Source organism: Patulibacter defluvii (assembly GCF_034096925.1).
In the GTDB taxonomy this organism is placed as follows: Bacteria; Actinomycetota; Thermoleophilia; order Solirubrobacterales; family Solirubrobacteraceae; genus Patulibacter; species Patulibacter defluvii.
On the sequence record NZ_JAWZSQ010000015.1, the window covers coordinates 1 to 56322 of the forward strand.

General features: G+C 74.9%; 52 protein-coding genes (1 of these 52 only partly in view). 33 read left to right on the forward strand and 19 right to left on the reverse strand.

The genetic code is table 11. The annotated features are described in order from the left end of the window. Positions 1–781 (reverse strand): rRNA adenine N-6-methyltransferase family protein (locus tag SH587_RS15280; protein ID WP_320671496.1); only part of this gene is annotated, 781 nt, incomplete at its 3' end. A gap of 263 nt (positions 782–1044) precedes the next feature. On the opposite strand from SH587_RS15280, the gene murC reads away from it, so the two are divergent. The 12 genes from murC (at position 1045) to SH587_RS15340 (ending at position 16082) form a co-directional block, all read left to right on the forward strand. After that, on the forward strand, positions 1045–2412 hold the full coding sequence (murC, locus tag SH587_RS15285) for a UDP-N-acetylmuramate--L-alanine ligase (RefSeq protein WP_320671497.1): 1368 nt from the start codon (positions 1045–1047) through the stop codon (positions 2410–2412). Positions 2413–2479: 67 nt separating this feature from the next. Continuing rightward, complete coding sequence (locus SH587_RS15290; RefSeq protein WP_320671498.1) at positions 2480–3670, forward strand: cell division protein FtsQ/DivIB; 1191 nt, start codon at positions 2480–2482, stop codon at positions 3668–3670. Positions 3671–3871: 201 nt separating this feature from the next. Continuing rightward, positions 3872–4984 carry a cell division protein FtsZ gene (ftsZ, locus tag SH587_RS15295; protein WP_320671499.1) on the forward strand — a complete coding sequence of 371 codons (1113 nt, stop codon included), beginning with the start codon at positions 3872–3874 and terminating at the stop codon, positions 4982–4984. 89 nt (positions 4985–5073) lie between these two features. Continuing rightward, entirely contained in the window at positions 5074–6702 is a 1629-nt protein-coding gene (locus SH587_RS15300; RefSeq protein WP_320671500.1) for an AMP-binding protein, read from the forward strand. Between the two features lie 40 nt (positions 6703–6742). Further along, positions 6743–7840 carry a glycine cleavage system aminomethyltransferase GcvT gene (gcvT, locus tag SH587_RS15305; RefSeq protein ID WP_320671501.1) on the forward strand — a complete coding sequence of 366 codons (1098 nt, stop codon included), beginning with the start codon at positions 6743–6745 and terminating at the stop codon, positions 7838–7840. Positions 7841–7885: 45 nt separating this feature from the next. Next, positions 7886–8272 (forward strand): glycine cleavage system protein GcvH, encoded by a 387-nt coding sequence (gene gcvH / locus SH587_RS15310; protein WP_320671502.1) that lies wholly within the window; start codon positions 7886–7888, stop codon positions 8270–8272. Positions 8273–8401: 129 nt separating this feature from the next. After that, positions 8402–9802 carry an aminomethyl-transferring glycine dehydrogenase subunit GcvPA gene (gene gcvPA, locus SH587_RS15315; RefSeq protein WP_320671503.1) on the forward strand — a complete coding sequence of 467 codons (1401 nt, stop codon included), beginning with the start codon at positions 8402–8404 and terminating at the stop codon, positions 9800–9802. Further along, positions 9799–11430 (forward strand): aminomethyl-transferring glycine dehydrogenase subunit GcvPB, encoded by a 1632-nt coding sequence (gene gcvPB / locus SH587_RS15320; RefSeq protein WP_320671504.1) that lies wholly within the window; start codon positions 9799–9801, stop codon positions 11428–11430. The genes gcvPA and gcvPB overlap by 4 nt, the downstream gene beginning before the upstream one ends. Positions 11431–11507: 77 nt before the next feature. After that, positions 11508–12749, forward strand: coding sequence for an RsbRD N-terminal domain-containing protein (locus tag SH587_RS15325; RefSeq protein WP_320671505.1), 1242 nt, complete (start codon positions 11508–11510; stop codon positions 12747–12749). A 212-nt stretch (positions 12750–12961) separates the two neighbouring features. After that, positions 12962–13882, forward strand: coding sequence for a fatty acid desaturase (locus tag SH587_RS15330; protein WP_320671506.1), 921 nt, complete (start codon positions 12962–12964; stop codon positions 13880–13882). Between the two features lie 66 nt (positions 13883–13948). Then, positions 13949–15751 carry an ABC-F family ATP-binding cassette domain-containing protein gene (locus SH587_RS15335; protein ID WP_320671507.1) on the forward strand — a complete coding sequence of 601 codons (1803 nt, stop codon included), beginning with the start codon at positions 13949–13951 and terminating at the stop codon, positions 15749–15751. Positions 15752–15821: 70 nt separating this feature from the next. Next, positions 15822–16082 carry a helix-turn-helix domain-containing protein gene (locus SH587_RS15340; RefSeq protein ID WP_320671508.1) on the forward strand — a complete coding sequence of 87 codons (261 nt, stop codon included), beginning with the start codon at positions 15822–15824 and terminating at the stop codon, positions 16080–16082. A 29-nt stretch (positions 16083–16111) separates the two neighbouring features. On the opposite strand, the gene SH587_RS15345 is transcribed toward SH587_RS15340, so the two are convergent. Both SH587_RS15345 and SH587_RS15350 read right to left on the reverse strand, forming a co-directional pair. After that, positions 16112–16963 (reverse strand): C1 family peptidase, encoded by an 852-nt coding sequence (locus SH587_RS15345; protein ID WP_375341774.1) that lies wholly within the window; start codon positions 16961–16963, stop codon positions 16112–16114. 259 nt (positions 16964–17222) lie between these two features. Further along, positions 17223–18140, reverse strand: coding sequence for a universal stress protein (locus SH587_RS15350; protein ID WP_320671510.1), 918 nt, complete (start codon positions 18138–18140; stop codon positions 17223–17225). A 108-nt stretch (positions 18141–18248) separates the two neighbouring features. Between SH587_RS15350 and trpS the strand changes: the two genes are divergently transcribed. From trpS to SH587_RS15365, 3 genes are all read left to right on the forward strand, one after another. Further along, positions 18249–19271 carry a tryptophan--tRNA ligase gene (gene trpS, locus SH587_RS15355; protein ID WP_320671511.1) on the forward strand — a complete coding sequence of 341 codons (1023 nt, stop codon included), beginning with the start codon at positions 18249–18251 and terminating at the stop codon, positions 19269–19271. Positions 19272–19281: 10 nt separating this feature from the next. Beyond that, positions 19282–19746, forward strand: coding sequence for a DUF6328 family protein (locus tag SH587_RS15360; protein ID WP_320671512.1), 465 nt, complete (start codon positions 19282–19284; stop codon positions 19744–19746). A gap of 125 nt (positions 19747–19871) precedes the next feature. Further along, the gene (locus tag SH587_RS15365) at positions 19872–21719 is read left to right on the forward strand and encodes a hypothetical protein (RefSeq protein WP_320671513.1); all 1848 of its coding nucleotides are present in this window, start codon (positions 19872–19874) and stop codon (positions 21717–21719) included. An 86-nt stretch (positions 21720–21805) separates the two neighbouring features. Here the strand turns inward: SH587_RS15365 and SH587_RS15370 are convergent, their stop codons facing one another. Together SH587_RS15370 and SH587_RS15375 are read right to left on the reverse strand one after the other, a co-directional pair. Beyond that, a complete protein-coding gene (locus SH587_RS15370; RefSeq protein WP_320671514.1) occupies positions 21806–25258 on the reverse strand; it encodes a hypothetical protein in 3453 nt (1150 codons plus the stop codon). Continuing rightward, the gene (locus tag SH587_RS15375; protein ID WP_320671515.1) at positions 25255–26019 is read right to left on the reverse strand and encodes a helix-turn-helix domain-containing protein; all 765 of its coding nucleotides are present in this window, start codon (positions 26017–26019) and stop codon (positions 25255–25257) included. Before SH587_RS15375 ends, SH587_RS15370 begins: the two co-directional genes overlap by 4 nt. A gap of 275 nt (positions 26020–26294) precedes the next feature. On the opposite strand from SH587_RS15375, the gene SH587_RS15380 reads away from it, so the two are divergent. The 8 genes from SH587_RS15380 to SH587_RS15415 all read left to right on the forward strand — a co-directional run bounded on the left by SH587_RS15380 (position 26295) and on the right by SH587_RS15415 (position 34426). Beyond that, positions 26295–27077 (forward strand): segregation and condensation protein A, encoded by a 783-nt coding sequence (locus SH587_RS15380; protein WP_320671516.1) that lies wholly within the window; start codon positions 26295–26297, stop codon positions 27075–27077. Next, positions 27074–27859: an SMC-Scp complex subunit ScpB gene (gene scpB / locus SH587_RS15385; RefSeq protein WP_320671517.1), complete on the forward strand. Its 786-nt coding sequence runs from the start codon at positions 27074–27076 to the stop codon at positions 27857–27859. Before SH587_RS15380 ends, scpB begins: the two co-directional genes overlap by 4 nt. Positions 27860–27896: 37 nt before the next feature. After that, entirely contained in the window at positions 27897–29528 is a 1632-nt protein-coding gene (locus SH587_RS15390) for an SIR2 family protein (RefSeq protein ID WP_320671518.1), read from the forward strand. A 37-nt stretch (positions 29529–29565) separates the two neighbouring features. Then, the gene (locus tag SH587_RS15395; RefSeq protein WP_320671519.1) at positions 29566–30486 is read left to right on the forward strand and encodes an alpha/beta hydrolase family protein; all 921 of its coding nucleotides are present in this window, start codon (positions 29566–29568) and stop codon (positions 30484–30486) included. A 141-nt stretch (positions 30487–30627) separates the two neighbouring features. Beyond that, positions 30628–31659: a sulfate ABC transporter substrate-binding protein gene (locus SH587_RS15400; protein ID WP_320671520.1), complete on the forward strand. Its 1032-nt coding sequence runs from the start codon at positions 30628–30630 to the stop codon at positions 31657–31659. 3 nt (positions 31660–31662) lie between these two features. Next, the gene (cysT, locus tag SH587_RS15405) at positions 31663–32517 is read left to right on the forward strand and encodes a sulfate ABC transporter permease subunit CysT (protein WP_320671521.1); all 855 of its coding nucleotides are present in this window, start codon (positions 31663–31665) and stop codon (positions 32515–32517) included. Continuing rightward, a complete protein-coding gene (gene cysW, locus SH587_RS15410; protein ID WP_320671522.1) occupies positions 32514–33350 on the forward strand; it encodes a sulfate ABC transporter permease subunit CysW in 837 nt (278 codons plus the stop codon). The genes cysT and cysW overlap by 4 nt, the downstream gene beginning before the upstream one ends. Further along, positions 33347–34426, forward strand: coding sequence for a sulfate/molybdate ABC transporter ATP-binding protein (locus SH587_RS15415; protein WP_320671523.1), 1080 nt, complete (start codon positions 33347–33349; stop codon positions 34424–34426). The genes cysW and SH587_RS15415 overlap by 4 nt, the downstream gene beginning before the upstream one ends. 9 nt (positions 34427–34435) lie before the next feature. Here the strand turns inward: SH587_RS15415 and SH587_RS15420 are convergent, their stop codons facing one another. Next, positions 34436–35632 carry an aminotransferase-like domain-containing protein gene (locus tag SH587_RS15420; protein WP_375341773.1) on the reverse strand — a complete coding sequence of 399 codons (1197 nt, stop codon included), beginning with the start codon at positions 35630–35632 and terminating at the stop codon, positions 34436–34438. Positions 35633–35789: 157 nt separating this feature from the next. On the opposite strand from SH587_RS15420, the gene SH587_RS15425 reads away from it, so the two are divergent. The 3 genes from SH587_RS15425 to SH587_RS15435 all read left to right on the forward strand — a co-directional run bounded on the left by SH587_RS15425 (position 35790) and on the right by SH587_RS15435 (position 38069). Then, positions 35790–36161: a glyoxalase superfamily protein gene (locus SH587_RS15425; protein WP_320671525.1), complete on the forward strand. Its 372-nt coding sequence runs from the start codon at positions 35790–35792 to the stop codon at positions 36159–36161. A 156-nt stretch (positions 36162–36317) separates the two neighbouring features. Next, positions 36318–36749 carry a YciI family protein gene (locus SH587_RS15430; protein ID WP_320671526.1) on the forward strand — a complete coding sequence of 144 codons (432 nt, stop codon included), beginning with the start codon at positions 36318–36320 and terminating at the stop codon, positions 36747–36749. Between the two features lie 27 nt (positions 36750–36776). Then, on the forward strand, positions 36777–38069 hold the full coding sequence (locus tag SH587_RS15435) for an RNA polymerase sigma factor (RefSeq protein ID WP_320671527.1): 1293 nt from the start codon (positions 36777–36779) through the stop codon (positions 38067–38069). Here the strand turns inward: SH587_RS15435 and SH587_RS15440 are convergent. Beyond that, positions 38047–38439: a hypothetical protein gene (locus SH587_RS15440; protein WP_320671528.1), complete on the reverse strand. Its 393-nt coding sequence runs from the start codon at positions 38437–38439 to the stop codon at positions 38047–38049. The two genes, SH587_RS15435 and SH587_RS15440, sit on opposite strands and share 23 nt — an antisense overlap. A gap of 226 nt (positions 38440–38665) precedes the next feature. Here SH587_RS15440 and efeU point away from each other — a divergent pair, with 226 nt between their 5' ends. From efeU to SH587_RS15460, 4 genes are read left to right on the forward strand one after another with little or no spacing between them, the layout of a single operon-like run. Beyond that, on the forward strand, positions 38666–39559 hold the full coding sequence (efeU, locus tag SH587_RS15445) for an iron uptake transporter permease EfeU (protein ID WP_320671529.1): 894 nt from the start codon (positions 38666–38668) through the stop codon (positions 39557–39559). A gap of 43 nt (positions 39560–39602) precedes the next feature. Further along, a complete protein-coding gene (gene efeO, locus SH587_RS15450; RefSeq protein WP_320671530.1) occupies positions 39603–40826 on the forward strand; it encodes an iron uptake system protein EfeO in 1224 nt (407 codons plus the stop codon). A 10-nt stretch (positions 40827–40836) separates the two neighbouring features. Then, positions 40837–42138, forward strand: a complete 1302-nt coding sequence (efeB, locus tag SH587_RS15455) for an iron uptake transporter deferrochelatase/peroxidase subunit (RefSeq protein ID WP_320671531.1) — start codon at positions 40837–40839, stop codon at positions 42136–42138. Positions 42139–42189: 51 nt separating this feature from the next. Then, complete coding sequence (locus tag SH587_RS15460) at positions 42190–42342, forward strand: hypothetical protein (protein ID WP_320671532.1); 153 nt, start codon at positions 42190–42192, stop codon at positions 42340–42342. A gap of 4 nt (positions 42343–42346) precedes the next feature. Here the strand turns inward: SH587_RS15460 and SH587_RS15465 are convergent, their stop codons facing one another. The 7 genes from SH587_RS15465 to SH587_RS15495 form a co-directional block, all read right to left on the reverse strand. After that, positions 42347–43135, reverse strand: coding sequence for a hypothetical protein (locus SH587_RS15465; protein WP_320671533.1), 789 nt, complete (start codon positions 43133–43135; stop codon positions 42347–42349). After that, positions 43136–44830 (reverse strand): vWA domain-containing protein, encoded by a 1695-nt coding sequence (locus tag SH587_RS15470; RefSeq protein ID WP_320671534.1) that lies wholly within the window; start codon positions 44828–44830, stop codon positions 43136–43138. Between the two features lie 111 nt (positions 44831–44941). Next, positions 44942–45484: a ribonuclease H family protein gene (locus tag SH587_RS15475; protein ID WP_320671535.1), complete on the reverse strand. Its 543-nt coding sequence runs from the start codon at positions 45482–45484 to the stop codon at positions 44942–44944. Between the two features lie 47 nt (positions 45485–45531). Next, positions 45532–45714, reverse strand: coding sequence for a hypothetical protein (locus SH587_RS15480; RefSeq protein WP_320671536.1), 183 nt, complete (start codon positions 45712–45714; stop codon positions 45532–45534). Continuing rightward, positions 45701–46912: an alanine racemase gene (locus SH587_RS15485; protein WP_320671537.1), complete on the reverse strand. Its 1212-nt coding sequence runs from the start codon at positions 46910–46912 to the stop codon at positions 45701–45703. Before SH587_RS15485 ends, SH587_RS15480 begins: the two co-directional genes overlap by 14 nt. Beyond that, complete coding sequence (locus tag SH587_RS15490; protein ID WP_320671538.1) at positions 46909–48246, reverse strand: D-arabinono-1,4-lactone oxidase; 1338 nt, start codon at positions 48244–48246, stop codon at positions 46909–46911. The genes SH587_RS15485 and SH587_RS15490 overlap by 4 nt, the downstream gene beginning before the upstream one ends. A 100-nt stretch (positions 48247–48346) precedes the next feature. Next, positions 48347–49282 (reverse strand): LysR family transcriptional regulator, encoded by a 936-nt coding sequence (locus tag SH587_RS15495; RefSeq protein ID WP_320671539.1) that lies wholly within the window; start codon positions 49280–49282, stop codon positions 48347–48349. Positions 49283–49379: 97 nt separating this feature from the next. On the opposite strand from SH587_RS15495, the gene SH587_RS15500 reads away from it, so the two are divergent. After that, positions 49380–50555, forward strand: coding sequence for an MFS transporter (locus SH587_RS15500; RefSeq protein ID WP_320671540.1), 1176 nt, complete (start codon positions 49380–49382; stop codon positions 50553–50555). A 3-nt stretch (positions 50556–50558) separates the two neighbouring features. Here SH587_RS15500 and SH587_RS15505 read toward each other — a convergent pair whose 3' ends face one another. From SH587_RS15505 to SH587_RS15515, 3 genes are all read right to left on the reverse strand, one after another. Then, positions 50559–52304, reverse strand: coding sequence for a CHASE2 domain-containing protein (locus SH587_RS15505; RefSeq protein ID WP_320671541.1), 1746 nt, complete (start codon positions 52302–52304; stop codon positions 50559–50561). Between the two features lie 4 nt (positions 52305–52308). Continuing rightward, positions 52309–53994 carry a virginiamycin B lyase family protein gene (locus tag SH587_RS15510; RefSeq protein ID WP_320671542.1) on the reverse strand — a complete coding sequence of 562 codons (1686 nt, stop codon included), beginning with the start codon at positions 53992–53994 and terminating at the stop codon, positions 52309–52311. A 95-nt stretch (positions 53995–54089) separates the two neighbouring features. Continuing rightward, positions 54090–54794 carry a Crp/Fnr family transcriptional regulator gene (locus SH587_RS15515; protein ID WP_320671543.1) on the reverse strand — a complete coding sequence of 235 codons (705 nt, stop codon included), beginning with the start codon at positions 54792–54794 and terminating at the stop codon, positions 54090–54092. 71 nt (positions 54795–54865) lie between these two features. Here SH587_RS15515 and SH587_RS15520 point away from each other — a divergent pair, with 71 nt between their 5' ends. Together SH587_RS15520 and SH587_RS15525 are read left to right on the forward strand one after the other, a co-directional pair. Beyond that, positions 54866–55246 carry a tautomerase family protein gene (locus tag SH587_RS15520; RefSeq protein ID WP_320671544.1) on the forward strand — a complete coding sequence of 127 codons (381 nt, stop codon included), beginning with the start codon at positions 54866–54868 and terminating at the stop codon, positions 55244–55246. A 98-nt stretch (positions 55247–55344) separates the two neighbouring features. Continuing rightward, positions 55345–55857 (forward strand): hypothetical protein, encoded by a 513-nt coding sequence (locus tag SH587_RS15525; RefSeq protein WP_320671545.1) that lies wholly within the window; start codon positions 55345–55347, stop codon positions 55855–55857. Here SH587_RS15525 and SH587_RS15530 read toward each other — a convergent pair. Both SH587_RS15530 and SH587_RS15535 read right to left on the reverse strand, forming a co-directional pair. After that, the gene (locus SH587_RS15530) at positions 55847–56134 is read right to left on the reverse strand and encodes a DUF4031 domain-containing protein (RefSeq protein ID WP_320671546.1); all 288 of its coding nucleotides are present in this window, start codon (positions 56132–56134) and stop codon (positions 55847–55849) included. The two genes, SH587_RS15525 and SH587_RS15530, sit on opposite strands and share 11 nt — an antisense overlap. An 8-nt stretch (positions 56135–56142) precedes the next feature. Then, a protein-coding gene (locus SH587_RS15535; RefSeq protein ID WP_320671547.1) for a hypothetical protein crosses the window boundary here: on the reverse strand, positions 56143–56322 show its 3' portion. It continues 120 nt past the right edge of the window; the window shows 180 of its 300 coding nt (coding positions 121–300); the start codon falls outside the window, past its right edge; it ends in the stop codon at positions 56143–56145.

Here is a 56322-nt window from a genome sequence, read left to right on the forward strand (position 1 = left end):
GCCGCCGCGGAGCCGCGCCCGCGACCGGTCGCACCGCCGCCCGCCAGGCGCTCACCGGCACCGTCCGCGCCGGCGCTCCGCCGTCGACGCCCAGCGCCCGCAGCGTCCGCGGTCCGCGACGGGCGCCGAGCACCTCGACCGCGACCGCCCGGGCCGATCGCGGCCGGCCGTGGGCCAGGACCACCAGCGCCCGCAGCGCCCGCTCCTCGGCCGGCGGCAGCGGCGGCCGCGGACGGATCCGCAGGTGGGCGGCGGCGACCCGCGGCGGCGGCGCGAAGGCGCTCGGGGCGACCGGCCGCAGCAGCCGCAGCTCGTGGCGGGCGGCCCACCAGGCGCTCTCGGCACCGGCGGCGGCGGTCGCGCGGCGGGCGAAGCCGTGCTCGACCAGCAGGTCGGCACCGGGGTGCGGCGGCCCCGATCCGCCGAGCAGCCGCCGCAGCAGCAGGGTCGACAGCGCGAACGGCGGGTTCGCCACCACCCGCGCGCGGGCCGGCAGCCGGGCGCGGCGCAGGTCGGCCTCGACCACGCGGACCCGCGGCTGGTCGGCGAACCGGCGGCGGAGCACGGCGGCGAAGCGCGGATCGCGCTCGATCGCCAGCACCGACGCACCGCGGGCGGCCAGCGCCGCGGTGATCGTGCCGGGACCGGCGCCGAGGTCGACGACCAGCGATCCCGGCGCCGTGCCGGCGACCAGCTGGCGAAGGACGGTGGGGGAGTGCAGGAGATGAACCCCGGAGGGGTTCGGAGCGAGGCGCGACGGCCTCGGACGGCGGCGGGACACGGTGGCCTCCTTGCCGGGACGGGGACGTCCACGGCGGGCGGAGGCCGGCCGCGGACGAGCGTCGTGCCCGGGCGTCAGCGCCCGGGAGGACCGGCGAGGAGGAGCGGGGCGCCGTCCGCGGGGGCGGGCGGCAGCGGCTGCGGTCGTTCGCCGGCGGTCAGACGCCGCGCAGGCGGCTGAACGCGATCGTGCGGCTGGCGATGGCCAACATCGGCTCCCACGATAGCGGCGCCCGTCGCCGTCGGTGCCGTAGCCTGCCCGGCGTGTCCGACTCCGCCCCCGCCGGCCGCGACCGCGACGCCCGCCCCTGGGCCGGGCGGCGGCTGCACGTGCTGGGGATCGCCGGCGCCGGGATGAGCGCGCTGGCCGTGCTGGCGAAGGGCCTGGGGGCCGAGGTGACCGGCTCCGACCGCAGCGAGAGCCGCTACCTGGCCGGCGTCCGCGAGGCCGGGATCGCGGTCGCGATCGGTCACGACGCGGCCAACGTCCCCGCCGGCGAGGTCGAGGTGGTCCGCTCGACCGCGATCCCCGACGACAACCCGGAGCGGGTCGAGGCCCGCCGCCGCGGCCTGCCCGACCTCTCGCGCCACGCGCTGCTGCGCGACGTCTGCGCCGCCCACCGGGTGATCGCCGTCGCCGGCGCCCACGGCAAGACGACGACCTCGGCGATGGTCGTCCACGCGCTCCAGGGCGCCGGCCACGATCCCTCGTACCTGGTCGGCGGGATCCTCCGCTCGACCGGCCGCAACGTCCACGTCGGCGCCGATCCGTGGCTGGTGGTCGAGGCCGACGAGTCCGACCGCAGCTTCCTGGAGACCCACCCCGAGATCGCCGTCGTCACCAGCGTCGAGCTCGACCACCACGGCACCTACGGCTCGCGGGCCGAGCTGGACGAGGCGTTCCGGGCCTTCCTCGGCCAGGCCGGCGAGCGGATCGTCTGGGACCGCCGGGAGCTGGACCGGGTGCTGCCGCCGGCGACCGACTCCGGCCGCACCCGCCGCTACGACGTCGCCGAGCTGCACGCCGCCGACGGCACCAGCCGCTTCCAGTGGGACGGCCGCGAGGTCGCCCTCCGCCAGCCGGGGATCCACAACGCCTGGAACGCGACCGCGGCCCTGACCGCCGCCGCGCTCGCCGGCGCCGACCCGGCCCGTGCGGCGGCGGCGATGGTCGACTTCCCCGGCACCGGCCGCCGCTTCGAGCAGGTCGGCGTCGGGCCCCACGGGGTGGCGGTGATCGACGACTACGCCCACCACCCGACCGAGGTGGCGCGGACGATCGAGGCCGCCCGCAGCCTGGCGCCGCGGCGGGTGGTGGCCGTCTTCCAGCCGCACCTGTACTCGCGGACCCAGTTCCTGGCCGCCGAGTTCGGGGCCGCGCTGGCGCTGGCCGACCTGGCCTGCGTGCTGGACGTCTACCCGGCCCGCGAGCGGGCCCGGGACTTCCCCGGCGTCGACGGCCGCACGATCGTCCGCGCCACGATCGACGCCGGCGACGGCCGCACCGTCGCCTGGCTGCCGACGATCGAGGACGCGATCGCCCGGCTGCCGGCGCTGCTGCGGGCCGGCGATCTCTGCCTCTGCATGGGGGCGGGGGACGTCGACGCGGTCGCCCGCGGCCTGGTCGCCTGAGCAGCGGCCGCTCGCCCGCTCGTCGATCGCGGAAGGGGCCAGGGCCTCGGCGGCGAACGGGGACGCGATGCCGCTCGACTCCCTCACCGCGCGCCTCCAGGAGGCCGGCAGCGCCCTGCCGCTGCCGCGCCTGCCCCGGATCGGCGGCGGCGCGCGGCGGCTGAGCGCTCCCGGACCGTCGCGGCGGATGGCCTGGACGGTCGCGCTGGCGGCGCTCGGCCTGGTGGCGGCGATCTACCTGCTGCTGCGGCTGACCGGCCTCAGCGCGGTCCAGAACGTGACCGTCGTCGGGGTCCAGGGCCCGAACGCGCCCGAGCTGCGGCGCGCGATCGAGCGCGCGGCGAGCGGACAGAGCACCCTCGGCTTCGACGAGGCCAGCGTCCGCCGCGCGGTCGCCGGCGACGCCAGCATCACCGGCGTCGAGGTCGAGACCCGCTTCCCCCACGGAGTCCAGGTCCAGGTCCACCAGCGGCTCGCCGTCGGCGCGATCGCCCAGGGCAGCGGCCGGGTGGCGGTCTCCGCCGACGGGCGGCTGCTCCCCGACTGGCCGGCCGGGCAGCTGCCGGTGATCCAGGGCGGCCGCGCGAACGGCGAGCGGCTGCTGTCCAGCCAGCGCGAGGCGGTCGCGATCCTCGGCGTCGCCCCGGCGCCGATCCTGGCCCGCGTGGCCCGGGTCGAGCACCTGACGACCGTCCGCCTGGTCGACGGCCCGGCGCTGCTCTTCCGCGACGACCACCGCCTGCGGGCGAAGTGGGCGGCGGCGGCCGCCGTGCTCGCCGACCCGTCGTCGGCCGGGGCGACGTGGATCGACCTCCGCGTGCCGGAGCAGCCGGTCGCCGGCCGCGGGCCGGTGCCGACGCTGCCGAAGGCGAACACGAAGGCCCCCGACCTGCGCCAGGGCGCCGGCGACGACGCGCTCCGCGAGCTGGAGCAGCCGGCCGCGGGCGGGGTGGTCGCCTCGCGCGGGGCCGCCGACCAGACCGCCTCCGGCGCCGGGACGGGGGCCGGGACGACGGCCGGCGGGGGCGCCGCGAGCGGGGCCACCGGCGCCACCGGCACCGGCACCGCCGAGACCCCCACCAGCGGCGGCGCGACCGCCGCGACCGGCCCGGACGCGACGGCGACCGGCGGCGGGGCGACCGCCCGCGGCACCACCTCGACCTCGACCGGAGCCACCGGAACGGGGACCGGGGGAGCCGTCGGGGGTGGGGCGACTCCCGGCACCACCACGCCGCAGGGAACCCAGGCCCAACCCTGAACTAGAGCGTTAGGGCATGGTGGTTGAGGCTGCCGTCGACGTCGAGACGTGACGCTGCAAGCCCCGTTGCGTGCCTACACTTGGGATTGACAGTTCGCTCCGAACGTCCCTAGCTTGGGCGTTCCCGGGCGTTTGCGTGCCGGACGGAATCCCACCCGCATCACCTTCAAGCGCACCCCGAGGACCGAAAGACTCACACTCATGGATGCCACTGGCAGCTATCTCGCCGTCATCAAGGTCGTCGGTGTCGGCGGCGGCGGAACCAACGCCGTCAACCGGATGATCGATGCCGGTCTCCGCGGCGTGGAGTTCGTCGCCTGCAACACCGACGCCCAGGCGCTGCAGATGTGCGACGCCGACATCAAGATCAACATCGGGTCCGAGGTGACCCGCGGTCTCGGTGCGGGCGCGAACCCCGAGGTGGGTCACGCCGCCGCGTCCGAGTCGCGTGACGAGATCCGCGAGGCGCTGAAGGGCGCCGACATGGTCTTCGTCACCGCCGGCGAGGGCGGCGGCACCGGCACCGGCGCCGCCCCCGTGATCGCCGAGATCGCCAAGGGCGAGATCGGCGCGCTGACCGTCGGCGTCGTCACGCGGCCGTTCTCGTTCGAGGGCAGCCAGCGGATGCGCCAGGCGCAGGAGGGCATCAACCGCCTGCGCGAGGTCGTCGACACGATGGTCGTGATCCCGAACGACCGCCTGCTCGGCCTGGTCGAGAAGCGGACCTCGATCCTCGAGGCCTTCCGCTCGGCGGACAACATCCTCCGCCAGGGCGTCCAGGGCATCACCGACCTGATCACGATCCCGGGCCTGATCAACCTCGACTTCGCCGACGTCCGGACCGTCATGCACGACGCCGGCACCGCCCTGATGGGGATCGGCCAGTCCGGCGGCGAGACCCGCGCCGGCGACGCGGCCAAGGCGGCGATCGCCAGCCCGCTGCTTGAGGACAACGTCGAGGGCGCGACCGGGATCCTGCTCAACATCACCGGCGGCCGCGAGCTGGGCCTGTTCGAGGTCAACGAGGCCGCCGAGATCGTCCAGCAGGCCGCCGACGGCGACGCCAACATCATCTTCGGCGCCGTGATCGACGAGGACATGGGCGACGAGGTCCGCGTGACCGTGATCGCCACCGGCTTCGACAAGGGCCGCGGCCGCAGCGCCGCCCCGTCGCAGTCGGCCTCGCGGCCGCAGCGCGGCAGCGAGCGTCCCCGCCGCGCCGCCGAGCGCGACCGGGTGCCGCGGGCCGAGCGCCAGCGCTCGTCGCTGGAGATCGGCGACGACGAGATCGACATCCCCGCCTTCCTCCGCTAGGCCACGGGCGGGGACCCCCGACCTAAGGACCGATTCGTCGGTCCCGGGTCGGCGGGCGGGCTAGGGTCGGCTCCAGGAGGAGGAGACCCGTGGAGCTGTCCCATGTCCGCGGCGGCGAGCAGCCGCCGCTCCCGCAGGAGACGATCGGTCGCGAGCTGGCGCGCGCGGCCACCGAGCAGGCCGACCGCGAGGCGCTGGTGGCCTGCGAGCAGGACCTGCGCCTGACCTACGGCGAGCTGCTGGCCGCCGTCGACGAGGTCGCCCGCGGGCTGCTGGCCCGCGGCGTCGGGCGCGGCGACCGGGTCGGGATCTGGTCGCCGAACCGCGCCGAGTGGACGCTGGTCCAGTACGCGACCGCCCGGATCGGCGCGATCCTGGTGACGATCAACCCGGCCTACCGCTCGTCGGAGCTGCGCTACGCGCTCGACCAGTCCGGCTGCCGGATGCTGATCGCCGCCCGCAGCTTCAAGAGCTCGGACTACGTGGCGATCCTCTCCGAGGTCCACGACCAGCTGCCCGAGCTGACCGACGTGGTCTGGTTCGACGACCCCAGCTGGTCGGCGCTGATCGAGGACGGACGCAGCCAGGATCCGGCGGCGGTCGAGCGCGCCGGCGAGCCGCTCGGCCCCGACGACCCGATCAACATCCAGTACACGAGCGGCACCACCGGCTTCCCGAAGGGGGCCACGCTCACCCACCGCAACATCCTCGGCAACGGCTTCCTGGTCGGCAATGGCTGCCGCTACGGGCCCGACGACCGGATCTGCGTGCCGGTGCCCTTCTACCACTGCTTCGGGATGGTGATGGGCACCCTCGCGGCGCTCGCCCACCGAGCCTGCGTGGTGATCCCGGCCCAGGCGTTCGAGCCGGCGGCGACCTTGCGGGCGGTCGCGGCCGAGCGCTGCACGTCGCTCTACGGGGTGCCGACGATGTTCATCGCGATGCTCGCCGACCCCGGCTTCGACGACCACGACCTGTCGACGCTGCGGACCGGGATCATGGCCGGCTCGCCCTGCCCGGCCGAGGTGATGCGGCAGGTGATCGAGCGGATGCACATGAGCGAGGTGACCATCTGCTACGGCATGACGGAGACCTCGCCGGTGTCGACCCAGACCGCCGCCGACGACCCGCTGGAGCAGCGGGTGGGGACGGTCGGCCGGGTCCACCCGCACGTCGAGGTGAAGGTCGTCGACCCGGGCGGGGAGACCGTCGCCCGCGGCGAGACCGGCGAGCTCTGCACCCGCGGCTACAGCGTCATGCGGGGCTACTGGAACGACCCGGAGCGGACCGCCGAGGCGATCGACGGCGAGGGCTGGATGCACACCGGCGACCTGGCCACGATCGACGACGGCGGCTACCTGCGGATCGTCGGCCGCAGCAAGGACATGATCATCCGCGGCGGCGAGAACGTCTACCCGCGCGAGATCGAGGAGTTCCTCTACACCCATCCCGACGTCGCCGACGTGCAGGTGATCGGGGTCCCGGACGAGCGCTTCGGCGAGGAGATCATGGCCTGGATCGTGCCCCGCGCCGGCGCCACCGTCGACGGCGAGGCGATCCGCGACTTCTGCCGCGGCACGATCGCCCACTACAAGGTGCCGCGCTACGTCCACGTCACCGACGAGTTCCCGATGACGGTCACCGGCAAGGTCCAGAAGTACCTGATGCGGGAGCGGGCGATCGAGCTGCTGGGCCTGGGCGAGGCGGCCCGTCGCTGAGGGCCCGGAGCGCGCCTGGCCCGTTGGTAGGGTGGCGCCCGTGACCAGCGAGACGACCGACCTGCGCCGCACCGCCCTCCACGCCGCCCACGTGGCCGCCGGGGCGCGGCTGGTGCCGTTCGCCGGCTGGGAGATGCCGGTCCAGTACGTCGGCGTCAAGGAGGAGCACCTGGCCGTCCGCGGCGACGCCGGGGTCTTCGACGTCTCGCACATGGGGGAGATCCGCACCTACGGCCCGCAGGCGCTCGAGTTCCTGCAGCGGATCCTCTCCAACGACGTCGCCAAGATCGAGGTCCACGGCTCGCAGTACGCGCTGCTGCTGCGCGAGGACGGCGGCGTGATCGACGACCTCTTCACCTACCGGCTGGCCGACCAGACCTACCTGACGGTCACCAACGCGGCCAACCACGGCAAGGACCTGGCGTGGTTCCGGCAGCAGGCGGAGGGCTTCGACGTCACCGTCGAGGACGCCGCTGACGACTACGCGATGCTCGCCGTCCAGGGCCCGCGGGCGCGGGCGATCGTCGAGTCGGTCGCCCACCACCCTCTTCCCGGCAAGTTCCAGATCGCCCGCGTCCACGTCGGCGACGGCGAGCGCGCGGACGCGGTCGACGCGCTGGTCGCCGGCACCGGCTACACCGGCGAGGACGGGGTCGAGATCCTGCTGCCGCCCGCCGCCGCGCCCGCCGTCTGGGACGCGCTGCTGGCCGCCGGGGCCGTCCCGGCCGGGCTCGGCGCCCGCGACACGCTGCGGCTCGAGGCCTGCTTCCACCTCTACGGCAACGACCTCACCGAGGACCGCGACCCGATCGGCGCCGGCCTCGGCTGGGCGGTCAAGGAGGACACCGGCCACATCGGCGCCGAGACCACCCGCGCCGTCCGCGCGGCCGGCCCGGCCGAGAAGCTGGTCCCCTTCCGCTTCGTCGACAAGGGGATCCCGCGCCCGGGCAACCCGGTCGTCGGCGGCGGCGTGGTCACCAGCGGCGGCTACTCCCCGTCGCTGGAGACCGGCATCGGCCTGGCCTACGTGCCCGCCGAGCAGGCGACCCCCGGCGTCGCGATCGAGGTCGACGTCCGCGGCAAGGTCCGCCCGGCCGAGATCGCCCAGAAGCCGCTCTACCGCTCGCCGCAGGCGTAGCCCCACCCGCTTCCACCACCGAACCCCGCTCCAGGAGACCCTGAGATGGCCGACGCCTCCTACCCCGAGGACCTGAAGTACCACGCCGAGCACGACTGGGCCCGAATCGACGGCGACACGGCCGTCTTCGGGATCACCTGGTACGCCCAGGACGCCCTCGGCGAGGTCGTCTTCTTCGACCCGCCGGAGGTCGGCGCGACCGTCACCAAGGACGAGTCCTACGCCGAGATCGAGTCGGTGAAGGCGGTCTCCGACGTGGTCGCCCCGCTCTCGGGCGAGATCATCGAGGTCAACGGCGCCCTCGAGGACGGGCCCGAGGCCATCAACGAGGACCCGTACGATGGGGGGTGGCTCGTCAAGGTCCGTCTGACCGACACGAGCGAGGTCGACGCGCTGCTGGACCGCGACGCCTACGTCGCGACCCTCGGCTGACCGAACGCCTGCTGGACCGCCCGGTCCGGCCGGACCGCGGGCGCGGTTCGGACGGCCGGGCTCCCGGGCTTCCGCGGTTTTGGCGCGGTGGCCCCCCGAACCCGAACGCCACACCGGACCGCGACTGACGTGACCCGCTACACCACCGCCACCGACGCCGACCGCGAGGCGATGCTCGCCGCGGTCGGGGTCAGCTCGATCAGCGACCTGCTCGCCGAGCAGATCCCCGCCGCGCTGCTGCGCCAGGAGCCGCTCGACCTGCCCGACGGCCGCTCGGAGCAGGAGGTGTACACCCACCTGCGCGACCTGTCGGCCGCCAACGTCTCGGCCGAGGACGAGGTCACCTTCCTCGGCGCCGGGATGTACGACCACTACGTCCCGTCGATCATCGACATGCTGCTCGGGCGCTCGGAGTTCCTGACGCCCTACACGCCGTACCAGCCCGAGGTCTCGCAGGGCGGGCTGCAGGTGATGTTCGAGTACCAGACCGCGATCAGCGAGCTGACCGCGCTGCCCGTCTCCAACGCGTCGGTCTACGAGGGTCCCTCGGCGGTCGCCGCGGCGGCCTACCTGGGCAAGCTCCACAACGGCCGCACGCGGATCGTCGTCTCGGCCGGGGCCCATCCGCACACGCTGGCCACGCTCGAGACCTACGCCAAGGGCTACGGCAGCGAGCTGGTCGTGGTGCCGCTGCGCGACGGCGCCACCGACGCCGACGCCTGGGCGGCGGCGATCGACGAGGCGACCTCGGTCGCGATCGTCCAGCAGCCGAACTTCCTCGGCGCGGTCGAGGACGTCGCCGCGCTGGCCGCCGCGGCCAAGCAGGCCGGCGGCGAGAAGCTGGTGACGGTCGGGGCCTACGACCCGATCGCGCTCGGCGTGCTGGCGCCGCCCGGCGAGGTCGGGATCGACGTCGCCGTCGGCGAGGGCCAGACGCTCGGCAACCGGCTCGACTTCGGCGGCCCCTCGTTCGGCTTCTTCGCCGCCCGCGAGAGCTTCCTGCGGCGGATGCCGGGCCGGATCGCCGGCGAGACGACCGACGTCGACGGCCGCCGCGGCTTCGTGCTGACGCTCCAGACCCGCGAGCAGCACATCCGCCGCGAGAAGGCGACCTCGAACATCTGCACCTCGCAGGCCCTGAACGCGCTGGCCGGCGTGGTCTACCTCGGCTGGCTCGGCAAGGACGGCCTGCCCGAGCTGGCCGAGCTGCTGGTCCAGCGGACCCACTACGCCCGCACCACGCTGGCGGCGATCGACGGCGTCGAGCTGCTGCACGAGCAGCCGGTCGTGCGCGAGTTCGCGCTGCGGCTGCCGGGGATCGACGTGCCGGCGCTGGTCGACCACGTCCAGGCGCGGGGCTACCACCCGGGCCTGGCGCTCGGCCGGCTGCTCGGCGACGAGCACGCCGACGGGCTGCTGGTGGCGCTGACCGAGCAGCGGACGAAGGAGCAGATCGACCGCCTGGCCGAGCTGCTGAGCGAGGCGATCGCCGCCCAGCGAGCCGCCACCCGGACGGAGGTCCCCGCATGAGCACCGTCGCCGACGAGCGCCTGCTGCCCGCCGCGGGCGGCTCCGATCCCCGTCCACTGGCCGCGCCGACCAGCTCGGTCAACCCGATCCAGCGCGACCACGCGACCACGATCTTCGAGAAGGGCGCGGCCGGCCGGCGGTCGTTCGTGGCTCCGGCCAGCGGCGTCCCCGAGGTCCCGCTCGACGAGATCCTGCCCGCGAAGCTGCGCCGCAGCGCGCCGGCGCGGCTGCCCGAGGTGACGGAGTCGGAGCTGGTCCGGCACTACGTGCGGCTGTCGCGGCGCAACTTCGACCTCGACACCGGCTTCTACCCGCTCGGGTCGTGCACGATGAAGCACAACCCGCGGCTGCACGAGCGGGTCACCGCGCTGCCCGGCCACGCCCGCCTGCACCCGCTGCAGTCGCCGGAGCGGGCCCAGGGCGCGCTGGCGCTGATGCACGGCCTGGAGGGCCAGCTGGCCGAGGTCTCCGGCCTGCCGCACGTCTGCCTCCAGCCCTCGGCCGGGTCGCACGGCGAGCTAGCCGGCGTGCTGCTGGCCCGCGCCTACCACGAGGCCCGCGGCGAGACGCGGACCAAGGTCCTGACGCCCGACACCGCCCACGGGACGAACCCGGCGACGGTGACGATGGCCGGGCTCGAGGTCGTGAAGGTCGCGACCAACCCCGACGGCGGCGTCGACCTCGACGACCTGCGCGCGAAGGCCGACGAGCAGACCGCGCTGATCATGCTCACGAACCCCAACACGCTGGGGATCTTCGACCCGAACATCGAGGAGATCGCGGCGATCGTCCACGGGGTCGGCGGCGTCCTGTACTACGACGGCGCGAACCTGAACGCGATCATGGGCATCACCCGCCCGGGCGACATGGGCTTCGACATCGTGCACTTCAACCTGCACAAGTCGTTCACCCAGCCGCACGGCGGCGGCGGTCCCGGCTCGGGCCCGATCGCCGTCTCCGACCGGATCGCGCCCTACCTGCCGCTGCCGGTGATCCGGCGCGAGCCGCTCGCTCCCGACGCCGACCCCTCCACGGGCTTCGAGGGCCACCGCTACTCGCTGGTCGAGCGGGCCCAGGACCTCCCCGAGGGCGAGCCGGGCTCGCGCTCGATCGGCAAGCTGCGCGGCTTCCAGGGCAACTACGGCTGCTTCGTCCGCAGCTACACGTACATCACCAGCCTCGGCGCCGGCGGCCTCCGCGACGCGTCGGAGATCGCCGTCCTCAACGCCAACTACCTGCTGGCGAAGCTGGAGCAGCTGGGGGTCCGCGAGCAGCTGCCGCTGGCCTTCGGCAAGCGCTGCATGCACGAGTTCGTCCTCTCCGGCGAGCCGATGAAGCGCGAGCTGGGCCTGAAGACGCTCGACCTGGCCAAGCGGCTGCTCGACCACGGCTTCCACCCGCCGACGGTCTACTTCCCGCTGCTGGTCGACGAGGCGCTGCTGGTCGAGCCGGTCGAGACCGAGGCCAAGGAGACGCTCGACGCCTTCGCCGAGGCGATCGCCGAGATCCTCCGCGAGGCCGCCGAGGACCCGACGATCGCCCGCAACGCGCCCTACTCGACGCCGGTCCGCCGGCTCGACGAGGCCGGCGCGGCCAAGCGGCCGGTGATCCGTCAGCCGCTCGACTGAGCGTCCGTCGCGCCGCCTTCCGCGCCCGTCCGGGGCGGGAGGCGGCGCAGGGCGCGCCGGTCTGGCAGGCTCGCCCCATGAGTGCCGAGCGCGGGCTGATCCCGCCGCCGATCGCGACGCCCGAGGTGCGGCAGCTCGCCGGCGCCTGGGCCCGCGACCTCGACACGATCGCGGGCGAGATGCACGCCTACCTGACGGCGCGGATCCCGCAGGCGTCGGCCGATCCGGAGATCTCCGACCTGACCCTCGCCTCGTGCGCGTCGAACGTCGAGGCGATCCTCTCGATGATCCGCCACGGGATCCCGGTCTCCGCCACCGAGGCGCCGATCGCGGCGCTGGAGCACGCCCGGCGGATGGCCGCCCGCGGCCACGGGATCGACGCCACGCTGCGCTTCTACCGCGTCGGCCACGCCTACTTCTGGGAGCGCTGGAGCGCCGAGCTGGTGACGGCGATCGACGACCGCGACCAGCTGGTCGACGCGATGCGCGAGACCGCGGCCTTCGTCTTCCACTACATCGACGTCGTCTCCGGCCAGGTCGGCAACGAGTACCTGGCCGAGCGCGAGCGGCGGCAGCGGCGGGTGGCGGTCGTCCGCGCCGATGTCGTCCGGACGGTGCTGGCGGGGGAGACGGTCGACCGCGCCGCCGCCGAGCAGTCGCTCGGCCACCAGTTCGGCCCCCGGCAGGTGGCCTTCGTCTGCTGGACCGCCGGCGACCCGGCCCAGCTGGAGCGAGCCGCGGCGGCCCTGACCCGCGCCCACGGCGCCGCTCGCTCGCTGCTGGTCCCGGAGGATCCGGAGACGCTGGCCGGCTGGGTCAACGCCGGCGAGCCGCTCGACCGGGCCGCGACCCTGGAGCGGCTGCGCCACGCCGCGCCCGAGGTCGGCGTCGCGCTCGGCGAGCCGGCGGGCGGGATCGACGGCTTCCGGACCAGCCACGACCAGGCCCAGCGGGCGCGGCGGGTGGCCGGCCTGATCGGCGCCCCGACGCCGGCCCTGACCGTCTACGGCGACGTGGCCCTGATCGACCTGCTGTCGCGCGACCTCGACGCCGCGCGGGCGTTCGTCCGCGCCGAGCTGGGCGCGCTGGCCGCCGACGACCCGGCCACCCGCCGCGACCGCCGGACGCTGCTGGCGGTGGTCGCGCCGCACGGGGGACCGGGGGCGGCGGCCCACCAGCTGGCCGTCCACCGCAACACCGTCTTCCAGCGGGTGCGGCGGGCCGAGGGCCTGCGCGGGCGACCGATCCAGGAGCGCCCGACCGAGCTGCTGGCCGCGCTCGTCCTGGCCGACGCGCTCGACCGCGCCGTCCTCGACTGACCCCCGCCCGCCCGCGCCGCCTCCCTCGCCTCGCCCCACCTCCGCTCGCGTGGCGGATCGCCCCCGGACGCCGGGGGTCAACCGCCACGCGAGCGGAGAGGGCGGGCAGCCGGTGTGCAAGCTGCACACCGGTGTGGGCGGGGTGGCGGTGGTCGGCCTCCCCGCGGCGGCGTACGGTTCGACACACCGTCAACCCCCCCCCGGAGGAGTCGATGTCCAGCGTTCCCGCCGACAGCCCCGTCACCGTCCGCCGGATCCCCAATCCGGACGAGCCAGTCCCCGTCGTCGCCACCCCGACGCTGGTGCTGCTGGTCGTCGGGATGGCGGCCTGGATCGGCAGCTCGGCGCTCTACCTGAGCGACGCCCTGGCCTGGTGGGCGGTGATCCCGATCAACGCGATCGCCAGCTACCTGCTGTTCACCGTCGCCCACGACGCCGGCCACCACTCCGCGTCGCGCGTGAAGTGGCTGAACGACCTGATGGGCCGCCTGTCGACCCCCTTCTTCGCCCTCCACGCGGCGTTCCCGGTCTGGCGCTTCATCCACATGCAGCACCACCGGTTCACCAACCACGACGACGGTGCCGACCCCGACCACTACACGATGGAGGGGCCCGCCTGGCAGCGGCCGCTGCGGTGGGTGTCGATCGACTACGCCTACGTCGCCTTCTACCTGCCGAAGCTGCGCACCCGCCGGCCCAAGGAGCAGGTCGAGGCGCTGACCTTCATGGCGCTGGGGATCCTGATCCCGGTCGCCCTGATCGCCACCGGCCACGTCGTCGAGTGGCTGGTCCTGCTGTTCGTCCCCTCGCGGCTCGCGATCGCGTGGCTGGCCTACGCCTTCGACTACCTGCCCCACAACGGGCTCCACCACCGTCCGACCGAGGACCGGCTGAAGACCACCCGCAACCGGATCGGCGGCGAGCGGTGGGTGTCGCCGCTGCTGCTCTACCAGAACTACCACCTGGTCCACCACCTGCACCCGATCGTGCCCTTCTACCGCTATCTCGCCGTCTGGCGCCGCAACGAGCCGGACTACCTGGAGGGCGACCCGGCGCTCTCGACCCTCGGCGGGCGTGAGATCACCGCCGACGAGTACCGGCGGATGCGCGAGCTGGTCGAGGACCACCACTAGCCACCGGGACCGACACCGAGGGCCGGCCGACGGAGGACCGGCCCGAGGCGGCAAGATGGGGGACGGATGGCCGCCGCCCCGCGCAACCTCGTCAACCTCAAGGACGTCGACAAGGGCTACGCCAGCCGCACCGTCCTGAGCGGCGTCACGCTGGGGGTCGACGAGGGCGACCGGATCGGGATCGTCGGCCGCAACGGCGACGGCAAGTCGACGCTGCTGCGGCTGATCGCCGGGCTCGAGACGCCGGACGCCGGCCAGGCGACCCGCGTCGGCGGCCTCCACCTGGCCACGATCGGCCAGCAGGACGAGCTCGACGCGGAGAAGACGATCCGCGACGAGCTGGTCGGCGGCCGCGCCGACCACGAGTGGGCGGCCGACGCCCGCTTCCGCTCGGTCCTCGACGGGCTGCTCGGCGGCGTCGCGGTGACCCGCTTCCCGGACGGGCTCGACACCGTCATCCACCCGCTCTCCGGCGGCGAGCGGCGGCGGATCGCGCTCGCCAAGCTGCTGCTCGACAGCCCTGACCTGCTGCTGCTCGACGAGCCGACCAACCACCTCGACGTCGAGGGGGTCGCCTGGCTGGCCGACCACCTGGCCACCCGCAAGGGCACGATGGTGGTGATCACCCACGACCGCTGGTTCCTGGACGCCGTCTGCACCCGCACCTGGGAGGTCGTCGACGGCACCGTCCACCAGTACGAGGGCGGCTACGCGGCCTACGTGCTGGCGCGGGCGGAGCGCGACCGCCAGGCCGCCGCCCGCGAGGACCGTCGCCAGCAGCTGATGCGCAAGGAGCTGGCCTGGCTGCGGCGCGGCCCGCCGGCCCGGACCTCGAAGCCGAAGTTCCGGATCGAGGCGGCCAACGCCCTGATCGCCGACGAGCCGCCCGCCCGCGACGGGGTCGAGCTGCTGCGCTTCGCCAGCGCCCGGCTCGGCGACAAGGTGCTGGAGGCGGTCGACGTCGGCGTCCGCTTCGGCGAGCGGACGCTGCTGCGCGACGTCACCTGGCGGCTCGGCCCCGGCGACCGGGTGGCGCTGGTCGGCGTCAACGGCGCCGGCAAGACCACGCTGATCAACGTCCTCGGCGGCGCGATCGCCCCGACCAGCGGCAGCGTCGACCGCGGCACCACCGTCCGCCTGGCCCACCTGTCGCAGGACACCGCCGAGATCCCCGGCCACCTGATGGTGCTGGAGTCGCTGGAGGAGATCCGCGGCGCGACCACCACCAGCGACGGCCAGGAGCTGACCGCGGCCCAGCTCTGCGACCGCTTCGGCTTCCGCGGCGCCAAGGCCCGGACGCTGGTCCGCGACCTCTCCGGCGGCGAGCGGCGGCGGCTGCAGCTGATGCGGCTGCTGATGGAGGAGCCGAACGTGCTGCTGCTCGACGAGCCGACCAACGACCTCGACATCGACACCCTGACCGCGCTCGAGGACCTGCTCGACCGCTGGCCGGGCACGCTGGTGGTCGTCAGCCACGACCGCTACTTCGTCGAGCGGGTCTGCGACGACGTCCACGGGCTCGACACGGACGGCCGGATCCGCCACCTGCCGGGCGGGATCGAGCAGTACGTGCGCGAGCGGCGGGCGCTGGCCGAGCAGGCCGCGGCCCCGCGCCGCGGCGAGCGGGCGGCGCCGGAGGCCGGGCTCTCGGGGGCCGAGGTCCACGCCACCCGCAAGCAGGTCCAGCGGCTGGAGCGGACGATGGAGAAGCTCGACGCCCGCGAGGCCGAGCTGCACGAGCTGATGGCCGCCAGCGCCACCGACCACGGCCGGCTGCGCGAGCTGCAGCAGGAGCTGAGCGGGCTCCACGGCGAGCGCGAGCAGGCCGAGGCCGCCTGGCTGGAGGCCTCGGCGCTGCTGGAGGGCTGAGCCCGCGGCCAAGGATCGTGGTGGGCACCACGATGCGCCCGCGGCGGCGGCGCGCGAGGCTGGCGCCACGATGCAGCAACTGGTCCGCGAGCCGACGCCGGCGTCCTGCGAGGGGATCGCCGACCTGACCCACCGCGAGCAGGAGGTCCTGCGGCTGGTCGCCTGCGGCTGCTCGAACGAGGAGATCTGCGAGCGGTTGTGGATCAGCGGCAAGACGCTCGAGCACCACATCCACCGGATCTACCTGAAGCTGGGCCTGGCGCCGTCGCGCAGCATCCACCGGCGGGTCGTGGCCGCCCGCCGCTGGGCGGCCCACGAGGCGATCGCCTGAGATCCCCCCGCCGCGCGACGGCCCCCCGGTCAGGCCTGGAAGGGCGCGGTCTCCAGCCACTCCGCCTTCGCCAGCACCCACCAGTCGACGGCGAGCCCGCGCAGCACGTACTCGTAGGGCAGCCAGCCGTAGCCCTGCATGCCCCAGCCGCTGCCCCAGGAGTTGCGGATCAGGAACGCCCCGGTGGTCGCGCGGCGGGCGGCCGGGTTGACGATCGTGATCCCGTCGTCGTAGCCGACCGCGTCGACCGCGTGGCCGCCGATCACCGACTCGCTGGCGACCGGGAACGGGATCTTGCCGCTGGCGGTGGTGCTGGCGGCCCGCAGCGACGAGTAGCAGCTGAAGCCGAACATCGCGGGCAGTCCGGCGGCGAGGTGGCGCTTGACCGCGGTCACGACGTCGGCCGGCGCGGTCCCGCTCGGATCGAGCCGGTAGTAGGTGAGGGCCTGGAACGCCTGCGCCAACGCGTAGAGGAACGGCGTCGGCTCGTCGTCGAAGCGGGCGACGTCGTAGGGGGCGTACTTCTCGGGCGGGACCCCGAGCAGCGCCAGCGCGCCCATCGTCGAGCGCAGGTAGGCGCCGGTGTCGCCGGTCACGCCCATCAGGTCGCGGGTGGTCTTGTAGACGAACAGCCGCGAGCCGTCGAGGTGGTGGGCGAAGGCCCGGCGCTCGAAGTACTCGACCAGGCCGACCGCGGCGTGGGCGGTGCAGGAGCCGATCGTGCGCTGGTCCTCGATCGGCGAGCACCAGGCCCGCAGGTCGGCGCTGGCCGGCAGCGCGGCCGGGTCGCCGGCGATCGGGGTCCCGGCCAGCAGCGGCGCGACCTCGGCGCTGGCGACGGTGTAGTCGCGGACGTCGGGCAGGTCGCGCAGCCACCCCATCGCCCGCGGCGGCTGCTCGGGGACCGGCGGGTCGATGGCGGCCGAGTCGAGATCGGGCTCGACCGGGGACGGGGGCTGGTGCGTCGTCGGCACCAGGGTGCTCGGGTTCATGGCGGCGGCTCCTCGCCGGGGACGGACCGCCGCGGCGGCGGTCGCTGGATGGAGCCCGAGCATCCGCCCGCCGGCGGCCGCGGTCGTCGGGGCTGGCCCCGATCTGCGGTCGCGATCGGGGCTGGCCCCCAGCGGCCGCCGGCGAGGGTCAGGCGGCCTCGTCCGGCACCACCGACCGCGGCACCACCAGCACCGGGCAGTTGGCGCCGTCGAGCACCGGCCGCGAGACGCTGCCCAGCAGCACGTGCCGCAGCGGCCCGTAGTCGCGCGAGCCGACCACCAGCAGGTGCAGCTCCGACGAGCGCTCGACCAGCTCGTCGACCGCCGAGCCGTGGACGGCGATCGCGCGCGGCCGGGCCGCCTCGGGCAGGCTGGCGATCCGCTCGTCGAGCAGCTCCTGGACCTGCCGCTCGACCACCAGCGGGTCGACCGGGACCGGGGCGATCGCGCCCGGCGTCGGCGGCCAGGCGACGATCTCCGCCACGCCGATCACGTCCAGCGAGCGGCCCTGGGCGACCGCCAGCCGGGCGGCCAGCTCGGCCGCCTCGTCGCTGACGCTGGAGCCGTCGTAGCCGACCCCGATCGGGGCGATCGCGCGGGTCGCGTCGCCGGCGTGGCCGTGGTGGCCGTGGCTGCGGGGCGGGATCGCCACCGGGCAGGGCGCGCCGTGGACGATCCCGACGCTCTCGCTGCCCAGCAGCAGCCGGCCGACCGGGCCGTGCTGGGCGGGGCCGACGACGATCAGGTCGGCGTTGCGACCGGAGGCGACGTCGTGGAGCGCGTAGGCGGGCGAGGCGACCGGCAGCGACAGCAGCTCGACGCGGCCGCGCAGCTCCTCCGGCAGCCGCTCGCGCAGCCGCTCCAGCAGCTCCATCCCCTCGCCGTGGAGCGCGTCGTCCAGCTCCTCCTCCTTGCCGCGGCGGCCGAAGCGGGTCGGGGCCGGGGGATAGGCGTGGACCAGCAGCAGCTCGGTGGCGTCGTCGAGCTGGGCCAGCTCGGCCGCCAGCTGGAGCGCGTCGGCGGTGCCGGGACCGCGATCGCAGCCGACGAGGATCTGCTGGAACACGTGGGACTCCTGGGAAGGGGGCGGGTGGAGGACACGAACCTATCGCGTGGCCCGCGGCCCCCCGTGGGGGACGGCGAACGGCGGCCCGGGCGGGGTACGCTGCGGCTCGTGCGCGTCTACTCCGGCATCCAGCCCACCGGTCGCAAGCACCTGGGGAACTACCTGGGGGCGATCCGCCACTACGTCACCGGGCAGGAGCAGGCCGCGGCGGCCGGCGACGAGGCGATCTTCTGCGTCGTCGACCTGCACGCCACGACCGTCGCCTACGACCCGGCCGAGCTGCGCGAGCGGACCTACGACACGGTCGCGATCCTGCTGGCGGCGGGGCTCGATCCCGAGCGCTCGATCCTCTACCGCCAGGGCGACGTGCCCGAGGTCCCCGAGCTGACCTGGCTGCTGACGGCCGTCACCGCCCACGGCGACCTCAACCGGATGCACCAGTTCAAGGAGAAGTCGGCCCAGCAGCGCGAGCTGGTCTCGGCCGGGCTCTTCCTCTACCCGGTGCTGATGGCCGCCGACGTGTTGGCCTTCCGCGCCGATCGGGTACCGGTCGGCGACGACCAGCGACAGCACATCGAGCTGATGCGCGACATCGCGCTCCGCTTCAACGCCCGCTTCGCCGGCGACGGCCAGGAGATCCTGAAGGTCCCGGAGGGCGTCTACCCGACGGTCGCCGCGCGGATCATGGATCTCCAGACCCCCGAGAAGAAGATGTCGACCTCGAGCGGCTCGATCGAGGGCACGCTCTACGTGCTCGACGACGCGAAGGCGACCGAGAAGAAGCTCAAGCGCGCGGTCACCGACTCCGACGACCCGCCGCTGATCCGCCGCGGCGAGGGCAAGGCCGGGGTGGCGAACCTGATCGACATCCTCGCCGCCTCGACCGACCGGACCCCGGACGAGGTCGAGGCGTCGCTGGCCGACGCCCGCGGCTACGGCGACCTCAAGGGCCAGGCGGCCGAGGCGGTCAACGCCCTGCTGGCCCCGATCCGCGAGCGCTACGCGGAGCTGCGCGGCGACGAGGCCGCGATCGAGCGGGCGCTGGCGATCGGGGCCGAGAAGGCCCGCGCGATCGCCCGGCCGGTGGTGGCCGACGTCCGCGAGGCGATGGGCGTGGGACCGCGCGCCTGATCGGGGGCCGATGAGCAGCCAGCCGCGCACGGGGGAGACGGACAGCGAGCGCCACACGCGGCAGATCGCCGAGCTGCTCCAGGAGACGCGGGTCGCCGCGGTCGGGGTGCAGGTGATCACCGGCTTCCTGCTGGCGGTGCCGTTCAGCGCCGACCTCCAGGGCCTCCAGCGCGACACCTACGTCGTGACGCTGCTGGCGGCGATCCTCGGGACCGGGTTCTTCCTCGCCCCGAGCGTGCTCCACCGGGTGCTGCTGCACCACGGCCAGGCGGCGTGGCTGGTGGCGGTCGGCTCGCGGCTGCTGCTGGCCGGGTCGGCGGCGACCTCGATCGCGCTGACCGCGGCGGCGGTGATGGTCGGCGACCGCGTGCTCGACGGCTGGGTGGCGGTCGTTCCGGCGGTCTGGACCGCCGGCTGGCTGGCCGTCCTCTGGCTGCTGCTGCCGCTCGGGCGGCGGCGCCGCCTCGGCGGGTGAAATCGCGCGATTCACCCAGGTGAACTTCGGCGGTGCACGGCCGATTCGGGGGTACAGTCCGGCCTGAGCGCTCGCGGTCGATGGGTCCGTGGGCGTGGACATTTCCACCAAGGGGGGAAACCCGAATGAGGACGTTCAGTCCCTCGGCCGCGCGCCGAGCTCGGCGCCTGGCGGTCTCGGCCGTCGCCGCGCTGAGCGCGACGCTGGCCATGGCCGGGCCGGCCAGCGCCGCGCCGGCGCTCCAGACCTGTACGCCGGAGCAGACCCGCGCCACGCAGCGGCACTGGTTCTTCGGCACCCGCGGTCACATCGACTTCGGCACCACGGGCAACACGGCGACCGCGTCGGTCGGCACCAAGTCCGCCGTCGAGGGCGCGACGGTCGTCACCGACACCAGCGGCGAGCTGCTGTTCTGGTCCAACGGCCAGCAGGTCTACGACCGCAACAGCGACGTGATGCCGAACGGCACCGGCCTGCTCGGCAACGACTCGGCCACGCAGACGGTCGCGGCGTTCCCGGCGATCGGTCATCCGGGCCGCTACTTCGTGGTCACGACCAGCGCCGAGGCGACGGTCAACCACGGCTCCGGTCCCGGCAAGGGCGACCTGACCTATTCGGTGGTCGACATGACCGCCAACGGCGGTCTCGGCGAGGTCACCGCGACCAAGAACGTGGCGCTGGGCGCCGCGGGCACCGCGTCGGAGGCGATCACCGCCGTGCCCAACGACGACGGCACCGGCTTCTGGGTGATCACCAACACCCAGGGCGGTCCCGAGGTGCTGGCCTACGAGTTCGACGAGAACGGCCCCGTCACCGGCACCGCCGTCGTCTCGACGATGCCGGACAACAATTTCAACGGCTTCGGCTCGCTCTCGGTCAGCCCGGACCTCAAGCGGGTCGCGCTGATGAGCGGCAACGTGGCGTCGGGCAGCCAGCCCGCCCGCCTGCGGCTGATGGACTTCGACGCCACCACCGGCGCGCTGACCCAGACCGCCGAGTGGGACACCGCGACGGCCAACGGCAGCAACGGCTACTACGCCGACTTCTCGCCCAGCGGCGACTACCTGTACGCGACCCGGATCTTCGGCGGCGCCTCGCTGCTGCGCTACGACATCAGCGATCCGAGCGACGCGACCGGGATCAAGGCCAGCGAGCAGTTCCTCGGCGCGATCGGCAACGGCGGCGCGGTCCGGCTCGCTCCGGACGGCAAGATGTACGTCGCCAACCGCGGCGCGGCGACGCTGAGCACGATCGACGCGCCGGACGACGCGACCGATCCGCAGCTGCAGCTGAACGGCTACGCCCTGCCTTCGGGCTCGGCCAGCGGCTGGGGCCTGGCCCAGGCCGTCACCGGCTGCGCGCAGCCGCTCGACCCGCCGTCGGTGACGGTGACCGGGCCGACCGACGGCGCCGAGTACTACGCGGGCCAGGACGTGCCGGCGGCGTACACCTGCGAGGGTGCGAACGGCGCGGCGATCACCAGCTGCGAGGCGACGACGCCGAACGGTCAGCCGATCGACACGACCACGCCGGGCACGCACACGTTCACCGTCAAGGCGACCGACGAGCACGGCAAGGTGACGGAGAAGACCGTCACCTACACGGTGCGCAAGTCGAAGGCCGGGATGCGGATCTACCCGTCGATCCTGGCGGTGCTGCCGGCGAAGCCGGGCAAGGGTCTGCTGCCGCTCGTGCCGTTGGCGCGGGTGACGCTGACGTTCGCGGCGCGTCTGACCGACGAGGGCGGCAAGCCGGTCGTGGGTGAGAACGTGACGTTCACCGGTGCCGGTGGTTCGTGCACCGCCAAGACCGATGCGGATGGCGTCGCCAACTGCGGCGACTTCGTCAACGGTCTGGTGTCGCTGCTGTCGCTGGGCTACACGGCCCGCTTCAACGGCAGCGCGACCCAGGATCCGGCGGCCGGTCACGGCTACCTGATCGAGGCCACCGACCTCGGGCTGCGGCTGCTCTAGCCGCCGTCCACTGTGACGTTCCGGTCGCTGGTCGACCGGAACGTCACAAGCGGTGGGGACCGCGCGGCCCGGGCCGGCGCTTCCGCCTAGCGGCGGAGGCCGGCGCGGGCCGCGCGGCCGTAGCGGCCGGCGGGGGAGAGCGCTCGCACCGTCACCGTCGTCCGCCGCGGACGCACCACCCGTCGCGGCGCCCGCAGCCGCGCGACCGTGCGGCCGGCGGGCAGCACGACCACCGTCCGCGCGCCGTCGCCGTAGCGCACCAGCACGGCGTGCCGCAGACCCGAGCCCGCGGCCCGGAAGCGCACCTCCAGCCGGCTGCCCCGGCGCCGCACCCGCAGCTGCCGCGCGACGCCGACCCGCAGCCGCGGCTGCACGAACCGCCCGACCACCCGGGTGTGCTTGACGATCCCGCCCTGGCTGATCTGGGCCTCGATCACGTGCCGTCCGGGGACCAGCGGGTTGGGCCGGAAGCGGACCGTGCCGCGGCGACCGCCGCCGCGCAGCGGCACCGTCCCCCGGGCCGTCCGCTCGACGAACGAGACGCTCTCGTCCGGGACCGCGTCGAGCCGGTAGCGGATCGTGCGGCTGCCCTTGCGCGCCCGCCCGACCGTCGCCCGCAGCTTCGGCGCCCGCGCCGGCACCGAGGCGCGGATCCGGGTCACGGCGGGCGAGCCGGCCCGCGGGACCACCTGCCAGCTGCCGGCGGCCGGATCGCCGAGCACGATCACCCGCGAGCGGGTCGGCTCCGAGGCGCCGGTGGCGATCCGGTCGCCCTCGGCCTCGGGCGCGACCGTCCGGCCGGCCGGATCGATCAGGTCGACCGCCGGCACGCCGCCCTCGCCGCGGAGGTTGATCGTCGCCCGCTTGGCCCCGGCCGGGACCGCGAAGCGGTGCGGGGCACCGGCCTGGCGAGCGCCGGCGATCGTCACGTTCGACAGGTCGCAGCCGCTGTCGAACTCGGGCAGCAGGTCGCCCCACTCGTAGGTGACGCTGCCGGTGGCCAGCTCGACGAAGGGCGGATCCCAGGTCGGCAGCGGGATCGTGCCGCAGCCGCCCATGCCCTTCTGCGAGGCGACGATCTCGGCCAGCTTCACGCACTTGCCCAGGCCGCAGGCCTCGCCGGCCGCCTTGCCCTGGATCCCGCCGCTGCCGACGTAGAGCGACGTCTCGACGCCCAGGTACGCGAACGGCCGGGTCGCCTCGAAGGCGCCGAGCCGGCCCTTGAAGCGAGCGTAGCCCGCGGTCGAGAACTCGAACCCGGCGTGGGCGACGTCGAGCGTCGACAGGATCGACAGGTCGCCGGTCGCGCGCAGCACGAACGGATCGCCGAAGACCGCCGTCAGCGAGCCGTTGAGGTCGACCAGGTAGGTGCCCGAGGTGCCCGCGTGGGACGGCGGCAGCAGGGGGAAGGCCCCGACCCCGGCCCCGCCGCTGAGGCGCAGCGGTCCGAAGCCGATCCCGGCGTCGACCCGGTGGAGGTACACCTGCGGGTAGACCGCGATCCCGGGGAAGGTCGGGAAGTAGCTGGCGCGGATCGACACCAGCTTGCGGCCGGCGACCGCCACCTCGGTCGTCAGCGAGGCGCCGCCGGGCAGGGCGATCGTCGCCCCGCCCTGCCAGCGGTCGCCCTCGGCCCGCCAGCTCAGCCGCAGGTCGCTGATCTCGATCGGCGGCACCACGATGCTCGGCGCCCGCAGGTCGAGGCTCTGCAGGTCGAGCCCGGCGTCGGCGGAGACCCGCAGCGTGGCCTGGCCGGTGATGTCGCCGAAGACGGTCGGCAGCGCCAGCGCCAGCGGGATCCGGACCCCGTCGCCGTCGATCAGCGGCTCGATCGCCCCGACCGCCGGCAGGCCCTTGACGGTGACCTTGAAGGCGTTGCCGTCGAAGTTCAGCAGCCGCTGGCCGTTGCCGGAGCCGAGCTTCTGCCGCAGCCCGCCCTGCCAGAGCACGATCGACCCGCTGGCCGAGGGGATCTCGACCCGGGCGCTGCCGCTGCCGCTGGTGTACAGCTCGCGGTCGCTGGGGTCGAAGACCAGCTGGGTGCTGCCGAGCGGGGTGATCCGCAGGCCGTTGAGGGTCAGCGGGCCCTCGGCGACGGCGACCGTCCGCCCGTCGCGCTTGCCGCTCAGGAAGCAGCCCGACTCGACCGTCAGCGTGACCTTGCCGAAGCGGCGGCTGCGGCAGGAGGAGCTGACCGGCACGTCGGAGCCGGCCCCCGGGGCGGTGGTCGGCAGGCCGGGCAGCGCGCTGCGCCCGAGCCGGCCCAGGAAGTGGCCGCGGATCGGTCCGGCGCCGGCGTCGCTGGTCCGCCAGACGGCGAAGCCGCCGCCGTCGGGCGCGGCCTGGAACGACAGCTCGTGGACGTCGGCGGTGGTGGTGATCCGCTGCTCGGCGCCGAAGCGGCCGTCGCCGGCGGCGCTGCGGCGGACGGAGAGCCCGACGTGACCCTTGACCGCGTCGCGGGTGCCGCCGGGATCGAGGTAGGCCGCGGTGAGCGCGCCACCGCCGCCGGCGATCCGGGCGCTGGCCAGCGTCTGGGGGTGGAGCGGGCCGAGGTCGCCGCCGCCGACCCGCCGCACGCGGTAGACGCCGAGGTCGCTGAACTCGCGGCTGGTGACGTAGAGCGCGCCGCCGGGACCGGCCGCGATCGATGGGTCGTAGCCGCTGAAGCTCTCGGTCGGGCTCCAGCTGGCGGCGTCGTTCGGGTTCGCGGCCCCCGCCGGCAGCCGGCGGACGCCGAAGCGGCCGGGACCGGTGCCGAAGACGGCGGCCAGCCCGCCGTCGGGCAGCGCCGTCAGCTGCGCGTCGGCCCCGCTGACGCCGTCGGCCAGGCGGGCGACGGCGGTGGTGAAGCTGCCGGGCGCGATCGCTTGGAAGTCGATCCCGTCGCCGCGGGGGCCGGACAGGACCCCGATCCGCGGCGCGCTCTCGCTGCCGAAGGCGACGGCCTCGCCGTCGGCGACCAGCCCGGTCGCGGTCGGCGCGCCGCCGCTGAAGCTGGTGCCGCCGTCGTCGGAGACGTAGAGGATCGTCGTCGTGTCGGACTCGCCGCCGCCGGGCAGCGGGTAGCGGGTCGGGTAGCGGGTCGAGACGATCGCCAGCTGCTGGCCGAGGATCACCGGCAGCGCGCCGCGGCTCAGCTCGAGGTTCGCCGACGGGCTGTCGCCGCTGTCGTAGCCCTTCTGCGGGACCAGCAGCCGGGTCGCCGGCGGGTTGTCGCAGCCGCTCGCCGCGCGCGGGATCCGGCAGAAGCCGATCGCGTCCTCGCCGCCGGGGCCGGCGCCGTTGGCCGTCCAGGTGACGTAGGCGGTGCCGGCGCCGTCGACGATCGCGTGCGGGTGATCGCCGCTGGGCGCCAGGGTCAGCGGCGGCGTCGGGGCCGGGGTCGCCGGTGCGGTCGTCCTGATCCGCTTCGTCGGGCCGTCGAAGCCGGGGGTGGTGGCGGTGCGGCGGGCGAGCGCGGGGGTGGGGGCGGCCAGCAGCAGCGCCGCGGTCACGGCGACGGCCGTGCGCAGCGGGGGGCCTGATCGGGGGGTCATGCGGTCCTTCGGACGGGGGCGGACGCGTCGGCCGCGGCCAGCGCGCTGCGGGTGGTTCCGGGGGCGACGGCCAGGTCGAGCAGCCGCTCCAGCTCGGGGCGCCGGTGGTCGACGTCCTCGACGAAGCCGCCGACGGCCAGCGCGGCCGGGACGTCGGCTCCGAGCGCCGGCCAGGGGCGGGCCAGGCAGGCGTTGTCGATCGAGGTCCAGCGGCGCTCGCAGGCGGTCTCGCCGGCGCGGGCGCGGGCGACCGCCTCGAGCACCTCGCCGGCGTCGCGGGGGCCGGCCGGTCCGACCAGCGGCCACGGGTCCTGGTCGACGAAGCGCGCGACCTCGTCCTCGGGCAGCTGGGCCAGCAGCGCGATCCCGCCGGCCGTGGCCCAGACCTCGTCCCGCATCCGCCAGCCGCGGCCCGACGGCACGTGCACGCCGGTGGTCGCGGCCAGCAGCAGCACGCCGCTGCCGGCCAGCAGCAGCACGTAGCCGTTGAGCCCGGTCCGCTCGGTCAGGGTGCGGGCGATCCGGGCGGCGCGATCGCCGACCGCGCGCTGCTCGGCCGAGGCCCCGAGCGCCCGCGCCCGCGGCCCGAGCCGGTAGCCGCGGGCGTCGCGGATCGTCCAGCCGTCGTCGGCCAGCGCGGCGAGCGTGCGCGAGAGGGCGCCCTTGTCGACGTCGAGCCGCCGCGCCAGCTCGCGGACGCCGATCGGCTCGTCCCCGAGGGTCTCCAGCAGGGCCAGCCCCCGCAGCAGCGCACGCGACATGCGGGGCACCGTACGCGCGGGCGCTCGCGCGCGGCAATTCGTTGCCTGCTCGGCAACGCCCGGCCGACGTCGAATCGCCGTCTCGGCGGGGTCGCGCCGACGAAACGGCGACTCGACGGGATCGAGACGTTCGATCGACGGAGCGTCGGCGGCCGGGTGGCGAGACGACGATCCGCCGGGCCGCCGCCACCCGCCGACGCCGTCGCGCCGCGACCGTCGCCGACCGCTCCCGCACCGCGGATCGCGACGACCGCGGCTCCCGTTACGGTTCCCCCGTGCGCGCGACCGCCTACGTCGCGGGTCTCGAGCTCGACCTGGAGGTCTTCAGCGGGCCGTTCGACCTGCTGCTGACCCTGATCCTCAAGGAGGAGGTCGACCTGCTCGAGGTCGACCTGGCCGAGGTCGTGCTGGCCTACCTCGACCACCTGGAGTCGCGCGGCGAGCTGGACCTCGAGGTCGCGACCGAGTTCCTGGTCCTGATCGCGGCGCTGCTGGAGCTGAAGTCGCGGCTGCTGCTCCCGCGCGAGGAGTCCGACGAGCTCGACGACCTGCCGGCCGAGGAGGCCGCCGAGGAGCTGCTCGAGCGGATGCTGCAGGCGCGCCGCTACAAGGCCGCCGCCGAGCACCTGATCGAGCGGCTGGAGCAGGAGGACGGCAAGCGCTTCCGCCAGGCCCCGCTGCCCGCCCACCTGCGCCGCTTCACCGAGGCCGACGCGGTCGCCGTCCACGACCCGCGGCGGCTGGGCAAGGCGCTGGCCGGGCTGCTGCGGATGCCGCCGCAGGTCTCGCTCCACCACGTGACGATCGCGCGCGTGACGCTGCCCGAGCGGCTGTCGCACCTGCGCTCGCTGCTGCGGCGGGGCACCTTCACCTTCAGCGAGGCGGTCGCCGGCGCCGACCGGACGACGGTCGCGGTCACGCTCTGGGCGCTGCTGGAGCTGTACAAGCAGGGCGAGGCGGACTGGCAGCAGACCGAGCCGTTCGCCGAGATCCACGTCGCCGGCGTCGCTCCCGGCGCGGCCCGCTGGTCGGCCGCCGAGCAGCGCGAGGTCGCGTGAGCGGGGACGACGGGCAGAGCGGGCTGGCCTCGACGATCGAGGCGCTGCTCTTCCTCTCCTCCGAGCCGGTCGGGATCGACGACCTGGCCGCGGCCTGCGACGTCTGGGCCGACGACCTGGCGGGCGCGATCGAGGAGCTGCGGGCGGCCTACGCGCCCGGGCGCCGCGGGCTGCTGCTGCGCGAGATCGGCGGCGGCTTCATGCTCTCGACCGCGCCCGAGACGGAGCCCGCCGCGCGCCGGCTGCTGACCGCCCCGCGGACCCCGGCGCTGACCCCGGCTCAGGCCGAGACGCTGGCGATCATCGCCTACCTGCAGCCGGTCAGCCGACCCGAGATCACCCGCATCCGCGGCGTCGCGGCCGACTCGGCCTGCGCGACGCTGGTCGAGCGGGGGATGATCGAGGAGGCCGGCCGCTCGCAGTTCGGCGCGGTCCTCTACCGCACCACCGGGCTGTTCCTGAAGCTGTTCGGGCTCGACGGGATCGGCGACCTGCCCGATCCGGCGTCGTGGGATCCGAGCCCGGAGGAGACCGCCGACCTGCGCGATCGGCTGCTGCGGGCCGGCGACGCCCGCTCCGGCGTCGACCCGACCAGCGGCGACGACCCGGGCGAACGGCCGTCGTTCGACCCCGACGGCGACGACGAGACCGGCCTCTCCGACGGCACCACCGCGCCGCGCCCGCCGGCCGACGCCGCGACCGCCGACGACGGCGACGACGAGGACGAGGACCCGGACGAGCCCGGCGACGCCCCGGCGGCCGGGCCGATCACGGTCGAGTGACGAACCGCCGGCGTCGGTCTGCGACGCTGGCAGCGGGATGCCGGACCGCCACCTCTTCGTCACCCGCGGCGACCTGACCGCGCTGCACTGCGACGGCTGGGTGCTGCCGACCGACCGCGAGGGCAGCGTCACCGCCTCGTGGGTGCCGGTGCTGGAGGATCTCGGCCGCGGCCGCGGCGGGCTCGCCGGCGGCCGCCTCGACGAGGCCGCCCGGGCCGAGCTGGCGACCAGCGGCGCGACCGTCCTGCGGGCCCCCGACGGCGACGGGCCGGGCGTGGTCGCCTGCGACACCGGGGCGCCGCACGGTGACGTCGCCGCCTGCGCCCGCGCGGCGGCGACCGCGATCGAGCAGCTGGAGCGGCTGGTCGCCGGCGGCGACCGCGGGCCGACCTCTCGACTGGAGCTGCCGCGCCCGCGGCCGCTGGTGGCGCTGCCGACGGTCGGGGTCGGGGCCGGCGGTGGCCGCGAGGTCCGCGGCGCGGTCCTCGCCGGTCAGCTCGACGCGGCCCGCGCGGGGCTCGCCGAGCGGCCGGACGGTCCCGACGTGGCGCTGGTCTGCTTCGACCACGAGCACTACGCGGCCGCCCAGCGGGCGCGGCGCGCGGCCGGGGCCGAGCGCGAGTTCGCCGCCCGCCTGGGGCCGGAGCTGGACGCCCGCGTCCGCGAGCTGGCCCGCCACGCCCGCGACGGCCGGCTGGTGCCGTTCGTCGGTGCCGGGGTCAGCATGGGGGCGGGGCTGCCGTCGTGGGTCGGGCTGCTCGACGAGCTGATCGCCCAGGCCGGGATGGAGGCCGACCGCAGCGCCCTCGACCGGCTCGACCTGCGCGACCGGGCGGCGCTGATCCAGACCCGGCTCGGTGCCGGCGAGCTGGAGCGGTTCCTGCTCGGGCGGTTGTCGGCGGCCTCGCGGGTGGCGCTCCAGCACCAGCTGCTGGCCTCGCTGCCGGTGGTCGAGGCGGCCTCGACCAACTGGGACGACCTCTTCGAGCGGGCCTGGCGCGACGCCGGCGCCGGCCGGATCGCCGTTCTGCCGCTCGACGGCCAGGCCGGGGCCGACCACTGGATCGTGAAGCTCCACGGGACGGTCCGCGACGGCCGCCTGCACGGGGTGGTCCTGACCCGCGACGACTACCTGCGGTTCGGCGCCGAGCGCAACGCGCTGGCCGGGATCGTCCAGGCGCTGCTGCTGACCCGCCACATGCTGTTCGTCGGCTTCGGGCTCAGCGACGAGACCTTCCACCGGATCGCCCACGACGTGCGGCTGGTGCTCGACGAGACGGCCCAGGTCCGCGAGCACGACGGGGCTTACGCCACCAGCCTCTCGCCCTCGCGGCACGCGGTCACCGCCGAGCTGTGGCGCGGGCAGCTCGACGTCGTCTCGACCCGGCGGCCGGAGGACGGCGAGGGTCGGGCGGGCACGGCGCCGGCGGCGCGGCGGCTGGAGATCGCCCTCGATGCGCTCGGGATGCTGGCCGTCGACCCGCTCGGGCACCTGCTCGACCCGACCTTCGACGGCGCCCTGACGGTCCGCGAGCGGCGCTTGGCGGGGGCCCTGCGGCGGTTCGCCGACGAGGTCGCGCCGCTGCTGCGGAGCGACGATCCGGAGCACCCGGCCGACCCGGCCGCGGCGGCGGTCGGGCGCTGGCTGGAGCGGATGCGGGCGGGCTGAGCGCGGGCTGCGCGCGGTCTGCGACGATCCGACGCCGATGGCCGTTCCGCTGACCGCCCTGACCGCGTCGGTCGCCACCGCGCTCTCGATCGCGGGCGGCGCGCCGGCGATCGAGCGCGACCAGGCCCACGCGCCGCTCCAGGAGGGCCGCGGGCCGGGCAGCCTCCAGTACCTGCCGGCGGTCGGGCCGGCGACCGGGGCGATCCTCTACGTCCACGGCGGCGGCTGGCGGATCGGGGGCGAGGCGAACGCCCGCCGCTACGGCTGGGACCGCTTCTACCGCGGGGTCCGCTTCCGGCTCGGCGGCCGGGTCGCGCTCGGGGTGGTCGAGGTCGCGGTCGGCCGCGACCAGACGCCCGCGGTCGAGCGCGGCTACCGTCGGCTGCAGCGGCTGGTGGGCCCGGACGTGCCGGTCTGCGTCCACGCCGGCTCGGCCGGGGCGGTGGCGGCGACGACGCTGGTCGCCGAGCGGCGCTCGATCAGCTGCCTGGCGCTCGAGGCTCCCGCGATCGACCTCCGCCGGAGCGAGATCAACCGCGGCGCCAACGCGCTCGTCCAGCGGGTCTACGGCCGCAGCCGCGCACGCCGCTGGGAGCACTCGCCGCTGCGCTGGGCCCGCGACCTCTCGGCCCGGCGGCTGCCGATGCTGCTGACCGGCGCGACCGACGACTTCATCGTCCCCTACGCGAAGATCGAGCGGATGCGGCAGGTGGTGGGAGCCAGCGCCAGCCTCACCACCTACGCCTCGGACCCGGACTTCGGGACCACCGTCTTCGGCCACGTCCAGGTCAGCCCGGACACGGCCAACGTGCTCCGCCAGCGCGAGGTCGACTGGCTGGTGGGGCAGCTCGACGCCGCCGCCGACCGCCGCGCCGGCCGCCCGTCGGCGGCGCCGCGCCTGCGCGACGCGCGCGTGACCACCGCCGGCCGGGTCGACGAGCCCGGCAGCGGCGGCTGAGTCGCCGCTCCAGCGCTCGCGAAACGTTTCATCGACGCCCGGACCTCCGCGCCCGGTGGCCAAACGCCGCCGTTGTGCTTAATATGCCGAACCCCGATCAACTATCGATGTCCGATCGGGTTTCGACAAAAGCGAGAATCCATGCGTTCAAGAACTCTTCCGACCGCGCTGCTGCTGGCGCTCGTCTCCCTGGTCCTGGCGGCCTGCGGCGGCTCGAGCGACAGCACCAGCGACGCGCCGGAGCCCGAGGCGAGCAGCGGTGGCGTCAAGCTCTCGCTGGTCGGTTACGCGGTGCCCAAGGTCGGCTTCGACAAGCTGATCCCGGCCTTCCAGAAGACCGACGCCGGCAAGGGCGTCACCTTCGCGCAGTCCTACGGCGCCTCCGGCGACCAGTCGCGCAAGGTCGAGGCGGGCGCCCCGGCCGACGTCGTCAACTTCTCGGTCGAGCCCGACGTGACCCGGCTGGTCAAGGCCGGCACGGTCGACGAGGACTGGAACGACGAGGCCCACCACAAGGGCCTGGCCTTCGGCTCGGTCGTCACGATCGTCGTCCGCAAGGGCAACCCGAAGGGGATCAAGGACTGGGACGACCTGCTGAAGCCCGGGGTCGAGGTCGTGACCCCGAACCCGTTCAGCTCCGGCTCGGCCAAGTGGAACCTGCTGGCCCCCTACGCGGCCAAGAGCGACGGCGGCAAGGACGACGCGGCCGGCCTGGCCTTCGTCAAGAAGCTGGTCGACGACCACGTCAAGGTCCAGCCGAAGTCCGGTCGCGAGGCCACGGAGACCTTCCTGCAGGGCACCGGCGACGTGCTGCTGAGCTACGAGAACGAGGCGCTCTTCATCGAGGGCGAGGGCGAGGACGTCGAGCACGTCACCCCGCCGACCACGTTCAAGATCGAGAACCCGATCGCGGTCCTCAACAACAGCAAGCATCCGGAGCAGGCGAAGGCCTTCCTCGACTTCAACTTCTCGCCCGAGGGCCAGAAGCTGTGGGCCGAGGCCGGCTTCCGCCCGGTCGACGAGACCGTCGCGAAGGAGTACGCGAGCAAGTTCCCGGCGCCGGACAAGCTCTGGACGATCGACGACCTCGGCGGCTGGAAGACGGTCGACCCGAAGCTGTTCGACCCGGACAACGGCTCGATCGCGAAGATCTACGACGCGGCGACCGGCTGATCGATGGAGTCCTCGACCGTGACCGCCGTCGCAGGAGCGTCGAGACGACGCTTCGGACGGCGCGCGGCCGGCGGCGTCGGGCCCCTCGGGCTCGGCGTCGCCACCCTCTGGCTGAGCCTGATCGTCCTGCTGCCGCTGGCGGCGATCACGGTCAAGGCCTTCGACAACGGCCTCGGCGGGTTCTTCGACGCGATCGACGCGCCCGCCGCCCGCGCGGCGCTGACGGTGACCGTCGGCGTCTCGCTGATCGTGGCGCTCGTCAACGTGGTGCTCGGGACCCTGGTGGCGTGGGTCCTGGTCCGCGACGAGTTCCCCGGCAAGCGGTTCGTCAACGCCCTGATCGACCTGCCGTTCGCGCTGCCGACGATCGTCGCCAGCATCGTGCTGCTGTCGCTCTACGGCCCGTCGAGCCCGTTCGACATCCACCTCAACGCCACCCGCCCGGCGCTGGTGATCGCGCTGCTGTTCGTGACGCTGCCGTTCGTCGTCCGCGCCGTCCAGCCGGTCCTGATCGAGGTCGACCGCGAGGTCGAGGAGGCCGCCGCCTCGCTCGGTGCCAGCAACCTGACGATCTTCCGCCGGATCGTGCTGCCGACGCTGCTGCCGGCGATCCTCAGCGGCGCCGGCCTGGCCTTCACCCGCGCGATCGGCGAGTACGGCTCGGTGGTCCTGATCGGCGGCGGGATCCCGAAGCAGACCGAGGTCGCGTCGCAGTACATCCAGAAGCAGATCGAGGTCGACCGCTTCGTCAACGCGGCCGCGGTCTCGGTCGCGCTGCTGCTGATCGCGTTCGCCGTCCTCTTCACGCTGCGGGTGATCGGCGGCCGCGCGGCCCGCCGCGAGGAGCAGCGGGCATGAGCACCGTCGCGCGCACCGGCGGTCCGGTCGGCCCCACCCGCCGCACGCGGCTGGCGCTGCGGACGATCGCCCTGACCTACCTGGGGATCCTGGTCGCGGTCCCGATCGCGCTGATCCTCTACCGCACCTTCGAGCACGGCTTCAACGCCTTCTGGGAGCAGATCACCACCCCGGCGGCGGTCTCGGCGCTCTCGCTCTCGCTGCTGATCGTGGCGATCGTGGTGCCGCTGAACGTCGTCTTCGGGATCGCGACCGCGCTGGCGCTGGTTCGCGGGCGCTTCCGGGGACGGGGGATCGTGCAGGCGATCGTCGACCTGCCGTTCGCCGTCTCGCCGATCGTGGTCGGCGTCTCGCTGATCCTGCTCTGGGGCGCGAGCGGCTGGTTCGGCTTCGTCGAGGACTCCGGCTTCAAGGTGATCTTCGCCCTGCCCGGGATGGTGCTGGCGACGATCTTCGTGACGCTGCCGTTCGTGGTCCGCGAGGTCGAGCCGGTCCTGCACGAGATCGGCGAGGAGCAGGAGCAGGCCGCGGCCACGCTCGGCGCCTCGCGCTGGCAGACCTTCTGGCGGATCACGCTGCCGGCGATCCGCTGGGGCCTGACCTACGGCGTGGTCCTGACCGTCGCCCGCGCGCTGGGCGAGTTCGGGGCCGTGATCATGGTCTCCTCGGGCGTCTCGGGCGAGTCCCAGACGCTGACGCTGCTGGTCCACTCCCGCTACATCGACGACCACAACACCTTCGGCGCCTACGCCGCATCGACGCTGCTGATGATCCTCGCGGTCGTCACGTTGCTGCTGATGACCGTCCTCGACCGCAAGAGGCACAGCTCATGACCGATCGCTTCGACTCCACCGCGACGACGACGACGGCCGCCGCCGACGGCGCCGTGCCCGACGCGGACACGCTCCACAGCCTGGTCGGGGACCGCTCGGTGGTCGCCGGCGGCTCGCACGCGATCACCGTCAGCGGCCTCGAGAAGCACTACGGGGACTACCACGCCCTGCGCGACATCGAGCTGGCGATCCCGAGCGGGTCGCTGACCGCGCTGCTGGGCCCGTCGGGCTCGGGCAAGTCGACGCTGCTGCGGGCGATCGCCGGGCTCGAGGTGCCCGACGCCGGCGTGGTCCGGATCGGCGACGAGGACGTGACGTTCGTGCCGCCGCAGGCGCGCGAGATCGGCTTCGTGTTCCAGCACTACGCCGCCTTCAAGCACCTGACGGTGCGCGGCAACGTCGGCTTCGGCCCGTCGATCCGCAAGCAGCCGAAGGCGGAGATCGCGCGCCGGGTCGACGAGCTGCTGGAGATCGTCGGCCTGGCCGGGTACCAGGACCGCTATCCGTCCCAGCTCTCCGGCGGCCAGCGGCAGCGGATGGCGCTGGCGCGGGCGCTGGCGGTGCAGCCGAAGGTGCTGCTGCTGGACGAGCCGTTCGGCGCGCTCGACGCCAAGGTCCGCGAGGACCTCCGGCAGTGGCTGCGGCAGCTGCAGGCGGAGACCGGCGTGACGACCGTCCTGGTCACCCACGACCAGGAGGAGGCGCTCGACGTCGCCGACCACATCGCGGTCCTCGCCGAGGGCCGGATCGAGCAGTGGGGGACCCCGCGCGAGGTCTACGACCAGCCGGCGAACGACTTCGTCAAGTCGTTCCTCGGCCCGACCGCGCGGCTCCGCGGCCGGCTGGTGCGGCCCCACGACCTGGTGCTCTCCCACGAGCCGGTCGGCGACGCGGTGCCGGTGACGGTCGAGCGGGTCGTCCACCTGGGCTTCGAGGTCCGGGTCGACCTGAGCGATCCCGAGTTCGGCCCGCTCTCGGCCCAGACCACCCGCGGCGAGGCGGCGCGGCTGGACCTCGCCGTCGGCCAGCGGATCTACGTCCGCACCGGTCAGCCGGCGCTGACGCCGGCGGGCTGAGACAGCCGCTCAGCCGCCCAGCGCCACCCGCAGCCGGTCGAGTCCGTGGCGGATCTCGGTCGGCGCGTGGGTGGTGAACGACAGCCGCAGCGTCCGCGGATCGGCGGCGGTGGCGTAGAAGGGCGCGCCGGGCACGTAGGCCACCTGCTGCTCGAGCGCGCTCGGCAGCAGCGCGGTCGCGTCGTGGCCCTCGGGCAGCCGGACCCAGAGGAACATGCCGCCGGCGGGCTCGTTGAAGGTCGAGCCGGCCGGCAGGGTGGTCGGCAGCTGCTCGAGCATCGCGTCGCGGCGCTCGCGGTAGACGGTCCGCAGGCGGTCCAGGTGGGCGTCCAGGTCGACGTGCGCCAGCCAGCGCGCGGTCGCGGCCTGGTCGACGGTCGAGGAGTGCAGGTCGGCCGCCTGCTTGGCGATCGTCAGTGGCAGCCGCAGCGCCGCCGGTGCCCGCACCCAGCCGATCCGCAGGCCGGGGGCGGCGACCTTCGAGAGGGTCGAGAGCGCCAGCACGTAGTCGGCGGCGCCGTCGCGGGCGGCCAGGGCCACCGCCGGCTCGCCGGCGTAGCGCAGCTCGCCGTAGGGGTCGTCCTCGATCGTCCACAGCCCGCGCCGCTCGATCACCCGCGCGAGCGCCGCCCGCCGCTCCTCGGGCAGGGTGCGGCCGGTCGGGTTGTGGAACGTGGGGACCGTGTAGAGCAGCTTCGGCTGGTGCTCCTCGACCAGCCGGTCGAGCGCCTCGGGGTCGAGCCCGTCGTCGTCGCAGGGGATCGGCACCGGCACCGCGCCGGCCAGCTGGAAGCACTGCAGCGCGGCCAGGTAGCAGGGGTCCTCGACCAGGATCCGGTCGCCGGGCTCGAGCAGGACCGCGGCGATCAGCGTCAGCGCCTGCTGCGAGCCGCTGGTGATCAGCAGCCCGTCGGGATCGGTCGGCAGCCCGCGGACGCTGAGCCGGTCGGCGACCCGCCGCCGCAGCTCGGGATCGCCCTCGGTGGTCGAGTACTGGAGGCTGCGGCCGGCGCTGTCGTCGTCGAGCACGGCGGCGAACGCCTCGCGCAGACCCGACGCGTCGAACAGCTCGGGGGCGGGCAGGCCGCCGGCGAACGAGATCACGCCGGGGTGCTCGGTCAGGGCCAGGATCTCCCGTACCGGTGAGCTCGCCACGCCGCGCAGGCGCGCGGCCACGGGAGCCTTCGGTTCGGACGGGCCGCGCATCGCGGGCGAGGATAGTCCGATCGCTGGTCCGGCGACAGGGCCGCGACCCGGCGGGTGGACCAGGATCATTGCGGTCAGGAACTGGCCGGAATCGGCCGTAGGCTGCGCCGTACCGTCGATCGGGACCGCCGATCGCGCCACACCAGAGGAGCGCACCATGGACTTCAAGCTCGAGCTGATCAACGTCCCCGTCAGCGACGTCGACCGGGCCAAGGCCTTCTACGTCGACCAGGTCGGGTTCAACCTGGACCACGACCACCGGGTCAGCGACGAGCTGCGGTTCGTGCAGCTGACCCCGCCGGGCTCGGGCTGCTCGATCGCGATCGGCGAGGGGCTGACCGCCTCCCCGGCCGGCTCGGTCCAGGGCCTGCAGCTGGTGGTGGCCGACATCGAGGCCGCCCAGGCCGAGCTGCGCGGGCGCGGCCTCGAGCCGGGCGAGGTCCAGCGCTTCCCGTGGGGCGCCTTCCTCTTCTTCCAGGACCCGGACGGCAACGGCTGGGCCGTCCAGGAGCTGCCGGCGCGCGACTGAGCGGCGGCCGGTCGCGGCGGCCGATATCTAAAAGATCGATAAAGATGTCGACCGCTGTCGATCCGGGACGCGATCGTTCGACGCGGGAGTAGCGGCGCGGTTTCGGAGCCGGTCACCAGGACCGGCGGCCCCGCCCACCACACCCGAGGAGCACGCATGCGTTTCATGGCGATCATCAAGGCCAACGCCGATTCCGAGGCCGGGAAGATGCCCAGCCAGCAGCTACTGAGCGACATGGGCGACTACAACGAGGAGCTGGTCAAGGCCGGCGTCATGATCGAGGGCGCCGGGCTGTTGCCCAGCTCGCTGGGCGCCCGCGTCCACTTCTCCCCGGGCGGCACGATCGACGTCGTCGACGGGCCGTTCGCCGAGACCAAGGAGCTGGTGGCCGGCTTCTGGATCCTCGAGGTCGCCTCGAAGGAGGAGGCGATCGAGTGGATCAAGCGGGTCCCCAACACCGACGACGTCGCGTCCCAGATCGAGCTGCGCCAGGTGGTGACGGCCGAGGACTTCGGCGAGGCGTTCACCCCCGAGCTGCGCGAGCAGGAGGAGCGGACCCGGGCGCAGGCGGAGGAGAACCAGCGCTAGCCGCCGCGACGTGGTGGAATCAGGGGCGTGCCGGGAGGGTCCGCCCCTGATGTCCATCGCGCCGTCGAGGCGGTCTGGCGGATCGAGTCGGCTCGCGTCGTCGCCGGCCTGACGCGCCTGACCCGCGACGTCGGCCTGGCCGAGGACCTGGCCCAGGAGGCGCTGATCGCCGCGCTCGAGAGCTGGCCGCGGACCGGCGTCCCCGACCAGCCCGGGGCCTGGCTGACCACGATCGCCAAGCGGCGCGCGATCGACCGCTTCCGCCGCGACGCGAACCTCGACCGCAAGCACGAGCTGCTGGCCCGCGAGCTGGAGCGCGAGGCCGACGCCGGCGACCCGACCGCCGGCCTCGGCGAGGTCACCGACGACGACGTCCTGCGGCTGATCCTCGTCAGCTGCCACCCGCTGCTGCCGCCGCCCGCGCGGGCGGCCCTGACCCTGCGGCTGGTCGGCGGCCTGACGACCGCCGCGATCGCCCGCGCCCAGCTGACCTCGGAGGCGACCGTCGCCCAGCGGATCGTGCGCGCGAAGCGGACGCTGGCCGACGCCGAGGTCCCGTTCGAGGTGCCGGGGCCGGACGAGCTGGAGGAGCGGCTGGCCTCGGTGCTCGCGGTCGTCTACCTGATCTTCAACGAGGGCTACGCGGCCAGCGCCGGCGGCGAGTGGATGCGGCTCGACCTCTGCCGCGAGGCGATGCGGCTGGGCCGGATCCTGGCCGGCGTCGCCCCGCAGCAGGCCGAGGTCCACGGGCTGGTGGCGCTGATGGAGCTGCAAGCGTCGCGGGCGCGGGCCCGCGTCGAGCGCGACGGGACGCCGATCCTGTTGCTCGACCAGGACCGCTCGCGCTGGGACCGGACGCTGATCCGCCACGGCCTGCGGGCGCTGGCGCGGGCCGAGGCGCTCGGGCTCGGGCCCTACGGCCTGCAGGCGGCGATCGCGGCCTGCCACGCCCGCGCCCGCACCGCCGACGAGACCGACTGGACGCGGATCGCCGCCCTCTACGAGCTGCTGGCGCGGATGACGGGCTCGCCGGTGGTCGAGCTGAACCGGGCGGTCGCGGTCGCGATGGCCTTCGGTCCCGCCGCCGGGCTCGAGCTGGTCGAGCAGCTGGCCGACGAGCCGGCGCTGCGCCGCTACCACCTGCTGCCGAGCGTCCGCGGCGACCTGCTGCGGAAGCTCGGCCGGCCGGCGGAGGCGGGGGAGGCGTTCGCGGCCGCGGCGGCGATGGCCAGCAACGAGCGCGAGCGGACGTTGCTGGAGGAGCGGGCCGCCGCCTGCGCCGCCGCGTCCGACGGCGTCAGCGCGCGCGGTCGCGGCTGACGTGGGCCGCCCCGAGCGCGGCATAGGTGCCGGTCAGGGTGGCCATCGCCAGCGCCGAGCCGCGCGGCAGGTCGCGGCGGACCAGGTGCGCGAGGCCGCTGATCGTGTCGCTGCCGTCGACCAGCAGCCCCAGCCGCTGCCAGCGGCGGCGGTCGCGGCCGGCCGACAGGTAGCCGACGCCGAGCGCGATCGCGCGGGCGCCGTAGATCCGGGTCATGTAGTCCAGCTCGGGCGAGGCGTTGATCCGGAACACGCGGGCGAGCGCGCTCGGGACGGCCAGCGAGGCGCCGCCGAGCGCGATCCGGCCGACGGCCATCGCGGCGAGGCTGCGCGTGAGCGGGGCGGGGGTGGGGGCGTCGTTGGCGGTCACGGGACGATCGTCGCGCGCCGGCCGTGCCGTCGCGATGACCCGCGAGGTCACGGCCGGGCGGCGGATCGTGGCGGGTCGCCGCTGTCCTGGCGTTGCCCCGCTACGACGGGCGATCCGCGCGGCTGGCGGGTTGCCGCTCAGGGGTGGGGGGGACGGCGTCATCGACGCGTAGGCTCGCCTAAGATGCCGCGCGGCGCCCGCCACCGCCGACCGACCGAGCCCCGCGATGATCACGACCGCCACCCTCCCGATCGTCCAGTTCGTCATCGGCCTCCGCGAGGGGGTCGAGGCGTCGCTGATCGTCGGCATCATCGCCGCCTTCCTCCACCAGCAGGGTCGGCCGGACGCCGTCCGCTGGGTCTGGGTCGGGGTCTCGCTGGCGGTGCTGATCTGCTTCGGGGTCGCCGTCGGGCTGGAGGTGGCCGGCGACCAGCTGCCCCAGCGCGAGCAGGAGGGCTTCGAGACGATCGTCGCGCTGGTCGCCGTCGGGATGGTCACGACGATGATCATCTGGATGCGCAAGCACGCCCGCACGATGGCCGGCGAGCTGCGCCAGAGCGCCGCCGCCGCGCTGGCCTCCGGCTCGGTCCTGGCACTGATCGTGATGTCGTTCTTCGCGGTCCTCCGCGAGGGCTTCGAGACCGCGGTCTTCATCGTCCCCTACCTGCAGGCCGACAACCTCGACGCCGCCGGCCTGACCCGCGGGACGGTCGTCGCCGGCGCGATCCTCGGGCTGGTCGTCTCGGCCCTGATCGGCTGGGGGATCTACCGCGGCGGCGTGCGGCTGAACCTGACCCGCTTCTTCCGGATCACCGCCGCGTTCCTGGTCGTCGTCGCCGCCGGGCTGGTCGCCAACGCCGCCCACTCGGCCTTCGAGGCCCGCTGGTACAGCGGCCTCCAGCACTCGCCGATCGACCTCTCGGGCGTGATCTCGCCGAGCAACGAGAGCCCGCTCTCGAACCTGATCACGGCGATGTTCGGCGTCCGTCCGCACCCCTCCTGGGCCGAGATCATCGGCTGGCTGCTCTACGCGGTGCCGATGCTCGCCTTCGTCCTCTGGCCCGAACGCTGGCGGCGCCCCGTGCGCGAGACCGCGACGGCCGCCAGCTCCACGACCTAGCCACCCGCCTCGAGCGACGCGCTCGACCGACAACGAGGTACCCATGAAGCACCCACGTACGGCTGTCCTCCGCTCCGCGTCGCTCGCCGCCACGCTGCTGCTCGTCGGCGGCCTGGCCGCCTGCGGCGACGACGACAAGAGCAGCGGCGGCAGCGGGTCGACCGGGGCCTCGACGACCACCGCCGCCAAGACCAGCGGCGGGGTCCAGCAGGTGAAGATCGAGATCAGCGACCAGGGCTGCTCGCCGAACGCGGTCACCGTCAAGGCCGGCGACGTCCGCTTCGCCGCCACCAACCCGTCGAGCAGCGAGGTCGACGAGTTCGAGGTCAAGAACAGCGACGGGATCATCCTCGGCGAGAAGGAGAACCTGGCGCCGGGGCTCTCGGGCGACTTCACGCTGACCTTGCAGCCGGGCGAGTACGTCCTCAACTGCATCCTGGCCGCCAACGGCGAGGACGACCCGAACTTCGACAAGGGCAAGCTGACCGTCAGCGGGGGCCAGGTCGACACGCCCGGCGCCGCCGACGACCCGGAGCTGACGACCGCCGTCGAGGAGTACAAGAAGTACGTCAAGGGCGAGACGACCGCGCTGGTGGCCGGGACCGCCAAGTTCGTCGCCGCGCTGAAGGCCGGCAAGCTCCAGAGCGCCAAGGACCAGTTCGGCCCGCTGCGGATGCACTACGAGCGGATCGAGCCGATCGCCGAGTCGTTCGGCGACCTCGACCCGGCGATCGACGCCCGCGTCAACGACGTCGCCGACAAGGCCAAGTGGACCGGTTTCCACCGGATCGAGCAGATCCTCTGGAAGAAGAAGACCACCGACGGGACCGCCGCCTACGGCACCCGCCTGCTGCGCGACATCCGCAAGCTCGACGGCCGGATCGACGGGCTCGAGATCCAGCCGGCGCAGCTGGCCAACGGCGCGCTCGGGCTGCTCGACGAGGTCGCCAACGCGAAGATCACCGGTGAGGAGGACCGCTACTCGCACACCGACCTGGCCGACTTCCAGGGCAACCTGGAGGGCGCTCGCAAGGCCTTCGAGCTGCTGGTGCCGGCGCTGCAGAAGCGCGACGCCGGCGACCTGGTGACGACGATCCGGGCCCGCTTCGAGGACGTCCAGAAGGGCCTGGACGAGTACAAGCGCGACACCCCGCTCGGCTTCGCGCTCTACGACGAGCTGTCCGACGAGGACCGCAAGACGTTCTCGCAGCAGATCGACGGGCTGGCCGAGCCGCTCTCGCTCGTCGCCGGCAAGGTCCTCCACTAGGAGCCACCGCGTGTCGTCCGGGTCCGATCCGTCCTCCTCGTCCTCCCGCCGCCGCACGCTGACGCGGCGGGGGCTGATCGGCGGCGCCGGGGGCGCCGTCGGCCTCGGCGTCGCCGCGGCCGGCGGCGGCTACGCGCTGGGGGCGGACCGGGGCCGCGACGACCACGTCGAGCGGGTCGGCGGGGTGGTGCCGTTCCACGGCGCTCACCAGGCCGGGATCGCCACGCCGGCCCAGGACCGGCTGGTCTTCGGGTCGTTCGACCTGCTGACCGACGACCTCGGCCAGGTCCGCGAGGTCTTCCGGGCCTGGACCGACGCGGCGGTCAAGCTGACCCAGGGCAAGCCGATCGGGACCCTCGCCGGGCCCGAGATGGAGCCGCCGGACGACACCGGCGAGGCCGAGGGCCTGCCCGCCGCCCAGCTGACGCTGACCTTCGGCTTCGGGCCCGGCTTCTTCGAGCGCGACGGCGAGGACCGGCTGGGCCTGCGGTCCCGGCGGCCGAAGCACCTGCGGCCGCTCGGGCCGCTGCCCGGCGACCAGCTGGATCCCGCCCGCAGCGGCGGCGACGTCTGCGTCCAGGCCTGCAGCAACGACCCGCAGGTCGCCTTCCACGCGATCCGCAACCTCAACCGGATCGCCCGCGGCGTGCTGGTCCTGCGCTGGACCCAGCTCGGCTTCGGACGCACCTCGACCACCAGCCGCGCCCAGGCCACGCCCCGCAACCTGATGGGGTTCAAGGACGGCACGAACAACATCCGCGCCGAGGAGACCGAGCGGATGGCCCAGCACGTCTGGGTCGGCAAGGACGAGCCGCAGGCCTGGATGCACGGCGGCAGCTACGTGGTGACGCGCCGGATCCGGATCCTGATCGAGTCGTGGGACCGCGACCGGATCGGCGACCAGGAGGCCGTGATCGGCCGCCGCAAGGTCAGCGGCGCCCCGATCGGCAGCCGCGACGAGTTCGACCCGGTCGACCTGAAGGCCCGCGGCGGCGACGGCCTGCCGCTGATCGGCGCCGACGCCCACATCCGGCTGGCGGCCCCGGAGGAGAACGGCGGGATCGCGCTGCTGCGCCGCGGCTACTCGTTCACCGACGGGATCGAGCCGCGGACCGGCCAGCTCGACGCCGGGCTCTTCTTCATCGCCTACCAGCGCGATCCGCACGCCCAGTTCGTGGCGCTCCAGCGGCGGCTGGGGATCGAGGACGCGCTCAACGAGTACATCAAGCACGTCGGCAGCGCCGTCTTCGCGGTCGCTGGCGGGGTCCGGCCCGGCGGGACGATCGCCGAGGGCCTGCTGCGCCCGATCTGAGCGCGGCCGCCGGCGGCGGTTGGCGGCGGCGCGAACGGGTAGAGGAGGGGCATGCTCTACGGCTTGCTCGTCCTGCTCATCGTCGTCGCCCTGGTGCTGTTCCTGGCCAAGGTGGCGGTCGGCGGCGGCATCGTCGGCGTGATCGCCCTGGTGCTGCTGGTCTACGTCGTGCTCAACGCGATGCGCGCAACGCCGCGCGTCTGACCGCTCAGGCGTCGGGGGCCGGCGGATCGCCGTCGTAGGCGGTCCGCATCCCCTCGGCGAGGACAGAGACCTCCTCGCGCAGGTGGCGGACGTCGCTGCCGATCCGGCGCTGCTGCGAGGCGTCGGTCGAGGCCGAGACGGAGACCAGGTTGGCCCGGATCGTGTCGAGCTCGACCAGCAGCCGCTCGGTCTCGTCGTAGTAGCGCCCGAGCTGCTGCTCGCAGCGCTCGCCGACGGCCAGCTGCTGGCCGAGCGCGTCGGCCAGCTCGCGCTTGGCGGGATCGCCGCTGACCTGCGCCAACCGCCGCCGGATCGCCGCCGGCGGGTCGTCGACCAGCACCTCGTGCAGCAGCTGGGCGCGGCGGGCGCTGCTGTCCAGCTCGTCGAGGAAGCGGTCGACCTCGTCGGAGACCTCGGCGTAGGGCAGCTCGGCGCGGTCGATCGCGGCCCGGATCCGGGCCTCGCGCTCGCGGGCGTGCAGCAGCGGCCCGGCGACCTCGGGCGAGAGCGTCGCGGGGTCGAGCCGCCGGCGGCCGCGCTCGGCGTCGCGGCGGCGGTCGGCGCGGACGCCGGCGATCACCCGGTCGGCGACCTCGGGATCGAGGAAGGTCCGGCCGGCGGCCACCAGGTAGAGCACGATCGCCACCAGCAGCACGACCACGACCGGGCCGCCGACCACGACCCCGGCGGCGGTGACCCCGACCAGGATCGCCACGTTGAAGGGCGTCGCGGCGGCGTTGACGGCCAGCGCGACGGCGTACTCCTGGCGGCTGTAGGGCTTGCGGGTGGCCATCTAGAAGAAGCTGGAGATGCTGCGGTAGACCGATTCGATGTCGTCCGTGTCGCCGGAGTAGGCGCGGCCGCCGGCGGCCTGGGCGAACTGCTGCAGCGCCTGCTTGGCCCCGGTCGCCCCGGCCGAGTAGGCGATCGTGAAGACCCGCACCTGGGTGGCCGAGTCGCCCTGGCCCGACAGCTCGCGGACCACCTGGTCGGCGCTGCGGCGGCTGTCGGTGTCGTCGCCGTCGGTCAGCAGCACCACGGCGTTGATCCGGTCGTCGCCGCCGGCCACCCGCCGGACGCCGGCGAAGGCCTCGGCGGTGACGTCGTAGACCGCGGTGCCGCCGTCCGGCACCAGGCCCTCTATCACCTGCCGCAGGCGGGCGCCGTTGCGCTTGAACTCGGCCAGCGGGACCGGCTCGTCGATCGTGTCGGAGAAGGTCACCAGCCCGATCCGGTCGCGCGGCGAGACCTGCTTCAGGAAGACCTTCAGGCCGTCCTTGGCGCTCTCCATCCGGCCCTCCTCGCCCATCGAGCCGGAGGTGTCGACGACCAGCGCGATGTTGGCCGGCTTGCGGTCCTCGCGCCAGCTGCGGCGGAGCAGGTCGAGCACGCGCGGCTCGGGCAGCGCCAGGACCCGCTTCGGCTGGGCCGGGTCGACGCCGTTCTCGGCCGTGATCGGCGCCACCGGCTGCTGGTCGGGGGCGGCCGGGCGGAAGCCGCCGCGGGCCGCGGTCGCGGCGTCCAGGTGCTGGGCCAGGTAGCGCTGGAAGGCGCGGGCGGCGGCCCGCTCGCGGTCGTCGACCCACGGCGCGTCGAGCACGATGAAGGGGTTGTCGCTGTAGAAGGTGCCTTCCTTCGGGTACAGCGCGACCAGCTTCGGCTGGCGGCCGCGGTGGCGGTTGAAGTCGACCAGCGTCGCCTCCTCGAGCGCGACGGCCGAGGCGTAGGCCGGGCCCTCGCGGCGCAGGTGGTCGGCGATGAAGAGCGTGGTGTCGCCGTAGTGGACGATCGACTGCTCGATCGCGCGGACGGCGGAGCGGGCCTTGCCGTCGACGTCCTCGACCCGCAGGCCCTCCTTCTTGCCGGTCGCGGCGTAGTACTCGGCGACCACCGAGGAGAGGCCGGCGGTCGAGAAGTCGGGGTTGGTGTGGACGAGCTTGAAGCGCCCGAACTCGGGCCGGCCGATCGAGGCCCAGCCCTGCTTGGCCCGGGCCAGCTTCAGCACGTCGGCCCAGGCCAGCTGCTTCTTCGGCCAGCCGAGCGCCCGCGCCATCGGCTCCCACATCGCGATCACCAGCGGGGTGCGGACCAGCGACGGGTTCTCGTCGGCCACGTAGGGGCGGTCGGCGGTGAAGTTCAGCAGCCGGCCCCAGAGCGAGCTGGCGGGCGACCAGACCACCGGCTGCAGGCGGCCGCGGGCGATCTTCTCCTGGGCGTCGCCGGACGCCACGCTGCGGCCGCGGACGAAGACCGGGCGGCCGTCGGCGCGGGTGTCGCTACCGTTGAAGCGGCGGATCAGCGGCTCGATCAGGGCCGCCTTCTCCGGCGAGTAGGCGAAGTCGATCGTGATCGCGCCGGCCGGCGGCGCGGAGGGGCCGTCGCCGCGGTCGCCCGTGCCGCCGCCCTTCGAGCCGCCGGAGGCCAGGATCGCGATCGCGGCGACGGCGATCACGGCGATCGCGACGATCAGCAGCTGGCCCTTCTTCATCGGCTCGGCATCCTCCCTCGGGGTGCCGGCGGGATGCCGGCGGGACCGGGCGCAATCTACTGGGCGGGGCCGCGGAACGGCCGCGGTCGGCCCGCCCGGGGCCGCGGCCGGCTAGGCGACGGCCGCGGCGGCGGCGACTGCCAGCTGGTCGGCGCGGTCGTTGAAGGCCTTGTGGGCGTGCTCGTCGCCGGTCTCGTGGCCACGGACCCAGAGCCAGCGGACGGCGCCGTGCTCGCCGATCGCCGCGTCGAGGGCGGTGACGAGGTCCTGGTTCTTGACCGGGTCGCCGGAGGCCGTCTTCCAGCCCTTGCGCTTCCAGCCGGCGAGCCACTGGGTCATCGAGTTCTTCACCAGCTGCGAGTCGGTCACGATCGCCACGCTGCTGCCCGCCGGGATCGCCCGCAGGCCCTCGAGCACCGCGGTGTACTCCATCCGGTTGTTGGTCGTCGCCGGGTCGCCGCCCGACAGCTCGACCGGCGGCTCGCCGCTCTCGGCCGGGGGCACCACGATCGCCGCCCAGCCGCCGGGGCCGGGGTTGCCCTTGCAGGCCCCGTCGGTCCAGACCAGGTACTCGCCCGGCTGCTGCTCGACGACGTCGTCGGCCAGCTTCTGCTTCGGACGGCGGGGGCGGTAGGGACGGCGCGGCGCAGGCATCGGCGGGGGAGGATACGCCGGGGCGGGGTCGGCTCCCGGCGTGGCGCTCAGGCGGCGGTCCAGGGGTCGATCGCACGCGGCCGGTCGGTCGAGCGCGGGAACGCGACGTCGTCGGCGGCGATGCCGGCGAACCGCTCGCGGATCCGCGACCCGAGCGCCACCGTCGCACGGTCCTCGAGCAGGACGGCCTGGAGGATCGCGCGGACGGTGATCGTGTCAGAGGAACGCATAGCCCTCGCCGCGGTAGGTCGGGACCTCGTCGACGATCTCGTCGCCCGCGACCAGGTAGAGGCGGGTGAAGCGCTCGCACAGCTCGCCGGCCTTGGTGTGGCGGAACCAGACCCGGTCGCCGATCGCCAGCCGGTCGGCGGCCTCGCCGAGCAGGGGGGTCTGGGCCTCGCCCGCGCCCTCCTGGCCGTCCAGCCGCAGGCCCTCGGGGTAGGTGGGGCGCGGCAGCCGGTCCGGCCCGACCGCGCCCGACGCCACGTAGCCGCCGCCGAGCGCGGTCGCCACGCCCGCTCCCGGCCGGCGCACGATCGGCAGCGCGAAGAAGGCCGCCGGGGTCGGCGTGAAGCGCGAGTAGGTGTCGAAGAGCGCCGGCGCGAGCAGGCCGGAGCCGGCCGCGACCTCGGTCACCGCCGCCTCGCCGGCCGAGGACTCGAGGCTGCCGGTGCCGCCCGCGTTGACGAAGCCGAGCGGCCCGGTCACCCGCTCGACCGCCGCGATCGCCCGCGCCCGCCGCCGCGCCAGCTCGATCCGCGAGACCCGCTGCATCGCCCCGATCGCACGGCCCATCAGCGGGTTGCCGGGACGGTCGCCGACGCCGGCGATCTGGGCCTCGTAGCCCATCACCCCGGCCACCCGCAGCCCCGGCCGGGCGACGACCTCGGCCGCCAGCGCCGCCAGCTGCGCCGGCTCGTGCAGCGGCGAGCGCTTGGCGCCCAGCCGCACCCGGCCACCGCCGAGCCAGAGCCCGGCGTCGAGCTCCAGGCAGACGTCGACCGGCCGCTCGGGCCCGGCCCCGGCCTCCAGCAGCCGGTCCAGGTGCTCGACCGCGTCGACCATCACCGCCAGCCGCGTCGGCGGGTCGGCGGTCGGCGCGGCCAGCGCCACCAGCCGCCGCAGCGCCCCGCGGTCGACCGTCGGGTAGGCGACCACCACGTCGTCGTAGCCGTGCTCGGCCAGCCACAGCGCCTCGGGCAGGGTCAGCGCCAGGACGCCGCGGTAGGCCGGGTCGGCGAGCGCCCGTGCGACCAGCGCCCGGCAGCGGATCGACTTGCTGGCGACCCGGATCGGGGTCCCGCCGGCCCGCCGCGCCATGTCCGCCCGGTTGGCGTCGAAGGCGTCCAGGTCGACGCAGGCGAACGGCGCGTCCAGCCCCTCGGTCGCCCGCTCCAGCCGCGCGTGCTGGCCGGCGCCGCCGCTCATCGGGCGACCGCCGCCGACGGTGCCCCGACGGGGCCGAGCACCTGGTCGGTGTAGGCGTTGGCGAACCGCCCCTCGGGGTCGAAGCGGGCGCGGACGGCGGCGAAGCGCGCGAAGTCGGGGTAGCGCGGCGCCAGCGTCGCCGCGGTCTGGAAGTGGCGCTTGCCCCAGTGCGGCCGGCCGCCGTGGGCGTCGGCGATCGCCTCGACCGCGCGGAAGTACGGCTCCCAGGCCATCCCGCGGTACATGTGGACCGCCAGGTAGCCGGTGTCGCGGCCGTGGGCGGGGGAGAGCAGCGCGTCGTCGCCGGCCACGAACCGCATCTCGATCGGGAAGTTGACCGCGAAGCGCTCGCGGTCGATCGTGGCCAGGATCTCGCGCAGCGCCGGGACCGTCGCGGCCCGCGGCAGCGCGTACTCCATCTCGACGAAGCGGACGTCGCGGGGGCTGGAGAAGATCCGGTCCGAGCGGTCGGTGCGGACGCTCGTGCCCGCCAGCCGCGTGACCGTCCGGTTGAGCCGCGGGATCGCCCGCGGGAAGGTCTTGCCGGCGCTGCAGAAGGCCTTCAGCGTGTAGGTCTCCAGCAGCCCCTGCCGCAGCCAGCGCTCGACCGCCCCGGGCGGGTTCGCCGGCTCGTCGACCACGTCGTTGGTGCGGGTCAGGGCCAGCGGGGCGTGGGGGAAGGCGTAGCACTCGAAATGGCGGTGCTCGGCCAGCCGCTGGTCGACGCTGGCCAGCACCTCGTCGAGCGGAGCGGTGGTGTCGACGCCGCGCAGCACGTAGGCCGGCACGCAGCGGAGCGTGACCGCGACCACGATCCCGAGCGCCCCGAGCGAGACGCGGGCCGCCCGCAGCCCGTCGGGATCGCCCTCGCCGTCGAGCCCGACCAGCTCGCCACGGCCGTCGACCAGCTCGGCCGCGACCACCTGCGAGGAGATGTTGCCGAGCGTGGCGCCGGTGCCGTGGGTGCCGGTGGCGATCGCGCCGGCGATCGACTGGCGGTCGATGTCGCCGAGGTTCTCGAACGCCAGCCCGTAGCCGGCCAGGGCGTTGGCGAGGGCGTGGATCGAGATCCCGGCCTCGACCCGCACCAGGCCCTGCTCGCGGTCGACGTCGAGCACCCGGTCGAGGCCCGAGATGTCGACCAGCACCCCGGGCGTCATCGCGATCGAGGTGAACGAGTGGCCGCTGCCGACCGCCTTCACCGGCAGCCCGTCGGCGGCCGCTCCGCGGACCGCCTGCTGGACCTCGGCCACGGTCCGCGCTCGGACGATCCGCGCCGGCCGGCACTGCTCGATCCCGGCCCAGTTGGTGAAGGTCCCGCCGTCCAACGCCATCGCCTGCTCCTCTCGCTGCTCCCCCTCGGCACGGTAGGTGGTTGCGGCCGGGTTGTGAAACACCCGATCGCGCGGCGATCCACAACCTCTGGGTGCTGGATCAGGCGGCCGGGGCCCGGCCCTGCTCCATCAGCGCCACCAGCCCGGCCTGCTGGTCGAGCACGTCGGCGACCACGGTCAGGAAGGCGTCGACCAGCGGGCCGCGGTCGTCGCGGCGCCAGGCGGCGCTGAGGACGGCCGGCGGATGGTCTTCGATCGGCACGTAGGCGATCGCCGGATGGGGCGTGAAGCGGCCGGCCGCGGCCGGGGTCACCATCACCCCGACGCCGGCGGCGACCACGTCCAGCTCCTCGGTGTGCGACGTGGTCAGCATCGCGATCGGCGCCGGGCGCCCGCCGCGGTGGTCGGCCAGGGTCCAGTGGGCGGTCCAGACGGCGTCGGCCGAGCGGCCGACGACCATCGGCTCCTCCAGCAGGTCGGCGATCCGGATCCGGCTGCGGCCGGCCAGCCGGTGGCCGCGGTTCATCGCCGCCACCACCGGTTCGCGGACCAGCGGCAGGAAGGCGACCCCGTCGCCGGCGAACGGCGGCCGGGTCAGCGAGACGTCGGCCCAGCCGGAGACGACGCCGGCCGACGGGTCGTCCCACAGGAACTCGCGCAGCTCGACGGCGACGTCGGGGTGGCGGGCGCGGAAGCCGTCGAGGATCGGCGCGGTCAGCTCGAGCGCCGCCCCCGGCTGGAAGCCGAGCTTGAGGGTGCCGATCTCGCCGCGGCCGATCCGGCCGGCGCGGGTGACACCGGCGTCGAGGGTGGCGAGCGCGTCGCGGGCCGCCTCGAGGAACGCCTCGCCGGCCGGGGTCAGCGCCACCCGGCGGGTCGTGCGGTCGAGCAGCTTGACCCCGAGCCGCGACTCGAGGTCGCGGATCTGGCGGCTGAGGGCCTGCTGGGCGACGTAGAGCCGGGCCGCCGCGCGGGTGAAGTGCAGCTCCTCGGCGAGGACCACGAACGACCGCAGCTGACGGGTGGACAGGTCCACAACATCAGCAGTGTAGATCCGGGCCGAAAGCGGTGTTTCACAACCGCGCCCGCCGTCCCTACGGTGCTCGTCGATCGACCACCAGCGGAGGAGCGTCGTGTCGAGCAGCGGTACCCAGATCCCGGTCGGTCGCTCGCGGTGGCTGCCGGTCGCCGCGTTCGCGGCCCTCGCCGGCGCCAACCAGGCCGTCTGGCTGGCCTTCGCGCCGATCACCAGCGACACTGCGGCCCACTACGGCGTCTCGGAGAACGCGGTCGGCTGGCTGGCGAACGTCTTCCCGCTGCTCTACGTGCTGCTGGCGCTGCCCGCCGGGCTGGCGATCGACCGCTGGTTCCGGCCGGCGCTGGCCGCCGGCGCGATCCTGACCGCGGCCGGGGCGCTGATCCGGCTCGGCGGCGACGGCTACGCCTGGGCGATGGCCGGGGCGGTCGCGGCGGGGGTCGCGCAGCCGTTCGTCAACAACGCGATCGCCAAGCTCGCGACCTCGACCCTGAACGCGGCCGAGCGCCCGACCGGGATCGCCGTCGGCGCCGCCGGGATGGTCGTCGGCCAGCTGCTCGGGTTGCTGCTGGGACCGCTGCTGGCCGGCGACGGCGACCTGTCGACGCTGCTGGTGGTCGAGGCGGTCGGGGCGACGGTGGCGGCGATCGGGCTGCTGGCCGCGCTGCGGCGGCCGCTGCGCGACGCGGCGGTGACGACGGTCAGCGTGGCCGAGCTGCGGACGCTCTGGCGCGACGGCGTCGTGCGGCGGCTGGCGGGCCTGATGCTGGCCGGCTTCGGGGTCTTCATCGCGCTCACCACCTGGCTCCAGTCGCTGCTGGAGCCGGCCGGCGTCAGCGACGACACGGCCGGGGCGATGCTGGTCGGGATGCTGCTGGTGGGGATCGTCACCACCGCCGTGCTGCCGCCGCTGGTCGCCCGCCGCCGGCGCGAGGCGCGGCTGCTGGGCGTGGTCGTGGTCGCCGCGGTGCTCGGCTGCCTGCTGCTCGGGCTGGTGCGAGCGACCGCGGTCGACGCGATCGCCGTGGTGACGGTCGGGGCGCTGCTCTCGTGCGCGCTGCCGGTCGCCTTCGAGCTGGTCGAGCGGCGGACCGGCGACGCGGCGGGCAGCGCGGTGGCGATCCTGTGGCTGACCGGCAACGTCGGCGGGCTGCTGGTGGCGGGGATCGTCGGCGGGCTGCTCGACCACCGCTTCGCCGCCTTCCTGGTGATGGCGCTGGCCGCGGCGGCGGCGCTGCCGTTGCTGCGCGGCGTGCGGGCCGCGTTCGCCTAGCCGTCAGCCGATCGCCCACAGGTCGACCGGCTGCCGGCGGCCGCGGACGGGCACCTCGCCGACCGCGGTCAGGTCGGCCGGGCGCTCGCGCAGCCGCTCGACCGTGGCACCGGCCAGCAGCACCGCCTGCGGCCGGTCCTTGGTCATCCCCTCCAGCCGCGCGGCCAGGTTGGCCGCGTCGCCGATCGCCGTGTACTCCATCCGGCGGGCCGAGCCGACGTTGCCGGCCATCACCTCGCCGGACGCGATCCCGACCCCCATCGTCAGCTCGTGCGGCAGGCCGGCCTCGCGCAGCTCGTCGAGGCAGCGGCGGAGCGCGGGACCGGCCATCTCGCGGCCGGCGGCGAGCGCCCGATCGGCGTGGTCGGGCTGGTCGAGCGGGGCGCCGAAGACGGCCATCAGCCCGTCGCCGCGGAAGCCGACGTGGGTGCCGCCGTGGGCGTCGACCGCGTCGCTCATCGCCCCGAGGAAGCGGTTGAGGATCGCGATCCCGCGCTCCGGATCGATCCCCTCCAGCAGCGCCGTCGAGCCGCGCAGGTCGCAGAAGAGGATCGTCGCGTCGACCCGCCGGCCGCCCAGCCGCAGGTCGTCGTCGGCCCGCGCCAGCACCTCGTCGACCACGTCGGCGGCGACGAAGCGGCCGAAGATCGCGCGCGTCCGCTCGCGTTCGACGGCGGCGAAGGCGGCGGCCGCGGCCAGCGCCATCAGCGTCGCCAGCACCAGCGCGGTCGCCGGCGCGGCCACCGGCACGATCCGGTCGCCGGCGGCGAACAGCAGCTGGGCGGCGCCGGCCAGCAGCGCGCCGGCGGCGACGGCGGCGAGGAAGGTCGCCAGTGGCCCGCGCCGCAGGGCCACCAGCGGCGCGACCAGCGCGGCGAGCACGGTCAGCAGCAGCCCGCTGCCGTCGGGCCCGTCGCGCAGCGGTGCCCCGCGGAGGGCGGTGGCGATCGCGTTGGCCTGGTACTCGGGGCCGGCCATCACGTCGTCGACCGGCGTCGCGTGGATGTCGCCGAGCGAGGGCGCGGCGGCGCCGACCACGACGATCCGGCCGCGGAAGGCGCGGGCCGGCACCCGTCCCGCGGCCACCTGCGAGAGCGAGTAGCGGGGGAGGACGTCGTCGCCGCCCAGGTAGTCGACCCAGGCGCGGCCGTGACGGAAGCCGGCGCGGTCGAGCGGCCGCCCGGTGACCCGCTCGGCGACGGCGACCGCGAAGCCGCGCAGGCCGTCGTAGGCCAGGTCCATCCGCCGCAGGACCCCGTCGGCGTCGCGGCCGACGGTGGTGTTGCCGGCGACCGCGCCGATCTCGCGCAGCAGGTCGCCGCCGCCGAGCACCGCGGTGCCGCCGTCCTCGGCGACCTCGGTGGTGGCGAGCACGATCCGCGGGGCCCGCTCGACCGCCCGCACCAGCGCCTCGTCGTCGCGGGGGTGCTCGGACGGCTCGGTGAACTGGACGTCGTAGGCGATCGCGCGGGCGCCGGCGCGGGTCAGCTGGCGGATCGCGTCGGCGTGGTAGCGGCGCCGGAAGGGGAAGGTCCCCAGCTCCTGGAGCGTGCGGTCGTCGATCAGCACCAGCGCGATCGGGACCGGCCCGACCCGTCCCGCGTCCTCGCCGCGCAGCCGGTAGCGGGCGTCGACCGTCGCGCGCTCGGCCTGGTCGAGCACGCCGGTGGCCGACGCGGCGACGGCGAGCCCGACCGCGGTCGCCACCACGGCCAGCAGCACCAGCAGCCGTGATCGGCGGGTCCGCACCGCGCTACCGTCGGATCTTCGCGACGTAGCGCTGCCCGGCGCCCACGATCACGGTCCGGTTGCGCTCGAAGTCGCGGACCTCGACCGTGCCCTCGCGGACGCGGACCAGGGTCGACTTGCCGCAGGTGTCCTCGACCAGCCAGTTGGTCCCGCGAACGCTGGCCGCCGCCCGCTTGCCGCGGGTCCGGAACTTGCCCTTGCCGTTGCCCCACAGCCGCCGGCCCTTGCGCTTCGGCGGCTTCTTGGCGGCCGCCCGCGGGACCGCGGCGGGGCGGGTGGCGGCGATCCGCACGCCGGCCGTGGCCTCGGCGGCGACCGGCCGCAGCGCGCCGGCCAGCCGCTCCGGCAGCGCGAAGCCGCCGCCGGCGGTGCGTCCGGTCGCGCGGCGGCTGGCGCGGCGCTTGGGCGTGCAGTTGGCCAGCTGGCCGGTCAGCACCAGGTCGACGGGCGCGTCGGCGGTCGCCGGCTGGACGACCTTGAAGCGGCCGTCGTGGAAGTCGGCGGTCTTCGTCAGCGGGCTGCCGGTGCCGATCGCGGCGGTCACGCGCACGTGGCTCTGACGGGTGTCGATCTCGGTTCCGACCGGCAGGTTGGCGCCGTCGGCCGGCAGCGTCGACCACGAGCGGGCGCTCGGCGGCTTGACCCGGACAGTGGTCTGCTCCATCGGCTCGAGCGAGACCTGGGCGCCGGCCGGCGGCGCCGGCAGCGGGGTCACGCGGCCGATCGCGGCGGCACCGCGGGTGTACCAGAGCGTCCCGTCCGGACGGCGGGTGATGTCGGGTGAGATCCCGCTGCCCGGCAGCGGGTAGCGCGACGCGGCGCCCTGGACCGTCATCCGCCCGATCGAGTTGCGGCCGGCGGCCAGCTCGGTGAACCAGAGCGCCCCGTCGGGCCCGGCGACGATCTCGCCCGGCTGGGTGGTGGTGCCCGGCAGCGGCAGCTCGGTGATCTGGCCGTCGCCGGCGATCCGGGCGATCTTGCGGGCCGCCCGCTCCGTGAACCACAGCTGGCCGTCGGGGCCGACGGTGATCGCGCGCGGGTCGGCGTTCGCGGTCGGGATCGGGTAGTGGCTGACCTGGCCGGCGGTGGTGATCCGGCCGATCGAGTTGCTGGCCGGCTCGACGAACCAGAGCGCGCCGTCGGGGCCGGCGACCAGGTCGCCCGGCCGGCGGTCGCCGTCGAGCGGGAACTCGACGTTGCCCTCGAAGTTGGTGTCGATCCGGCCGACCAGGTTGGCGCCCGGCTTCGTGTACCAGATCCGTCCGTCCGGGCCGCTGGCGATCCCCTCGGTCGCCCCGCCCGAGACCAGCGAGAGCCGCGAGACGCTGCCGTCGGTGCGGGCGTTGCCGAGCCCGCCGAGCGCGTCGCTGAACCACAGCTCGCCGTCCGGCCCGGTGACGATCCGGGACGGCTGGCTCGGGGCCGGACCGCTCTGCGACGAGCCGCCGGCGGGGAAGTCGACCGCCGCGCCCTCGGGGGTGATCCGCCCGATCCGGCCGGCCGCCGGCTCGGTGAACCAGAGGTTGCCGTCGGGGCCGGCGGTGATCCCGCGAGGCGCCGCCGGGGCGCTGAACTCGCGGACCGCCGCGGCGTCGGCGGCCGCGGGCAGGCCGGCGCCGAGCAGCGCCGCGACGAGGGCGGCGAGCGCGATCCGCGCCGCAGGGCGTGAGCGGTGGGGGATCGATGGCATGGCCAGGCGAATGATCGGGCGCGCCCCGGGACCCCGCCGCGCCGTCGGTCACGGCCGCAGTGTAATCCAGGTCACGCACGCCGACCCGCGGTTCGTCAGCCCTCGGCCCGGCGGCGGAGGGCCGCCAGGTCGTGGCAGACGATCGAGCGGCGGGCGGTCGTCACCCAGCCCAGTTCGCGCATCTGGTGGAGCGCGCGGCTGGTCGCCTCGCGCGAGGCGCCGACCCAGCCGGCCAGATCCTCCTGGGTCAGCGGCAGCTCGATCCGGACGCCGTCGGGGGCGTCGTCGCCGAACCGCTCGCACAGCTCAACGATCCGGGCCGAGAGCCGGCCGACGACGTCGTGGGCGGCGTGCTCGACCCGTTTGCGGTCGGCGTCGCGCAGCCGCTCGTTGAGGTTGCGCAGCACGTAGAGCGCGGCCTCGGGCACGCTGGTGACGTAGGCCAGGAAGTCGTCGGGGGCGATCGCCAGCGCCTCGACCGCGTCGAGCGCCACGATCGAGGCCGAGCGGACGCCGCCGTCGATCGCCGACTGCTCGCCGACCAGGTCGCCGGGCCCGCGGACGGCCAGCAGCACGTCGCGGCCCTCGGCGGTCACGCGGGTCAGCTTCACGTGGCCGGCGAGCAGCACCAGGACCCGGTCGCCGAGCTGGCCGGCGTGGGCGATCGCGGCGCCGCGGGCGAAGCGGCGGACGACCGCGCGCCGCCGCAGCTCGCGGTGGGCCTCGTCGCCGAGGGCGTCGAGGAACGTCCCGCCGGACGCGGGGGAGGCACCGCTCGCCGTACCCGTCGGACCGGCCACGGCGCGAGCGTACCGGCCGCGGCGGCGGCCGGCGACCGTGCCGCCCCCGAAGGGGGTAGCGTCAAGACGCCATGCCGATCCTGCACGTCCGCGCGCTGCCGACCCACGACCCCACCGACGTGCGCTCCGTCGTCGAGGGGCTCTGCGAGGACGTCGCGGCGGCGACCGGGATCGCGGTCGAGCGGGTCTCGGTCACCTGGACCTGGCTGGCGGCCGGGCACTACGCGGTCGGCGGCACCGCCGGCGCGGCCCAGTCGGACGAGGAGCACCCGATCCTGGTCGACGTGCTGGTGCCGGACGCCCACCCGCAGGAGCGGATCGAGCGGCTGCTGCTGGCCGTCGCCGACGGGCTCGGCCGCCGGACCGAGGTCACCCGCGAGAACGTCGTCGTGACGGCGATCCCGATCCGCAGCGGCCAGACGCTGGCCCGCGGGCGGGTCGAGCGCTGGTGAGCGCGGCCGGCTGGGGACGCCGGCGCGCAAGGTTGGGGTGATCTTCGGGCGGGTGCCCCGCTGTCGGCCGCGGCGGCCCGGCCTAGGTTGCCGGGACGATGAAGAGGTCCGCCGCCGCCCTGCCCCTGCTGCTGCTCGCGCTCGCCGCCCCGGGCTGCGGGTTCGACGACTCCGACGGGAGCGAGGGGACCTCGACCGGCGCGACGGCCGCCGCCACCACCACGACGGCGACGACCACCACCGAGGCGACGACGCCCGCGACGCCGGCCGGCGAGGACGACCAGCGGGCGATCAGGCAGGCGGCCGCGGCGGCGGCCGACGCCTACCGGCGCCAGGACTGGGACGACTTCTGCGCGCTGCTGACCCCGGCCGCGCACCGGCGGGTCGAGCGGCGCGTCGGCGGCGAGCGGGGCGCCGGCGACTGCGGCACGGTGCTGAGGAAGCTGATCGCCGACGCCGGACCGCTGCCGCCGCTCGAGGTCGACCTGGCCGACGTGACCGTCACCGGCGACCGCGCGCGGGCGACGAACCGCGGGGCGGCGACCCCCGGGCAGCGGCAGATGGCCTTCGCCCGGATCGACGGCCGCTGGCGGCTCGACCTCATTCCGTAGCGGCGGCGGCCGCGTGGCGCGCCTTCAGGCGCTGGGTCAGCCGCGCGGCACCGGCGACGTCGATCTCGACCGCCCCCAGCGCGACCGCCTGGAAGCGCAGCGACTCGGGCAGGTCGTAGTGGTCCTTCCAGGGACGCCCGGGCCGGGTCTGCAGCCAGGCCCGCGGCAGCCCGAGCTTGGCCGCGAAGGCGTGCAGCTCGTCGGCCTCGTCGGCCCGCAGGTGGCACCAGAGGCGGTCGCGCCAGGGCCAGATCGCGGGGTCGACGTAGACGGCCATCGGGCGCGTCAGGCGGCGGGGGCTCCGTCGTCGCCGGGAGCGTCGGCGAGCGTGCCGGCGACCGGCAGGGTGCCGGCGGGGACGTCGGCCAGGCACTGGTAGACGAGGGTCTCCCCGTCGTCGGCGCCGGCGACCGCGTAGAGCAGGTGATCGGGCGCGTCCTCGGGGCGCTCGACGTGCAGGCGGGC

Bases quoted from the DNA above. Each gene is read 5' to 3' on its own strand.
- SH587_RS15290 (WP_320671498.1), top strand. From the start codon at position 2,480: ATGCCGCTCGACTCCCTCACCGCGCGCCTCCAGGAGGCCGGCAGCGCC.
- ftsZ (WP_320671499.1), top strand. From the start codon at position 3,872: ATGGATGCCACTGGCAGCTATCTCGCCGTCATCAAGGTCGTCGGTGTC.
- gcvH (WP_320671502.1), top strand. From the start codon at position 7,886: ATGGCCGACGCCTCCTACCCCGAGGACCTGAAGTACCACGCCGAGCAC.
- gcvPB (WP_320671504.1), top strand. From the start codon at position 9,799: ATGAGCACCGTCGCCGACGAGCGCCTGCTGCCCGCCGCGGGCGGCTCC.
- SH587_RS15325 (WP_320671505.1), top strand. From the start codon at position 11,508: ATGAGTGCCGAGCGCGGGCTGATCCCGCCGCCGATCGCGACGCCCGAG.
- SH587_RS15330 (WP_320671506.1), top strand. From the start codon at position 12,962: ATGTCCAGCGTTCCCGCCGACAGCCCCGTCACCGTCCGCCGGATCCCC.
- SH587_RS15335 (WP_320671507.1), top strand. From the start codon at position 13,949: ATGGCCGCCGCCCCGCGCAACCTCGTCAACCTCAAGGACGTCGACAAG.
- SH587_RS15340 (WP_320671508.1), top strand. From the start codon at position 15,822: ATGCAGCAACTGGTCCGCGAGCCGACGCCGGCGTCCTGCGAGGGGATC.
- SH587_RS15345 (WP_375341774.1), bottom strand. From the start codon at position 16,963: ATGGGGTGGCTGCGCGACCTGCCCGACGTCCGCGACTACACCGTCGCC.
- SH587_RS15360 (WP_320671512.1), top strand. From the start codon at position 19,282: ATGAGCAGCCAGCCGCGCACGGGGGAGACGGACAGCGAGCGCCACACG.
- SH587_RS15365 (WP_320671513.1), top strand. From the start codon at position 19,872: ATGAGGACGTTCAGTCCCTCGGCCGCGCGCCGAGCTCGGCGCCTGGCG.
- SH587_RS15370 (WP_320671514.1), bottom strand. From the start codon at position 25,258: ATGACCCCCCGATCAGGCCCCCCGCTGCGCACGGCCGTCGCCGTGACC.
- SH587_RS15375 (WP_320671515.1), bottom strand. From the start codon at position 26,019: ATGTCGCGTGCGCTGCTGCGGGGGCTGGCCCTGCTGGAGACCCTCGGG.
- SH587_RS15390 (WP_320671518.1), top strand. From the start codon at position 27,897: ATGCCGGACCGCCACCTCTTCGTCACCCGCGGCGACCTGACCGCGCTG.
- SH587_RS15395 (WP_320671519.1), top strand. From the start codon at position 29,566: ATGGCCGTTCCGCTGACCGCCCTGACCGCGTCGGTCGCCACCGCGCTC.
- SH587_RS15400 (WP_320671520.1), top strand. From the start codon at position 30,628: ATGCGTTCAAGAACTCTTCCGACCGCGCTGCTGCTGGCGCTCGTCTCC.
- cysT (WP_320671521.1), top strand. From the start codon at position 31,663: ATGGAGTCCTCGACCGTGACCGCCGTCGCAGGAGCGTCGAGACGACGC.
- cysW (WP_320671522.1), top strand. From the start codon at position 32,514: ATGAGCACCGTCGCGCGCACCGGCGGTCCGGTCGGCCCCACCCGCCGC.
- SH587_RS15415 (WP_320671523.1), top strand. From the start codon at position 33,347: ATGACCGATCGCTTCGACTCCACCGCGACGACGACGACGGCCGCCGCC.
- SH587_RS15420 (WP_375341773.1), bottom strand. From the start codon at position 35,632: ATGCGCGGCCCGTCCGAACCGAAGGCTCCCGTGGCCGCGCGCCTGCGC.
- SH587_RS15425 (WP_320671525.1), top strand. From the start codon at position 35,790: ATGGACTTCAAGCTCGAGCTGATCAACGTCCCCGTCAGCGACGTCGAC.
- SH587_RS15430 (WP_320671526.1), top strand. From the start codon at position 36,318: ATGCGTTTCATGGCGATCATCAAGGCCAACGCCGATTCCGAGGCCGGG.
- efeU (WP_320671529.1), top strand. From the start codon at position 38,666: ATGATCACGACCGCCACCCTCCCGATCGTCCAGTTCGTCATCGGCCTC.
- efeO (WP_320671530.1), top strand. From the start codon at position 39,603: ATGAAGCACCCACGTACGGCTGTCCTCCGCTCCGCGTCGCTCGCCGCC.
- SH587_RS15460 (WP_320671532.1), top strand. From the start codon at position 42,190: ATGCTCTACGGCTTGCTCGTCCTGCTCATCGTCGTCGCCCTGGTGCTG.
- SH587_RS15465 (WP_320671533.1), bottom strand. From the start codon at position 43,135: ATGGCCACCCGCAAGCCCTACAGCCGCCAGGAGTACGCCGTCGCGCTG.
- SH587_RS15470 (WP_320671534.1), bottom strand. From the start codon at position 44,830: ATGAAGAAGGGCCAGCTGCTGATCGTCGCGATCGCCGTGATCGCCGTC.
- SH587_RS15475 (WP_320671535.1), bottom strand. From the start codon at position 45,484: ATGCCTGCGCCGCGCCGTCCCTACCGCCCCCGCCGTCCGAAGCAGAAG.
- SH587_RS15480 (WP_320671536.1), bottom strand. From the start codon at position 45,714: ATGCGTTCCTCTGACACGATCACCGTCCGCGCGATCCTCCAGGCCGTC.
- SH587_RS15485 (WP_320671537.1), bottom strand. From the start codon at position 46,912: ATGAGCGGCGGCGCCGGCCAGCACGCGCGGCTGGAGCGGGCGACCGAG.
- SH587_RS15490 (WP_320671538.1), bottom strand. From the start codon at position 48,246: ATGGCGTTGGACGGCGGGACCTTCACCAACTGGGCCGGGATCGAGCAG.
- SH587_RS15510 (WP_320671542.1), bottom strand. From the start codon at position 53,994: ATGCCATCGATCCCCCACCGCTCACGCCCTGCGGCGCGGATCGCGCTC.
- SH587_RS15520 (WP_320671544.1), top strand. From the start codon at position 54,866: ATGCCGATCCTGCACGTCCGCGCGCTGCCGACCCACGACCCCACCGAC.
- SH587_RS15525 (WP_320671545.1), top strand. From the start codon at position 55,345: ATGAAGAGGTCCGCCGCCGCCCTGCCCCTGCTGCTGCTCGCGCTCGCC.
- SH587_RS15530 (WP_320671546.1), bottom strand. From the start codon at position 56,134: ATGGCCGTCTACGTCGACCCCGCGATCTGGCCCTGGCGCGACCGCCTC.